Origin of the sequence: Acinetobacter sp. ANC 4169 (assembly GCF_002135355.1) — a bacterium.
Lineage (GTDB): Bacteria > Pseudomonadota > Gammaproteobacteria > Pseudomonadales > Moraxellaceae > Acinetobacter.
This window is the reverse complement of record NZ_NEGE01000002.1, coordinates 114,628-172,298: the sequence shown is the minus strand read 5'-3', so window position 1 is coordinate 172,298 and position 57,671 is coordinate 114,628. Positions and strand designations below refer to the sequence as shown.

Annotated in this window: 52 protein-coding genes (2 of these 52 only partly in view); 20 read left to right on the top strand and 32 right to left on the bottom strand. The window is 42.6% G+C overall.

The annotated features are described in order from the left end of the window. Positions 1-613, bottom strand: partial view of a glycerol-3-phosphate 1-O-acyltransferase PlsB gene (plsB, locus tag B9T26_RS02200; RefSeq protein ID WP_086198176.1) — the beginning only. 1,889 nt of this gene lie to the left of the window's left edge; only the first 613 of its 2,502 coding nucleotides appear in the window; it begins with the start codon at positions 611-613; its stop codon lies beyond the left edge, outside the window. Between the two features lie 267 nt (positions 614-880). On the opposite strand from plsB, the gene cysK reads away from it, so the two are divergent. Both cysK and B9T26_RS02190 read left to right on the top strand, forming a co-directional pair. Beyond that, the gene (gene cysK, locus B9T26_RS02195; protein WP_086198175.1) at positions 881-1,879 is read left to right on the top strand and encodes a cysteine synthase A; all 999 of its coding nucleotides are present in this window, start codon (positions 881-883) and stop codon (positions 1,877-1,879) included. Between the two features lie 266 nt (positions 1,880-2,145). Continuing rightward, positions 2,146-3,081 (top strand): LysR substrate-binding domain-containing protein, encoded by a 936-nt coding sequence (locus B9T26_RS02190; RefSeq protein ID WP_086198174.1) that lies wholly within the window; start codon positions 2,146-2,148, stop codon positions 3,079-3,081. Positions 3,082-3,105: 24 nt separating this feature from the next. On the opposite strand, the gene B9T26_RS02185 is transcribed toward B9T26_RS02190, so the two are convergent. Further along, positions 3,106-3,705: a TetR/AcrR family transcriptional regulator gene (locus B9T26_RS02185; protein ID WP_086198173.1), complete on the bottom strand. Its 600-nt coding sequence runs from the start codon at positions 3,703-3,705 to the stop codon at positions 3,106-3,108. 604 nt (positions 3,706-4,309) lie between these two features. Here B9T26_RS02185 and B9T26_RS02180 point away from each other — a divergent pair. From B9T26_RS02180 to B9T26_RS02165, 4 genes are all read left to right on the top strand, one after another. After that, a complete protein-coding gene (locus B9T26_RS02180) occupies positions 4,310-6,091 on the top strand; it encodes an acyl-CoA dehydrogenase C-terminal domain-containing protein (RefSeq protein ID WP_086198172.1) in 1,782 nt (593 codons plus the stop codon). 105 nt (positions 6,092-6,196) lie between these two features. After that, positions 6,197-7,366, top strand: coding sequence for a thiolase family protein (locus B9T26_RS02175; RefSeq protein WP_086198171.1), 1,170 nt, complete (start codon positions 6,197-6,199; stop codon positions 7,364-7,366). 111 nt (positions 7,367-7,477) lie between these two features. Continuing rightward, positions 7,478-8,977, top strand: coding sequence for an acetyl-CoA hydrolase/transferase family protein (locus B9T26_RS02170; RefSeq protein WP_171262917.1), 1,500 nt, complete (start codon positions 7,478-7,480; stop codon positions 8,975-8,977). 544 nt (positions 8,978-9,521) lie between these two features. Then, entirely contained in the window at positions 9,522-9,863 is a 342-nt protein-coding gene (locus B9T26_RS02165; RefSeq protein WP_086198170.1) for a hypothetical protein, read from the top strand. Positions 9,864-9,940: 77 nt separating this feature from the next. On the opposite strand, the gene B9T26_RS02160 is transcribed toward B9T26_RS02165, so the two are convergent. The 14 genes from B9T26_RS02160 to B9T26_RS02095 all read right to left on the bottom strand — a co-directional run bounded on the left by B9T26_RS02160 (position 9,941) and on the right by B9T26_RS02095 (position 22,805). Further along, positions 9,941-10,651, bottom strand: a complete 711-nt coding sequence (locus B9T26_RS02160) for an HAD family hydrolase (protein WP_086198169.1) — start codon at positions 10,649-10,651, stop codon at positions 9,941-9,943. Between the two features lie 84 nt (positions 10,652-10,735). Further along, the gene (locus tag B9T26_RS02155; protein WP_086198168.1) at positions 10,736-11,452 is read right to left on the bottom strand and encodes an SIR2 family NAD-dependent protein deacylase; all 717 of its coding nucleotides are present in this window, start codon (positions 11,450-11,452) and stop codon (positions 10,736-10,738) included. A 152-nt stretch (positions 11,453-11,604) separates the two neighbouring features. After that, the gene (pcaD, locus tag B9T26_RS02150; RefSeq protein ID WP_086198167.1) at positions 11,605-12,381 is read right to left on the bottom strand and encodes a 3-oxoadipate enol-lactonase; all 777 of its coding nucleotides are present in this window, start codon (positions 12,379-12,381) and stop codon (positions 11,605-11,607) included. A gap of 69 nt (positions 12,382-12,450) precedes the next feature. Further along, complete coding sequence (gene pcaF, locus B9T26_RS02145) at positions 12,451-13,656, bottom strand: 3-oxoadipyl-CoA thiolase (protein WP_086198166.1); 1,206 nt, start codon at positions 13,654-13,656, stop codon at positions 12,451-12,453. 131 nt (positions 13,657-13,787) lie between these two features. Next, complete coding sequence (locus tag B9T26_RS02140) at positions 13,788-14,441, bottom strand: 3-oxoacid CoA-transferase subunit B (protein ID WP_086198165.1); 654 nt, start codon at positions 14,439-14,441, stop codon at positions 13,788-13,790. Positions 14,442-14,459: 18 nt separating this feature from the next. Beyond that, positions 14,460-15,146: a 3-oxoacid CoA-transferase subunit A gene (locus tag B9T26_RS02135; RefSeq protein WP_086198164.1), complete on the bottom strand. Its 687-nt coding sequence runs from the start codon at positions 15,144-15,146 to the stop codon at positions 14,460-14,462. Next, on the bottom strand, positions 15,143-16,384 hold the full coding sequence (gene benE, locus B9T26_RS02130; RefSeq protein ID WP_086198163.1) for a benzoate/H(+) symporter BenE: 1,242 nt from the start codon (positions 16,382-16,384) through the stop codon (positions 15,143-15,145). Before benE ends, B9T26_RS02135 begins: the two co-directional genes overlap by 4 nt. A gap of 60 nt (positions 16,385-16,444) precedes the next feature. Next, the gene (locus tag B9T26_RS02125) at positions 16,445-17,230 is read right to left on the bottom strand and encodes a 1,6-dihydroxycyclohexa-2,4-diene-1-carboxylate dehydrogenase (RefSeq protein ID WP_086198273.1); all 786 of its coding nucleotides are present in this window, start codon (positions 17,228-17,230) and stop codon (positions 16,445-16,447) included. Between the two features lie 16 nt (positions 17,231-17,246). Next, a complete protein-coding gene (gene benC / locus B9T26_RS02120; RefSeq protein ID WP_086198162.1) occupies positions 17,247-18,263 on the bottom strand; it encodes a benzoate 1,2-dioxygenase electron transfer component BenC in 1,017 nt (338 codons plus the stop codon). Positions 18,264-18,353: 90 nt separating this feature from the next. Further along, positions 18,354-18,845: a benzoate 1,2-dioxygenase small subunit gene (gene benB, locus B9T26_RS02115; RefSeq protein WP_086198161.1), complete on the bottom strand. Its 492-nt coding sequence runs from the start codon at positions 18,843-18,845 to the stop codon at positions 18,354-18,356. After that, on the bottom strand, positions 18,842-20,227 hold the full coding sequence (gene benA / locus B9T26_RS02110) for a benzoate 1,2-dioxygenase large subunit (RefSeq protein ID WP_086198160.1): 1,386 nt from the start codon (positions 20,225-20,227) through the stop codon (positions 18,842-18,844). Before benA ends, benB begins: the two co-directional genes overlap by 4 nt. A gap of 81 nt (positions 20,228-20,308) precedes the next feature. Beyond that, positions 20,309-21,229 carry a catechol 1,2-dioxygenase gene (gene catA, locus B9T26_RS02105; RefSeq protein ID WP_086198159.1) on the bottom strand — a complete coding sequence of 307 codons (921 nt, stop codon included), beginning with the start codon at positions 21,227-21,229 and terminating at the stop codon, positions 20,309-20,311. Positions 21,230-21,389: 160 nt separating this feature from the next. Further along, positions 21,390-21,680 (bottom strand): muconolactone Delta-isomerase, encoded by a 291-nt coding sequence (catC, locus tag B9T26_RS02100; protein ID WP_086198158.1) that lies wholly within the window; start codon positions 21,678-21,680, stop codon positions 21,390-21,392. 15 nt (positions 21,681-21,695) lie between these two features. Further along, positions 21,696-22,805, bottom strand: coding sequence for a muconate/chloromuconate family cycloisomerase (locus B9T26_RS02095; protein ID WP_086198157.1), 1,110 nt, complete (start codon positions 22,803-22,805; stop codon positions 21,696-21,698). Positions 22,806-22,920: 115 nt separating this feature from the next. Between B9T26_RS02095 and B9T26_RS02090 the strand changes: the two genes are divergently transcribed. The 3 genes from B9T26_RS02090 (at position 22,921) to B9T26_RS02080 (ending at position 26,929) form a co-directional block, all read left to right on the top strand. Then, positions 22,921-23,835 carry a LysR family transcriptional regulator gene (locus B9T26_RS02090; protein WP_086198156.1) on the top strand — a complete coding sequence of 305 codons (915 nt, stop codon included), beginning with the start codon at positions 22,921-22,923 and terminating at the stop codon, positions 23,833-23,835. Between the two features lie 322 nt (positions 23,836-24,157). Continuing rightward, on the top strand, positions 24,158-25,537 hold the full coding sequence (locus B9T26_RS02085; RefSeq protein ID WP_086198272.1) for an MFS transporter: 1,380 nt from the start codon (positions 24,158-24,160) through the stop codon (positions 25,535-25,537). A gap of 84 nt (positions 25,538-25,621) precedes the next feature. After that, positions 25,622-26,929, top strand: a complete 1,308-nt coding sequence (locus B9T26_RS02080) for a DcaP family trimeric outer membrane transporter (protein ID WP_086198155.1) — start codon at positions 25,622-25,624, stop codon at positions 26,927-26,929. Between the two features lie 91 nt (positions 26,930-27,020). Here the strand turns inward: B9T26_RS02080 and B9T26_RS02075 are convergent, their stop codons facing one another. Then, positions 27,021-27,911, bottom strand: a complete 891-nt coding sequence (locus B9T26_RS02075; protein WP_086198154.1) for a DUF4198 domain-containing protein — start codon at positions 27,909-27,911, stop codon at positions 27,021-27,023. A 105-nt stretch (positions 27,912-28,016) separates the two neighbouring features. Here B9T26_RS02075 and B9T26_RS02070 point away from each other — a divergent pair, with 105 nt between their 5' ends. The 3 genes from B9T26_RS02070 to B9T26_RS02060 are packed head-to-tail and all read left to right on the top strand — an operon-like array spanning position 28,017 to position 31,666. After that, positions 28,017-29,573, top strand: coding sequence for a DUF2271 domain-containing protein (locus B9T26_RS02070; protein ID WP_086198153.1), 1,557 nt, complete (start codon positions 28,017-28,019; stop codon positions 29,571-29,573). A 10-nt stretch (positions 29,574-29,583) separates the two neighbouring features. Next, positions 29,584-30,174: a PepSY-associated TM helix domain-containing protein gene (locus tag B9T26_RS02065; RefSeq protein WP_086198152.1), complete on the top strand. Its 591-nt coding sequence runs from the start codon at positions 29,584-29,586 to the stop codon at positions 30,172-30,174. 13 nt (positions 30,175-30,187) lie between these two features. After that, on the top strand, positions 30,188-31,666 hold the full coding sequence (locus tag B9T26_RS02060) for a sulfite reductase subunit alpha (RefSeq protein ID WP_086198151.1): 1,479 nt from the start codon (positions 30,188-30,190) through the stop codon (positions 31,664-31,666). A 65-nt stretch (positions 31,667-31,731) separates the two neighbouring features. Here B9T26_RS02060 and B9T26_RS02055 read toward each other — a convergent pair whose 3' ends face one another. The 8 genes from B9T26_RS02055 to B9T26_RS02020 all read right to left on the bottom strand — a co-directional run bounded on the left by B9T26_RS02055 (position 31,732) and on the right by B9T26_RS02020 (position 41,232). Next, positions 31,732-33,141 (bottom strand): short-chain fatty acid transporter, encoded by a 1,410-nt coding sequence (locus B9T26_RS02055; protein ID WP_086198150.1) that lies wholly within the window; start codon positions 33,139-33,141, stop codon positions 31,732-31,734. Positions 33,142-33,273: 132 nt separating this feature from the next. Beyond that, positions 33,274-33,903 (bottom strand): CoA transferase subunit B, encoded by a 630-nt coding sequence (locus B9T26_RS02050; protein ID WP_086198149.1) that lies wholly within the window; start codon positions 33,901-33,903, stop codon positions 33,274-33,276. Continuing rightward, the gene (locus tag B9T26_RS02045; RefSeq protein ID WP_086198148.1) at positions 33,904-34,611 is read right to left on the bottom strand and encodes a CoA transferase subunit A; all 708 of its coding nucleotides are present in this window, start codon (positions 34,609-34,611) and stop codon (positions 33,904-33,906) included. An 82-nt stretch (positions 34,612-34,693) separates the two neighbouring features. Next, on the bottom strand, positions 34,694-35,596 hold the full coding sequence (locus B9T26_RS02040) for a hydroxymethylglutaryl-CoA lyase (RefSeq protein ID WP_086198147.1): 903 nt from the start codon (positions 35,594-35,596) through the stop codon (positions 34,694-34,696). Continuing rightward, complete coding sequence (locus B9T26_RS02035) at positions 35,593-37,590, bottom strand: acetyl/propionyl/methylcrotonyl-CoA carboxylase subunit alpha (RefSeq protein ID WP_086198146.1); 1,998 nt, start codon at positions 37,588-37,590, stop codon at positions 35,593-35,595. Before B9T26_RS02035 ends, B9T26_RS02040 begins: the two co-directional genes overlap by 4 nt. A 13-nt stretch (positions 37,591-37,603) precedes the next feature. Continuing rightward, entirely contained in the window at positions 37,604-38,404 is an 801-nt protein-coding gene (locus tag B9T26_RS02030; RefSeq protein WP_086198145.1) for an enoyl-CoA hydratase/isomerase family protein, read from the bottom strand. 11 nt (positions 38,405-38,415) lie between these two features. Next, positions 38,416-40,017, bottom strand: coding sequence for a carboxyl transferase domain-containing protein (locus tag B9T26_RS02025; protein WP_086198144.1), 1,602 nt, complete (start codon positions 40,015-40,017; stop codon positions 38,416-38,418). A 42-nt stretch (positions 40,018-40,059) separates the two neighbouring features. Next, positions 40,060-41,232, bottom strand: coding sequence for an isovaleryl-CoA dehydrogenase (locus B9T26_RS02020; protein WP_086198271.1), 1,173 nt, complete (start codon positions 41,230-41,232; stop codon positions 40,060-40,062). Positions 41,233-41,380: 148 nt separating this feature from the next. Here B9T26_RS02020 and B9T26_RS02015 point away from each other — a divergent pair, with 148 nt between their 5' ends. The 3 genes from B9T26_RS02015 (at position 41,381) to B9T26_RS02005 (ending at position 44,697) form a co-directional block, all read left to right on the top strand. After that, a complete protein-coding gene (locus B9T26_RS02015) occupies positions 41,381-42,007 on the top strand; it encodes a TetR/AcrR family transcriptional regulator (protein WP_086198143.1) in 627 nt (208 codons plus the stop codon). A gap of 101 nt (positions 42,008-42,108) precedes the next feature. Further along, on the top strand, positions 42,109-43,797 hold the full coding sequence (locus B9T26_RS02010) for an AMP-binding protein (protein WP_086198142.1): 1,689 nt from the start codon (positions 42,109-42,111) through the stop codon (positions 43,795-43,797). Between the two features lie 399 nt (positions 43,798-44,196). Continuing rightward, the gene (locus B9T26_RS02005; protein ID WP_086198141.1) at positions 44,197-44,697 is read left to right on the top strand and encodes a pyridoxamine 5'-phosphate oxidase family protein; all 501 of its coding nucleotides are present in this window, start codon (positions 44,197-44,199) and stop codon (positions 44,695-44,697) included. Positions 44,698-44,890: 193 nt separating this feature from the next. Here B9T26_RS02005 and B9T26_RS02000 read toward each other — a convergent pair whose 3' ends face one another. From B9T26_RS02000 to B9T26_RS01985, 4 genes are all read right to left on the bottom strand, one after another. After that, positions 44,891-45,934, bottom strand: coding sequence for a spore coat U domain-containing protein (locus tag B9T26_RS02000; protein ID WP_086198140.1), 1,044 nt, complete (start codon positions 45,932-45,934; stop codon positions 44,891-44,893). Beyond that, entirely contained in the window at positions 45,925-48,279 is a 2,355-nt protein-coding gene (locus B9T26_RS01995; protein ID WP_227518754.1) for a fimbria/pilus outer membrane usher protein, read from the bottom strand. Before B9T26_RS01995 ends, B9T26_RS02000 begins: the two co-directional genes overlap by 10 nt. A 79-nt stretch (positions 48,280-48,358) precedes the next feature. Continuing rightward, positions 48,359-49,069 (bottom strand): molecular chaperone, encoded by a 711-nt coding sequence (locus B9T26_RS01990; protein ID WP_086198138.1) that lies wholly within the window; start codon positions 49,067-49,069, stop codon positions 48,359-48,361. 72 nt (positions 49,070-49,141) lie between these two features. Beyond that, entirely contained in the window at positions 49,142-49,678 is a 537-nt protein-coding gene (locus B9T26_RS01985) for a spore coat U domain-containing protein (protein WP_205666400.1), read from the bottom strand. Positions 49,679-50,261: 583 nt separating this feature from the next. Between B9T26_RS01985 and B9T26_RS01980 the strand changes: the two genes are divergently transcribed. Beyond that, positions 50,262-51,452 carry an MFS transporter gene (locus B9T26_RS01980; RefSeq protein ID WP_086198137.1) on the top strand — a complete coding sequence of 397 codons (1,191 nt, stop codon included), beginning with the start codon at positions 50,262-50,264 and terminating at the stop codon, positions 51,450-51,452. A gap of 102 nt (positions 51,453-51,554) precedes the next feature. Here the strand turns inward: B9T26_RS01980 and B9T26_RS01975 are convergent, their stop codons facing one another. Both B9T26_RS01975 and otsB read right to left on the bottom strand, forming a co-directional pair. Further along, entirely contained in the window at positions 51,555-52,988 is a 1,434-nt protein-coding gene (locus tag B9T26_RS01975) for an alpha,alpha-trehalose-phosphate synthase (UDP-forming) (protein ID WP_086198136.1), read from the bottom strand. Continuing rightward, entirely contained in the window at positions 52,976-53,824 is an 849-nt protein-coding gene (gene otsB, locus B9T26_RS01970; RefSeq protein ID WP_086198135.1) for a trehalose-phosphatase, read from the bottom strand. The genes B9T26_RS01975 and otsB overlap by 13 nt, the downstream gene beginning before the upstream one ends. Before the next feature lie 985 nt (positions 53,825-54,809). On the opposite strand from otsB, the gene B9T26_RS01960 reads away from it, so the two are divergent. Then, positions 54,810-55,082: a hypothetical protein gene (locus B9T26_RS01960; RefSeq protein WP_086198133.1), complete on the top strand. Its 273-nt coding sequence runs from the start codon at positions 54,810-54,812 to the stop codon at positions 55,080-55,082. A 55-nt stretch (positions 55,083-55,137) separates the two neighbouring features. Then, positions 55,138-55,488, top strand: coding sequence for a hypothetical protein (locus B9T26_RS01955; protein WP_143222985.1), 351 nt, complete (start codon positions 55,138-55,140; stop codon positions 55,486-55,488). Between the two features lie 75 nt (positions 55,489-55,563). Here B9T26_RS01955 and B9T26_RS01950 read toward each other — a convergent pair whose 3' ends face one another. Beyond that, on the bottom strand, positions 55,564-56,004 hold the full coding sequence (locus B9T26_RS01950) for a DUF2147 domain-containing protein (protein WP_086198131.1): 441 nt from the start codon (positions 56,002-56,004) through the stop codon (positions 55,564-55,566). Between the two features lie 540 nt (positions 56,005-56,544). Between B9T26_RS01950 and B9T26_RS01945 the strand changes: the two genes are divergently transcribed. Continuing rightward, entirely contained in the window at positions 56,545-57,516 is a 972-nt protein-coding gene (locus B9T26_RS01945; RefSeq protein ID WP_413772756.1) for an HlyD family efflux transporter periplasmic adaptor subunit, read from the top strand. Next, positions 57,509-57,671, top strand: partial view of an ATP-binding cassette domain-containing protein gene (locus B9T26_RS01940; RefSeq protein WP_086198129.1) — the beginning only. Its footprint extends 1,601 nt past the window's final position; 163 of the gene's 1,764 nt are visible here — the first part of the coding sequence; its start codon is at positions 57,509-57,511; the stop codon falls past the right edge of the window. The genes B9T26_RS01945 and B9T26_RS01940 overlap by 8 nt, the downstream gene beginning before the upstream one ends.

Below are 57,671 nucleotides of genomic sequence, written 5' to 3'. Positions count from 1 at the left end.
TATTGAGTTCCTTCACCACAGAATGTGCCGGAGAAAAATTGGGATACTCAATCTTGGAATGTTGAATAGCCGATTTAAGGGAAATCGGTTTGTGAAATTCGATGTAATTTTCACGGCTGTATAAAGAAATATTCAAGGCTTGTTTTAATTTGGAAGGCGTTGCCCAGGCATCAGCAAATAAAGCTTTAAACCAGGAATCTTCATAGGCAGGTGAACGTCCCCATAAAACTGTGACTGGAACCAGTTCAATATCGTATTCGGGATATTTTTCCAGAGCTTCAATCAGGCGGATCAATTTTGCTGAATAATGATAGGCCTCATGGGTTGAGTTCGGCACATTTAAAGCCAGAATGGAATCATCTTCCTCATATTCATGAATGCTCAAAGGCCCAAACACGGAAGGCAGCTTACGGGCCTTTGCTTCAGTATCAATTAAAACCGTATTGCTGAGTGAGGCATCCTGTAATACATAGCAAATTATTTTTTTATCTGTTTGATCTTGTATGGTTTTTTTTAATTCTTCAGTATTGCCTAAGACTTGAGGAGTCACGATTTTATCTAGAATTTTCTGCGTAAATTGACGATAGAACCGGCTATAACTCTTGTTAGACATTTGATTCCCTAAATCAGTTTTTCATTTGCTTGATATTGTGTGCAATTGCATGAATAAATACAAACCTTATTGATGACAAATACGTCATTTAAGTTGTAACGATTTGATTAAAAATAGCTGTGTATTTGTTTAAAAAATCTTGACTTTTAATCTTAAAAATACATCTAAGTCTTATAAGAGAAGTGATAGAAAAACTTATCTTGCAGGCCCAAATGGCTTATGATGAAAGCATGACTTTAAAATCAAAAGACAACTCAAGGAGTTCAAATGAGTACTGATTCTGCTTTTCCAACACCAAAGAATTTAGGTATAGCGGTTTATAGCGATAATGCTGAAGCGATTGGTAACACCCCATTAATTCGTATTAATCGTGCTATTTCATCACCAGCAACTGTATTGGCAAAAGTAGAAGGCCGTAATCCTGCATTTTCGGTAAAATGCCGTGTGGGTGCCGCTTTAATTGCGGATGCTGAAGAAAAAGGTTTGCTTAAACCGGGTATGCACATAGTCGAGCCAACCAGTGGTAATACCGGTATTGCATTGGCATTTGTTGCAGCTGCCAAAGGTTATGAGATTACCTTAACCATGCCGGCAAGTATGAGTGTTGAACGCCGTAAGGTGTTGAAGGCTTTTGATGCAAATCTGGTGTTGACCGAACCGGCAAAAGGCATGAAAGGCGCAGTAGATGAAGCAGTACGTTTAGCGACTGAACAACCGGATGTGTATTTTTTACCGCAGCAGTTTGAAAATCCGGCCAACCCGAAAATCCATGAACAGACCACAGGTCCTGAAATCTGGGAAGCCACAGGCGGAAAGGTTGATATTCTGGTGTCTGGCGTAGGTACAGGCGGCACCATTTCCGGTATTTCACGTTATTTTGAACAGGTACAAAATCAGCCGCTTTATTCCGTTGCTGTTGAACCTGCGGAATCGCCGATTATTGGTCAAGCGAAACGTGGTGAGCCATTAACACCGGGACCGCACAAAATTCAGGGTATTGGTGCAAACTTTATTCCTAAAAACCTGGATCTGGATCTAGTGGATGAAGTGATTGCCATTGAAAGTGCTCAAGCGATTGAATGGGCACGTAAAACTGCCACCCATGACGGTATTTTGGTGGGGATTTCAAGTGGGGCAGCGATGGCAGCAGCAGCTCAATTGGCAGCCCGTCCTGAAAATGCCGGTAAAACCATTGTGGTGATTTTACCGGATGCCGGTGAACGCTATTTATCTTCAGTGTTATTTGAAGATATTTTAGCAGAATAATTGACGCATGCTTTAAAGTTTGACTTAAATCTGAACAATTCGGATTTAAGTCAAACCGCTTGAATGATTGCTTGATTTAAATAAGTGCTTTATTTGAATGGTTTGAGTGGTGATTTTTATTTATAGGCTTCATTTTAGTATTATAAGATTAAGACGAAAATTATTCGCATGACATGCTATTTCGGTATAAATGGACATTGGAAATAGCACTAAAATGGCAGAAGATGTAGTGCCGTTACCAATCAAAGATTTAGGGATTTTAATCGGTGTTTGAGCTCGACTGTAAATTACTCAGTGTTTTTCTTTATATTTACAAATATAAAAGTGTTTCTGTCGCGGCTGAATATTTGGCCATGAGCCAGCCCACCGTCAGTAATATCCTGAATAAAATCCGCCAGCATTATAATGACCCGCTGTTTTTAAGAATTGGCAATGAAATGGTGCCGACTGAACTGTCGAAACAGCTGTTTCCACTGGTCAGTGAAGCTTTAAGTAAAGTCGAAATTATCAATAATTTCACTGTTGATTTTGACCAAACCACCTCACAGCAAAAATTTACCATTGCCATGACCGATGTGTCGCATTTGGTATTATTGCCGAAAATTTCCCAATATCTAAAACAGCATGCTTCGCATATCCGTTTAAATGTTCGCGCCATTACTTCTGAAACCAGTTATCAAATGGCCAATGGAGAAATTGATCTGGCGATTGGTTTTTTACCCAATCTGGAAAACGGTTTTTATCAGCAAAAACTGTTTGAACAATATTATGTGGTGATCGCCTCCAAAAACCATCCGCGGCTCAGTGAAAATAGCTTAACGACCGAACAATATATTGCCGAAACCCATATTGATATTGATGCCGGAATGGGGCATTACCATATTGAAAACGAGCTGTTAAATTTAGAACTGAAACGCAATATCTTGATGCGCTTACCCAGTTATCTAGGCGTGGGACTGGTGGTACAAGAAACCGATGCGATTGCGACCGTACCTTATTATTTAAGCGAAGTGTTATTGTCGCGTGGCAATTTACAGATTTTTGATGCACCGATTACTTTTCCCACTTATGCAGTCAAGCAGTATTGGCATATGTCCTGCCATCATAAAACCAGCCATCAGTGGCTGCGTCAGATGTGTTATGAATTATTTAGTCAAATGAATGATATAGAAGATTCAGTGCATAAAGTCATTCATCCATAACTGAATCATATAAGCTGGATGAGCTTAAGAAATTTTATCTGGCGTCATTAAGGCCTGGTTGATATACAGTTTAATCAGACGTTCACGTGAACCAATTGATTTCTGGTAATGGGTTGAATTAAGCAAGAGCGAAGCGCCGTAAGTGACCGTCCAGATATAGGATAAATAATCGCGAATCGACATGGCACTATTAAAGGATTTTAGATAATCATCGGTCATGTCCTTAATTTCAATAATCCGTTCTTCACGTACTTGATATAATTCTTCAAATAATTCTTTCAGTTTACGCTCGTTATTGGTTAACCGTTCTTCAATCACATGCAATAAAATGGTCCGGTTGGAATTTAACATGTTATAGAGCATGTACTGTGAAACATAAGTTTTAATATTATTTTTATACTTTTTTGAAATTTCTAATAATCTTTTTTCATTTAAGATGATGAGTTCTAAATAGAGCTGATTCTTGCTTTTAAAATGCTTGTAAATGGTGCCTTTGGCAATATCCAGCTCTGAAGCAAGTTCTGCGAGGGTAATATCTTGATGATTATCCAGCAACAGGGTTTCTGCCATGGCTAAAATTTTCTCTTTACGGAGTAGAAAATTTTGTTGGCGTACGGTATTCATCACATAAGTCCCGGAAAGACATAAAAAGCCAATTCAACATATACCGATAAAATAAATATGGCAACTCAACTAATGTCGCATGTGAGTAGCAAATTACTGTTTAATTTAATTCATATTCTCAAAGGCATAGCACAAAATAAAAGTCAATAAATGAGAACCTTTGAGGTCAATAATCATCAATAAAATTCCAATTGCAGCGTAATTATTTTATTGTCTTTTGGCGTTGCCAAAAGGGATTAACCCATAAAACGCAAAGCGCAGCTATGCTGATTGAACAGTATTTCATTCGTACATTTGAGTTTTCGCTTAAAGATAAAACCTTCAGTTTAAAGTGATTTACAGAAACCATGTTTTATTCGTTATTCATAAGCGTGATGATAAAATTATGAAGATATGCTTAACACTTAAGTTGATGGACAAAGCATTCAACCCAGGTTTTTCGCTCCATGCATTTCTCCTCATGAATGTTGAAAACCGCGTGAATGCCCCGATTTTATTTGGATAGATGTTCGTTGGAATAAAACCGTAATTTCAGTATAGGTTCCTAAAAATTTTAAAAGCACTTCAATATTTTGATGCGAAGTCTTCACACAAGGAAAGCAATATGCCTATTTATAACGCACCCCTTAAAGACATGGAATTTATTTTAAATGATGTATTTAAGGCAGATGAATTCTGGAAGGGCAATGAAAATCTGGCTCATTTAGATATGGCAACGGCTAACGCGATTTTAGAGGAAATGGCCAAGTTTTCTAAAAACGTCATCCTCGATTTAAACCGCAGCAGTGATGAAGAAGGCGGCGCACAGTTTAATAATGGTGTGGTGACCACGCCTAAAGGATTTAAGGAAGCATTTAAACAGTTTGCTGAAGGTGGCTGGGTTGGTCTGGGTGCATCTGAAGAATGGGGCGGCCAGGGCATGCCTAAAATGCTGACGGTACTGGCTGATGAAATGATCTGGAGTACTAACCCATCATTTATGCTCTACCCATTACTGACTGTGGGTGCAGGTATGGCCATTAATGACCGTGCTTCTCAAGAACAGAAAGAAACCTATTTACCTAAATTTTATACCGGAGAATGGTCAGGGACCATGTGCCTGACCGAACCACATTCCGGTACCGATCTGGGCATTATTAAAACCAAAGCTGAACCGAATGAAGATGGCTCTTTCAACATCACCGGGACCAAAATCTTTATTACCAGCGGTGAACACGACCTGTGTGAAAACATCATCCATCTGGTTCTGGCAAAAACCCCGAATGCACCAGCTGGCTCACGTGGTATTTCCTTATTCATCGTGCCGAAATTCCATGTCAATGCAGATGGGTCAGTAGGTGAACGTAATGCGGTGGCAGCGGGTTCAATCGAACACAAAATGGGGATCAAGGGATCTGCGACTTGCGTGATGAACTTTGACGGTGCCAAAGGTTATATCGTAGGTAAGGAAAACGAAGGCTTGGCAGCCATGTTCGTGATGATGAACTACGAACGTTTATCCATGGGTATTCAAGGGATTGGTGCAGCAGAATACGCTTACCAGAATGCTGCGCAATATGCGACTGACCGTTTGCAAGGCCGTGCAGCAACCGGTGCAAAATCGCCAGAAAAACCAGCCGATTCCATTTTGGTGCATGGCGATGTGCGCCGTATGTTGTTGAATGTCCGTGCCAATAACGAAGCATCACGTGCCTTTGCGGTCTATGTCGGTCAACAGCTCGACATTACCAAATACTCAACCGATGCTGAAGCAGTCCGTAAAGCCAATGACCGTGTTGCACTGCTCACCCCAATTGCAAAAGCTTACTTAACCGACAAGGCGCTCGATTCAAGCCTGGAAGCACAAATGGTGTTTGGTGGTCATGGTTATATTCGTGAATGGGGCATGGAACAGTGTATTCGTGACCTGCGTATTTCACAAATTTACGAAGGCACCAACGGCGTTCAGGCGATTGACCTGATTGGCCGTAAAACCATCAAATGTGGTGGTGCATATGTTGCTGAATACATCGCAGAAATTCGTGAATTTGCCCAAGGTCTGGATGATGCATTGACGATTAAATCTGCTGTATTAGACGCCTGTACACAAGTTGAAGACATTACTGCCTTTATTGTGACTCAGGCGAAAACAGCACCTGATTTTGCCAATGCCGTGGCAGTGGATTACTTGCATGTTGTGGGACTGCTCAGCTTTGTTTATATGTATGCGCGTATTAGCCAGGCCGCTCAACCCAAGGCTGAAGCGTTCTTCCAGAACAAGCTGGTGTTGGCGCAGTACTATGTGGCCAAAGTTTTACCGGACTTGGCAGCACGTGTACAACGTATTCAAGCTGGTGCCGATGTGGTGATGCAGTTGCCAGAGGAGTACTTTACTGCTCAATCTTAAATTTGGCATTACGCTTTAATACAGGCTTTAACAAAGATGGAAATGATATGGGCTGAGTGTTCAGCTCATGTCACACAACAAAATATATAAATTAGGATGGAAAAAATGATTGTTATCGTAAATGGTGTTCGTACAGCAATGGGTGGCTTCCAGGGTGCGCTTTCTTCCTGTACAGCACCAGATTTAGGTGCAGCAGCCATTAAAGAAGTTGTTGCACGTTCTGGTTTACAACCGACAGATATTGATGAAGTAATTTTTGGCTGCGTACTTCCAGCCGGTTTAAAACAGGGGCCGGCGCGTCAGGCTATGCGTCAGGCGGGTTTACCCGACACCACAGGTGCAACCACCATTAATAAAATTTGTGGTTCAGGCATGAAAGCGGTGATGCAGGCTGCCGATGCCGTAAAAGCGGGTTCCGCTGAGATTGTGGTCGCAGGCGGCATGGAGTCAATGAGTAATGCGCCATATCTACTCGATAAAGCCCGTGCCGGTCACCGTATGGGTCATGGAAAAATTACCGATCACATGTTCCAGGAAGGCCTGGAAGATGCGGAAACTGGTCTTTCCATGGGTGTACTTGCCCAGCAAATGGCCGACAAGAAAGGATATACCCGTGAACAGCAAGATGCCTTCGCGATCAGCTCATTGAATAAAGCAGTGACTGCCATCAACAATGGTTATTTTAAGGAAGAAATCGTGCCTGTAACCGTGACTTCGCGTAAAGGTGATGTGGTGGTTGAGCAAGATGAACAGCCGCTAAATGCCAAGGCCGATAAAATACCGACTTTACGTCCGGCATTTAAAAAAGATGGCACCATTACCGCTGCCAATTCCAGCTCCATTTCAGATGGTGCATCCGCTTTAGTCATCACTTCAGACGACATTGCTGCACAGCGTGGTTTGGCTCCAGTAGCCAACATTGTGGCTTATGCTTCAAATTCACAGCACCCGACAGAGTTCAGTATTGCACCAGTCGGCGCGATAGAAAAGGTTTTGAAAAAAGCCGGTTGGGACGCTAAAGACGTAGATCTGTGGGAAATCAATGAAGCATTTGCCATGGTCACCATGGCGGCGATGGATGCTTTTGATTTAGATCCGGCAAAAGTAAACATTAACGGTGGTGCCTGTGCACTCGGCCATCCATTGGGCTCATCAGGTTCGCGCATTATTGTGACCTTATTGCATGCCTTAAAACGCACGGGCGGCAAAAAGGGTATTGCTGCGCTATGTATTGGTGGTGGTGAAGCAACCGCAGTTGCAGTTGAACTCCTTTAAAATCTTCATAAAATAGATTTATAAGTAACGCATTTAATCAGCAATAAAAGCCACCATTCCAGCACGCTGGGATTGTGGCAAAAAAATACGCTTATTTTTGAGATTTTTATTATGAATGGTTTAGATCGCATTCGCTTAGTCTCCCTTCGCGACAAAGTTATGTCAGCTGAACAAGCGATTGAATTGATTCAAGACGGTGCTGTAGTGGGTTTAAGTGGTTTTGGTGGTGCAGGTGAGGCAAAAACTGTACCTTTGGCTTTGGCTGAACATGCCAAACAACATCCATTAAAAATTACCCTCGCTACAGGTGCAAGCTTAGGCAATAGAATTGACGGCCGTCTAAATGAAGCCCATGCGATTGCGCGCCGTTATCCGTATCAGGCCGATCCTGGCCTGCGTAAAGCAATCAATGCTGGCGAAGTAATGTATATCGATCAGCATTTGTCTGAAATGGCCGATAATATCCGCCATCACAACTTGCCGTCGATTAATGTGGCAGTGATTGCAGCCACCGCCATTACTGAAGATGGCCAGATTATTCCAACCGGTTCTTGCGGTAACTCGGCAAACTTTGTGGAAATGGCAGATCAGGTCATTATTGAAATTGACAATACCATTAATCCAATCCTGGAAGGGGTACACGATATTTATGTACCCAAAGCCCGTCCAAACCGTTCACCGATTCCCTTGATTCATGCGGGCGACCGGATAGGAACGGTGGGCATTCAGGTGAGTCCGGAAAAAATTGCAGCCATTGTACTGAACGACCTTCCCGATACTTCCTTTAACATGGATGAACCGGATCAGGATACCTTGGCCATTGCCAAACACCTGATTCAGTTTTTTGAAGGCGAAGTGGCAGCAGGGCGTTTACCGCAAAATCTGGGCCCGCTACAGTCAGGTGTCGGTTCAATTGCCAATGCAGTTTTTTCAGGTTTTGAACATTCTAATTTCCATCATCTGGAAATGTATTCCGAAGTTCTACAGGACTGTACTTTTGACTTGATCGATTCGGGCAAAATGACCTTCGCTTCAGGTTGTTCCATGACCTTGTCGGATTCTTGTGCACAACGTGTGATGCAGAATTTTGAGCAATATAAAGACAAGATTGTGCTGCGTCCGCAGGAAATTTCCAATAATCCTGAAATCATTCGCCGTTTGGGAATTATTGCCATTAATACCGCACTGGAGTTCGATATTTACGGCAACGTCAATTCGACCCATGTCACCGGCACCAAAATGATGAACGGAATTGGCGGTTCAGGCGACTTTACCCGTCATGCCCATTTGGCGATTTTTGTGACCAAATCGGTTGCCAAAGGCGGAGCCATTTCTTCCGTAGTACCGATGGTGAGTCATACTGACCATACCGAACATGATATTGATGTTTTGGTGACAGAAAACGGTCTGGCGGATTTACGCGGCCTTGCTCCACGTGAACGTGCCCGTAAGATTATCGATTTATGTGCGCATCCTGATTATCGCGATGCTTTAAATGATTACTTCGACCGTGCTTGTAAGCGTGGTGGGCAAACGCCGCATCTGCTGGAAGAAGCCTTGTCCTGGCATGCCAAATTTGAAGAAACCGGAAGCATGCATAAAACTGCATAAATGCAGCTAAATGTATAAAACAAAACCCATCTCATGATGTAATGCCAGTCAGTTAATAAATTGACTGGCATTTTCTTTTTTAAATTCATCACTGTAGTTGATATGTGGAAAAGTCATCCGCAACTGTTTGAGGCCGGACTACATTAAAAAGTGATTGTTTTTGCGATAAATTTGCTAATTGATAGTGGCTGACGAGTTTTGCGGATGACAAATGCCTTTGGTTACTTTGGGCGAAACCAAAGTAACAAATGGGCTGCAAGGGTTTGATTTAAAATGGTAAGGCTCCGCCATGAATTATTAAAAAATTAAAGAGTTTATTTCTAAACTCCTTAACTGATCAGCATTAATCTCATGATGGGTTTTTTTAATTTCTAATTTAATTCTAACCCAAGTTTTTATGAATGAAATGTGGAGAGAATTTTCAAAAAATGACCAAAGCAAAACAGAGCGAGTACGGCTGAAACGCTTTGCCTACAACAAGCCACTTCATCAGCAGCGTGTTGTTCCTATAATGGCCGCGTCGCAACACTCAAGGTCTTAAGTTTTGAAATATCTTCAATATTTTTCAGCAATCTCATTATTACTGCTGTTAACTGCTTGTAGCACAGAAGCACCCGATTATCAGGGAACCTGGAACAATACCTTAGAAAATCCACAGCTTGAAAATTCACTGGTGATTGCCAAAAATGGTGATAATTATTTCATTACCAATACCTTAAAAGATAAAGCCACCGGTAAAACAGAAAAGAAAAATCCGGTGCCTGCCTCAGTGGGCAAGAGTGGTTTTCTTCAGGTCAATGCCGGTGCCGGCATGGTTGATTTTGCGATTGACGAAAAAACCGGAAATCTGGTGGGTTCAGGCTCAATCTATAAAAAAGCCAAATAATCATTCAAGTAGTGTATCTACAGAAGCTGCCATGAACACGGATGATTCATGGCATCTTATTTAGTTTACGAAGCTTTTTATTTTATGAAACTTAATAAGGCTGCAAAATCTTCTACAAAATAATCTGCTTTGGCTTTAATTTCTTCAATTTCATGCGTTGAATATTGATCATAGATGGCCACCACATCGATTCCTGCATTGTTGGCAGCTTCAACCCCAATCAAAGAATCTTCAATAATCAGGCAGTCCTCAGCTTGAACATCAAAATGCTGAAGTGCTTTTAAATACATTTCTGGGTGTGGTTTGATGTTTTCGACATTTTCACGCGTTAACATGCTGTCAAAATCATCATTAAAACTGATCTTTTGATTAATATTCTGGTTGTTGTCCTGATAACGCTGAATATTGTACACACTGGTAGTGGTGGTCAGTGCCAGTTGCATACCTTGATGTTTCAGCGCTTGAATCAAAAGTTCCGCTTGGGGTTTAAGCTCCACCACGTGATCCAGAAAATGCCGTGAAATAGCATAACGGCGGGTTTTTACCTCTTCTTTGCCCAGATCAAAACCATAGAGCTCATTTAAATAAGCACAGTATTCCAAATATGGATCAGCGGATTGTCTAAAAATTTTCAGCTGAAGATCGCGTTGTTGCTGAATTGCGTTGAGATCTACCTCAATATTCGATAATTGTTGAATCAGGGTTGCATCGACCTGATTCCAGATTCCGACTGAATCAATAAGCGTTCCATCCAAATCAAAACAAATTAACTTCTTCCCTTGAAACATTTTTATCTTACATGTGGTTTGAATGAGCCGAATTATATCTGGTTTGAATCAGCAGATCGGTTAAAGTACAAAACTTTTCCAGTTTCAACGGTGATTGGAAAATCGTTTTTCAAGCTGTTCAAATAGCATTTGCATGCCTTGAGTTGCGGTTTGAGGAATCAAATGATATTGCGTGGGGACACGAAGATGATCGGCTTTAGGATCGATATAATAGGCTTCACATGTTGCAGGTATTTCATGAATCAGTCCTGCAACTGGGTAAACCACTAGACTGGAGCCGATCACAATAAAAATGTCGGCATTCTGAACCAGTTGAATGGCCTGTTCATAAGCAGGAACAGCTTCGCCAAACCAGACCACATGCGGACGTAGCGGATAGCCTTGCGGACATTTATCGCGTTGCAGGTTTAGTTCCCAGCCTTGAATCGGATAGAAAATCTCAGAATACTGTGCCCCCGGTGCAGAGCTTTTAGCCAAGCGGATATTGCCATGTAAATGTAAAACATGACGATTTCCTGCACGCTCATGCAAGTCGTCTATATTTTGGGTAATCACATGACACTCTGCAAAGTCTTGGATTTTGGCAATAAGTTGATGGGCTAAATTGGGCTGTGCTTCCAAAATACTTTTGCGCCGTGCATTATAGAAACGCTGCACCAACTCCGGATTTCTTTGCCAGGCTTCCGGTGTCGCGACTTCTTCAATCTTGTGGTTTTCCCAAAGTCCATCATGATCGCGAAAGGTATTTATTCCACTTTCTGCACTCATTCCTGCACCGGAAAAGATCACGATTTTTGGCATTTCTATCGATTCACTATTTTAAATTTTTAATCAACTTAGCATAAAATATTGATGTTTTTTTATAGGTGTTATTGAACAGTTTAATTTTATTGTTCGCCGCTATAAAACTAAGCCCCACTCATTAGCAGGGCCTAGGAATTTCATTTTTCACATTAAGCGATAAACTGCTGAACAGCCTGATTGAACTCGTTTGGACATTCAATATTTGAAATATGCGACGCATTAATTTCAAACAAAGCGCTATTTTTAATATGATTGACCATATATTGACCGTCTGAAACGGTAGTGACAGGGTCTTTTTGACCTGCAATAACCAGTACCGGTACACGAATTTCTTTTAACTGTTCACATAAATCTGCTTTTGCCAAAGCCTCACAACAACTAGCATAACCTTCCGGGCTACCCAGACCCAGTTCATTTGAAAGTTTTGCAACAATTGGTGCATTGCTTTCAATAAAGCCTTCAGTAAACCAGCGCCCGGCTGCGGTTGAGGCAATAGGCTGTAAACCTTGTTCACGTACCAGTGCTGCACGCTCAAGCCACGCTTGTTCCTGCCCAATTTTGGCTGCAGTGTTGCAAACAATCACATGGCTAAAACGTTCGGGTCTGTTAATGGCTAACCATTGGCCAGTTAAACCACCCATGGAAATACCACAGAACACCGCTTTCTGGATATTCAGGTGATCAAGCAGATTTACGACATCCTGACCTAGCTGTTCAAGGCTATAAGGGCCTTTGGGCGCCGATGATGCACCATGACCGCGGGTGTCATAACACACCAGATAGAACTCATTTTTGAGCGCATCAATTTGCGGCTGCCACATGCTGTATTGGGTCCCCAGTGAATTTGAGAACACCAGTGCAGGTTTGGCCTGGTCACCAAAAGTCTGGTAATTGATCTGGGCATCGTTAGATGTAAATGTTGGCATTTTTTTAAATCCTTAATCTTATAAATCCCCCTGAATCCCCCTTTATGAAAGGGGGACTTTTAATGAGGATTAAACACGTTCAATAATCAAGGCAATGCCTTGACCGACACCAATACACATTGAACATAGGCCGTATCTACCCCCGGTTTGTTCCAACTGGTTCAGTGCAGTAGTGACTAATCGTGCACCCGATGCACCGAGGGGATGACCAATCGCAATCGCGCCACCATTTGGATTGACTTTCTCTGAGCCATCCTCTAAACCTAAGTCACGAGTGACTGCCAAGGCTTGTGCGGCAAAAGCTTCATTCAGCTCAATGACATCCATCTGCTCTAAAGTCAGACCGGTTTGTTTCAACAGCTTTTTAATCGCAGGTGCCGGGCCAAAGCCCATGATGCGAGGTTCAACACCCACCACGGTTGCACCAATAATTTTGGCCCGTGGTTTTAAACCATACTGTGCTACAGCATCATCCGAAGCAATCAGCAGCGCTGCGGCACCATCGTTAATTCCTGATGCATTACCCGCCGTTACCGTACCTTCGGCTTTCACCACCGGTTTCAGTTTATTTAAACCTTCTAATGTTGTTGAAGCCCGTGGATGTTCATCGCTATCCACGACAACAGGCTCGCCTTTACGCTGTGGAATCACCACAGGCACGATTTCGTTGGCAAAGAAACCTTTGGCTTGTGCTGCTGCTGTGCGTTGCTGACTTGAGAAAGCAAACTGGTCTTGGTCTGCACGGTTAATGTTGAACTGTTCAGCGACATTTTCAGCCGTTTGCGGCATGGTTTCCACACCATACATTTCTTTCAGTTTTGGATTGATAAAACGCCAGCCCATGGTGGTGTCTTCAAGCTTCTGGCTGCGGCCAAAGGCACCTTCAGATTTACCCATCACCAAGGGTGCACGGCTCATGGATTCCACACCACCGGCAATAATCAGGTCTGCTTCACCGGCCTTAATGGCACGTGCGGCCATCGCCACCGCATCCAGCGATGAACCACATAAACGGTTGACGGTCGTTGCCGGCACCTGATACGGCACACCGGCAAGCAGTGCCGACATCCGGCCGACATTACGGTTGTCTTCACCGGCCTGGTTGGCGCAGCCGTAAATCACGTCATCCACTTTCTCAAAGTCAACCGATGGATTGCGTTGCATCAAAGCCTTAATTGGCAGCGCACCAAGGTCGTCGGCACGAACAGGAGCGAGGCCACCGGCATAACGGCCAAATGGCGTACGGATGGCATCGATAATATAGGCGTTTTTCATTTATTAAATCCTTAAAACCTTTTAATCCCCCTAAATCCCCCTTTAAAAAAGGGGGACTTTTCCTCCCTTTCTTGTGCTGAGTTTTAAAAGCAGTGCTTTAAAACTCGCTCAGGGAGGTTAGGAGGGATTTTTTAACCCTGAGTCGCATCAATCAGTTTGGCGCCAGTCAATGACTGCAATTCTTCAAAGCTCAGGCCTTCGACTTTCTCAATCACTTTCATGCCATCGCTTGTAACATCAATCACGCACAGGTCGGTATAGATGCGGTCGACACATTTCAGGCCAGTGGCAGGGTAAGAAAGTTCTGCCACGATTTTTGGCTCGCCTTTTTTAGTGACGTGATCGGTGGTGATGAAAACTTTCTTTGCACCTACAGCTAGATCCATCGCACCGCCTACAGCCGGAATCGCATCAGGAGCACCGGTATGCCAGTTGGCCAGATCACCATTTTCAGCTACCTGAAAAGCGCCCAGTACCGCAATATCCAGATGACCACCACGCATCATCGCGAAGGAATCGCCATGATGAAAATACGCGCCGCCCTGTAATAAAGTCACAAACTCTTTACCGGCATTGATCAGTTCCGGGTCTTCCTGACCTTTCGCCGGCGGTGGACCGAAGGCCAGCAAGCCATTTTCAGAGTGTAGAAACACGTCTTTGTCTTTTGGTAAGTAATTGGAAATCTTGGTCGGCAAGCCAATGCCCAGGTTCACATAAGCACCATCGGGAATGTCTTGTGCCACACGCTCTGCAATTTGATCGCGGGATAGTTTGCTATAGCTCATTTTTTAATCCTCACGTAATTAAGCAGATTGCTCAAGGGGTTTCGTGCCAACAGCAACGACGTGCTGTACAAAAATACCCGGGGTAATAATGTGTTCGGGATCGAGTGCACCCAGTTCTACCACTTCTGCAACTTGCGCAATGGTCACATCTGCAGCCATCGCCATGATCGGGCCAAAGTTACGCGCCGACTTGTTATAGACCAGGTTGCCCCAGCGGTCGCCCTGATGCGCCTTGATCAAGGCAAAATCCGCCTTGATCGGGTTTTCCAGTACAAAGTCCTTGCCTTCATAGTTCAGGGTCGGTTTGCCTTCAGCCAGCAAAGTACCAAAACCGGTCGGCGTATAAATGGGGCCAAGACCCATGCCAGCGGCCTGGATACGGCAAGCCAGATTGCCTTGCGGCACCAGTTCTAGTTCAATTTTTCCGGCACGGTAAATTTCATCAAACACGTAGGAGTCGGACTGACGCGGGAAAGAACAGATAATCTTGCGTACTGCACCGGTTTTAAGCAGCTTGGCTAAACCATAGTCGCCATTGCCGGCATTGTTATTCACAATGACCAGATCTTTCACTCCAAGTTCGATTAAACCGTCGATCAGTTCAGCCGGTTGTCCAGCCGTACCAAAACCACCAATCATGATGGTGGCACCATCTTTAATCTGGGAGAGCGCGTCGCTGAGAGACGCTGTACTTTTATCAATCATAGTTTTTCCTGACGCAATAATGGCGTTTCTTGATTAGACATTGAATGAGGAGGCGGGGTGTCTGCTTTTTTACTCAGCATGACATGGGCAATTAAGCCAATACAAATTCCCCAAAATACGGAACTGAGACCTAAGAAGTGCATGCCAGAGGCAGTGGCTAAAAATGTTATCAGTGCGGCATCTCGCTGATGTTCATCTTTCATGGCTGTTGTAATATTGATGCCAATTGCACCCAGCAAAGCCAAGCCGGCCAATGCGGCGACCAGTTCTTTAGGCAGTAAGCTGAATAACATGACGATGCTGCCGGCAAATAAACCGCCTAGAATGTAAAAAATGCCGTTGGCAATCCCGGCGATATAACGTTTTTCTTTCAGTTCATGCGCATCTTTACCCATACACAAGGCTGCGGTAATGGAAGCCAATACAATGGTAATCCCGCCAACACAAGCCACCGCTAATGAAGCAATACTGGTGGCTGTAATGATGGGTTTGGCCGGCGTGTCATAACCGCTGAGTTTCATGATGGCCATACCCGGTAGAAACTGCCCGGACAGACTGACCAAAATTAAGGGAATGGCAAAATTCAGCATGCCGTTCAGGGTCCATTCAGGCGCAATAAATTGTGGAATAACCAAGCTAAAGTTCATTTCCACCGGATTCATTTTGCCCAGTACCAGACTTAAGATTACACCGGTGATCAAGACCCAAAGCATGCTATAACGCGGTGAAATCCGTTTAGACACTAAAAACACCAGCAGCATGCTAAATACAATCCACGGCATACTGTCTGTGGCAGTAAAGAGTCCCAGACCAAACTGGAACAGAATTCCCGCCATCATCGCGGCAGCAATAGACTGCGGAATCCAGTGTAATAATTTGTCGAAGTAGCCACTTAAGCCAATGAATAAAATCACTAAAGCAGCCGTAATGTAGGCTGCTATGGCTTCATTCAAACTTAAACCTGGAAAAAGGGTCACCAATAAGGCGGTACCGGGCGCAGACCATGCGGTAATTACGGGTACTTTGTATTTAATCGATAAAAAAATGCCGGCGACTGCCGCCCCGATGGAAATACCCCAGATCCAGGAGATCATCATCTCGGAGGAGACATTGGCTTTTTGTGCAGCCTGAAAGAAGATGATCAGTGGCCCTGAATAGGAAATCAGCACAGCCAGAAATCCTGCGACTGTTGCTGAAAGTGACCAATCATCTTTTAAAGTTTTAAACAGGGATGCCATTGGGCTATTGCCTCCATGCGTAGATTTCAATGATCCTGTTGAATTTTGATGAGATCAGGTTTAACCCTGATCGCCACCACCTACAGGGACCACAGTTCCTGTCATATATGAAGATTCATCTGAAGCCAAAAATACGATGGCATTGACTTGCTCTTGAATGGTGCCGTAGCGGCCCAAGAAAGTACGATCAATGGTTTGATCAACCACTTCTTGCATCCAGGCTTGTTCAGATTCGGTTAATGGATTGGCATTGCGTGGTACTTTACGAGGAGGTGCTTCAGTTCCACCGGTAGCCACTGCATTGACACGAATACCATCTTTGGCATGTTCAAAGGCGAGGGCAGCAGTTAAACCATTTACCCCGCCTTTAGACGCAGAGTAAGGCACGCGGTTAATCCCGCGAGTGGCAATCGATGATACGTTTACAATGGCACCTTTCTGATTTTTAATCATTTCAGTTAACACTGCGCGGCAGCACCATAGCGTTGGGAACAATGAACGGTTTACTTCCTTGAGAATTTCTGCTTCAGAAAATTCTTGGAAAGGTTTCATCCAGATTGCGCCACCCACGTTATTGATCAGGACATCAACACGACCATAAGTCGCTATTGCTTTTTCAACAACGGACTGTGCACCTGCAAAGGTTTCCAGGTCGGCATTGATGGTGACAGCATCGCCACCTAGTTCTTCAATTTCCGCTAACACTTCTTGCACATAAGGAGAAAGGTCAGCCATGACCACCTGTGCGCCTTCGCTTGCCACTTGTAAAGCTACACCGCGACCAATGCCTTGCGCAGCACCAGTGACAATCACGACTTTATCTTGAAATCTTTGACGATCAGACATTTGATTGATTCCCGAATTAGTTTGCAGAGAATTTTTCAAATAAGAAGCTTGCAGGTTTAACGCCTTCTGCATCTAACCAGCCACGTACAGCTTCTACCATCGGAACAGGACCACACAGATAGATATCGACATCACCTGCATTTAACCAGTCATTTTCAATATGACCGGTCACATAACCTTTACGTTCATGCGCAGATTCCGGGTTGGCAATAACGGTACGATATTCAAACCAAGGGAATTTTTCTTGCAGTTCATTCAGTTTTTCAATCGCTACCAAGTCAAAGTCATTGGTCACACCAAACACCAAACGTACCGGATGTTCTGAACCTTTTTCTTCTAAAACTTGCAGCATTGACATAAATGGTGCAATACCTGTACCACCTGCCAGCATTAATACCGGGCGGGTTACAGGACGTAGGTAGAAGCTGCCAAATGGACCGGCAAACGTCATTTTGTCGCCCGCTTTGGCATTGCTGCTTAAGAACTCGCTCATTTGGCCATTCGGTACGTTACGAACCACGAAGCTGGTTAAACGGTTACCTGGTTTAGAGCTGAAAGAATACGAACGGGTTTCTGTCGTGCCCGGAATACCCACGTTGACATATTGACCTGCCAGGAAGTGAATGTCCGGTTGACCTTCGTCTAACTGGATATCAAAAGTGATGGTTGAATCTGATAGTTTTTCAACACGCTCAAGCGTACCCTGAAAGGCGTGAATTTCAGTTTTACAAACTTCCGATGAAGCTTGAATCTGGAATACTGCATCTGAAGTCGGTTTACACTGGCAGGCCAAAATGTAGCCTTCAGCTGCTTCTTCAGGGGTTAATGCATCTTCAATATAGGTTTCTTCAGGCATGTCAAACGAACCTGACTCGCAAAACGCACGGCATGTTCCACAAGCACCATCACGGCAGTCCAGAGGAATATTGATCTTTTGACGGTAAGCTGCATCAGACAAAGTTTCGCCTTGAACGACACTGATAAAACGTGTAACGCCATCTTCAAATTGAAGAGCAACATTTAAGTTTGACATGGCTGAATATCCTATATAAATCTTTAAATCTGGAACTTTCAGCCAAATTTCCATATGGCTGAAAGGTTTTACCTGGCTGTCTGAACAGTCTTAGAGGTGATAAATATCGATCACCTGGTTGATGTAATCGTTTTTCAGCACTACGTATTTGTTCAAGATTTTGAACTGCTCGCCTGAACAATCAATTACATAACGTGACATGCCGAAGTAGCTGTAATTGGTTTTGTAACGGAAACTTAAGGTGTTCCAGTTAAAACGAACCGTCACTTGATTACCGTTTTGCTCAACAATCTCAATATTGCAGATGTTGTGGCTGGTACGGGTGTCGGGCATGGTTGCAGAAGAACGTTCAGTCTTGATACGGAATACACGGTCTTCTAAACCTTGACGGTCAGGGTAATAAATCAATGAAATTTCTGACTCTGGGTCTGTGGTCAGCTTGTCGTCATCGTCCCAAGCTGGCATCCAGAAAGAAGCAGTAGGGGCATAACAAGTTAACCAGTCATCCCACTGTTCATCATCCAGAAAGCGCGCTTCTTGATACAGGAATTGAGCAATATTTTCTAAAGTAATCGTGCTCATGCGTTTTCTCCTTCAGTTGCAGCAAGTTCTTTTTCAGAAGTAATCGCTTCTTTCATCAGATGTAACCAGTGTTCATGCTGAGCCAGATACAAACCTTCATCTTCAGTTTTAATGCCTGAAAGTTTTGGTTTTAAACCAATTTCATTGGCTGCATCATCTGGACCTTGAATCCAATGCTTGGAACCACGGCTCATATCATTCCATTCAAGCGCAATACCTGCATATCCGGCTTGGCATGCACGGAATTCTTCCAGGTCATCCGGAGTTGCCATGCCTGAAGCATTAAAGAAGTCTTCATACTGGCGAATACGGCGGGTACGTGCTTCTTTGTCTTCACCCACAGGGGCGATACAGTAAATAGTGACTTCAGTCTTAGAGGGAGATAAAGGACGAAGTACACGAATTTGTGAACCGAACTGATCCATAAAATAGACGTTTGGATAAATACACAGGTTACGAGAACGCTCGATCATCCATTTCGCCATTGCAGCACCGAATTTCTCGGTATATTCCGCGGCTTTCGGGAAGTTTGGACGGTCTTCAGGATTGCCCCATTGAGTCCAAAGCAGCATGTGACCATTGTCAAAGCCGTAAGAACCACCACCTTGTTTGCCCCAAGATCCTGCACTCATTGCGCGGACATTATCACCAGCTTCTTTTTCTTTACGCTGTTGAGTTGTGGCTGCATAGTTCCAGTGAACGGCAGAAACGTGGTAACCATCGGCACCATTTTCGGCAGTGAGCTTCCAGTTACCTTCATAGGTATAAGTAGACGCACCACGTAAAACTTCAAGACCTTGATCAGACTGATCAACAATCATGTCCATAATTTTGGTTGCTTCGCCAAGATATTCTTCTAGTGGTGGAACATCCGGATTTAAGCTGCCAAACAGGAAACCTTTATAGCTTTCAAAACGGGCCACTTTCTTAAGATCGTGAGAACCGTCTTTGTTAAAGCAGTCTGAATAGCCTGCATCAGTAGGATCTTTAACTTTGAGCAATTTACCCGAGTTGTTAAATGTCCAACCGTGGAAAGGGCAAGTATAAGTTGCTTTATTGCCTTTCTTATGACGGCAAAGTTGTGCGCCACGGTGTGAACAGGCATTGATCATGGCATTCAGTTCACCTTGACGGTTGCGCGCAATGATGATCGGTTGGCGACCCATATGGGTGGTGTAAAAATCATTATTATTCGGAATTTGGCTCTCATGTGCCAAGTAAACCCAATTGCCTTCAAAGATATATTTCATCTCTAAATCGAATAAGGCCTGATCTGTGAAGACTGAACGATGAAGCTTAAATTCACCGGTTTCATAGTTTTCAACAAGTAATTCATCAATGCGATCGAGATGGCTGGTGTTAATTACAGGGATACGAGGCATGTCCGTTCTCCGACTTTCCAAATTTAGGCAAGTCCCCGAAATGTCATTAAATTGACATCTCGGTTCCTTATCATGAGCTCATTAAGCGCTTGCGCGACGACGTTCAACTTCAGTCGATGGTGCTGCAGCTTGTTCTTTTACAAGTTCAACATTGAACTGAATGTGTTTGAATGGTTTATTCAGGCCACGTTTTGCAATTTCAGCTTCGTCTGTTACATCAACAGCAGTTGCGACTAAACCTTCACGGGTTGCAAATGCAAAGTCATCCCAAAGGTACTTGTCGCCTTCGATGTTAAATTGCGTGGTTAATTTGCGGTAGCCCGGTGCAGAGATGAAATAGTGCACGTGCGAAGGGCGGTTACCGTGACGACCAAGTTTGTCTAAAACAAATTGAGTCGTGCCTTCTGGAGGGCAGCCATAACCGACTGGCATGGTGGTTAATGCGGTGTATTGACCATCAGCACCGGTAATAATGCTGCGACGCAAGTTAAAATCAGATTGTGATTTGTCAAAGAACGAGTAGTTCCCCAAGCTGTTGGCATGCCAGATTTCAACTTTAGCACCTTCAATGAGGTTGCCTTGGGTATCCGTTACCGTACCTTCAATGATTAAAGTCGGGATTTTGCCTTCTTCAGAACCGTCATCCATACGGGCAAAGCTTACCGATTCCGGTGCACCAGCGACATATAGTGGACCTTCAATAGTACGTGGTGTACCGCCAGTAATGCCTGCTTTGGCATCTGCTTCATCTGCACGTAAATCTAGATAGTGCTCTAGACCTAAACCTGCCGCCAAAAGACCCAATTCATTGGCTTGACCTGCATCAGTCAAATATTCCAGACCTTTCCACAACTCAGATTGTGAGATATCAAGGTCTTCGATCGCTTGGAAAAGATCACCCAATAAACGCACAACAACCTGTTGTACACGTTCATCGACTGGCTTTGTCGCTGTGTCGACATTCATTTCTTTTACAAGTGCATCAATTTCTTGGCGATTCATACTATTGCTCCTGAAGTATGTATACATTTTTGGGTGGCAGGCTGTTTAGCGTTTATATTGGCTGGCTAAAGCTGGCTGGCCACAATCCTTGTCATTACCCTTTAAGGGTGCTTTTTTTTGCAGCGGGTGAATAAATTCACCCTTTTGCATATTGTTAAAATTAGCGGTCGTCTTCACGAATAGAGGAAGGGTGGCGATTTAAAGCCATCACTTCAATATTCATATACGGATATAGGGGAAGACCTTGTAAAATGTTGTGCAGTTCTTCGTTGCTTTCGACATCGAAAATACTGATGTTTGAGTACTGACCGGTGATGCGCCAGATATGACGCCATTTACCTTGATGCTGTAAGTCCTGCGAATAAGCTTTTTCAACCGCTTTAATGTCGTTGGCTTTATCGCTTGGCATATCTAGCGGAATATTTACATCCATACGTACTTGGAAAAGCATGTCTAATTCCTTTAATTACTGACGACGTAAGTTGTCAATTTTGTCTAAATCCAGTTCGATACCTAAACCGGGTGCAGTCGGTAAAACCAACTCATAGTTTTGATATTGAAGCGGTGTTTTTAAAATTTCTTCGGTCAGTAGCAGTGGACCAAATAACTCTGTGCCGTAGGCCAGGCTTTCAAAAGTAGAAAACACATGCGCTGAAGCAATCGTACCGACCGGTCCTTCAAGCATGGTGCCACCGTACAGGTCAATGCCTGCAAGTCTGGCAATTTTTCCAACTTCACAACCTTCAATCAGACCACCTGACTGGGCAATCTTTACTGCAAACACTGATGCACCGTTGTTACGTGCAATCTGATAAGCACTCTGCGGACCGTATAATGATTCATCCGCCATAATGGCAATATCGAAGCGACGGGTTAAACGCTGCATTGCATCCAGATTTTCAATCGCACACGGTTGTTCAATCAGGTCGACACCGCCATCCTGCAATAACTGAATGCCTTTAACCGCTTCAAGTTCTGACCAGGCACGATTGACATCGACACGAATCGAGATGTCTGAACCCAAAGCTTTCTTGATTGCTAAAACATGGGCAACATCGTCTTCAACAGGACGTGAACCAATTTTGAGCTTGAATACGTTATGACGTTTCAGCTCAATCATTTTTTTCGCTTCGGCAATGTCTTTCTCAGTATTACCTGAAGCAAGCACCCAAAGTACCGGCACGCTATCACGCAGACGGCCACCGAGGATTTCACTTAACGGCAAACCTAAGCGTTGTGCCTGAATATCCAGTAATGCAGTTTGAATGGCACATTTAGCAAAACGGTTACCATTGATATTGCGTTTAAGGGTTTTAATCGTTTGAGCGATATTTAGACCGGTAAGGCTTTTTAATAACGGTGCAAAATAAGTCTCAATATTGGTTTTAATACTTTCAGGACTTTCTTCCCCATAGCCCAAGCCGCCAATAGTGGTCGCTTCACCCCAACCGGTAAAACCATCTTCAGTCGTGACTTTCACCAACACTAATGTTTGGGTTTGCATCGTCGCCACCGCCATCTTGTGTGGGCGAATGGTTGGAATTTCCACCAGCAACGTTTCTATGGATTTATACATCTTTGAGCTTCTCAATCTTGCTTTGTGTATCTCTTGTGATATACCTTAAAAGAATAGATAAACACTGTCTAAGATCAATTTTGCATTTTATTATGCTTTAAAGGTATGGAATATCATGGAACTGAGACATTTACGCTACTTTGTGGCCGTCGTAGAAGAGCAGAGTTTCACCAAGGCGGCGGAAAAACTGTTTATTGCTCAACCACCTTTAAGCCGACAGATACAGAACCTTGAAGCAGAGCTGGGAATCCAGCTTTTTGAGCGAGGTAGCCGACCATTATTAACCACTGAAGCCGGTCAATTCTTTTATCAGCATGCGGTTAAACTTTTGTCTAATGCAGAAGAAATTAAAGCCATGACCCAGCGGGTGGGAATGGTCGAAAAAACCGTAACCATGGGTTTTGTCGGTTCGCTGCTATATGGTTTACTGCCGAAAATTGTCTATTTATTCCGTCAGCAGCAACCGCATTTAAAAATTGAACTGATTGAAATGAGCACCAAAGATCAGATTCAAGCCCTTAAAGAAGGGCGTATAGATGTAGGCTTTGGTCGGCTACGAATTTCTGATCCTGCAGTGAGACGGGTGCTTTTACGTGAAGAGCCTTTAATGGTCGCGGTGCATTCCAGTCATCCACTTGCCACGCAAAAGAAGGGCGTTTTTCTGACCGACATTGTGGATGAGAACCTGTTTTTATATCCAAGTCATCCCAAACCTAATTTTTCCACCCAGGTGCGATCACTTTTTTCAGAATATGGTCTCGATCCTAAAAGTCTCAAAGAAGTTCGCGAAATTCAGCTGGCTTTGGGTCTGGTTGCCGCAGGTGAAGGCATTTGCGTGGTTCCGGAAAGCGCTAAAACCATACAGTTACCGCATTTGCACTATATTCCGATACTCGATGATGCTGCGGTCAGCCCGATATTTCTGGCGATTCGCAGCATGGATGAAAGTGAAGATATCCGTTCATTATTTGATTGTATTTATCAGGTTTATGACCTCGAAGCGATTGTTTATGACCGTGCGGTGATTTAACCGGTTGAGGTCTGATTTGCATACAATTATTCGTATGCTCATTCCTAAATCAAAGCGTGATTTCTGAAATATGCCTACTGATCAAGTGCTTAGATTTGATCAGTAGGCATATTTTTTATAGGAAAATAAAGCTCGAAATAAAAAATAAAATGTCACAACCAACAGCATTCAGTTTTTAGATATCTATAAGGTATTGTTTTCGTTTTTAATAACGCAAATCTAACTTTTAAGGTATGAATATATATGTAATCGGTTTTGGACAAGAAAAACACTTTGCTGCATTGTTGCCTCAAATCTAAAGATTCATATGCAGGAGCGCAAAGTGAATACCAATAAACTGAACATAAACACTTTAGTGGATGAAGCCAAATTTACCCCTTTTCATTGGGGAGTCCTGATTTGGTGTTTAATGATTATTATTTTCGACGGTTATGATTTAGTCATTTATGGCGTCGTTTTACCGATTTTAATGCAAGAGTGGGCACTCAGCACCGTACAGGCAGGTCTGCTTGCCAGTACCGCATTATTCGGCATGATGTTTGGTGCCATGAGTTTCGGAACACTCTCAGATAAACTGGGCCGTAAAAAGACCATCATGATCTGTATCGCTATTTTTAGTGGCTTTACTTTTATGGGTGCATTTGCCACCACACCGACTGAATTTGGAATTTTACGCTTCCTGGCAGGGTTAGGTATTGGTGGGGTCATGCCAAACGTGGTGGCGCTGATGACTGAATATGCCCCTAAACGTATTCGCAGTACCCTGGTGGCCATTATGTTTAGTGGTTATGCCATTGGCGGTATGGCTTCTGCCTTGTTAGGTGCATGGCTGGTGGCAGATTATGGCTGGAAAATCATGTTCTATATCGCCAGTATTCCGTTATTTACCTTGCCGTTAATTTGGAAATACCTTCCAGAATCATTGATGTTTTTGACCAAAAAGGGCGAAACAGAAAAAACCCGTATCATTGTGAAAAAAATTGCGCCTGAACAAGAGATTGGCCCACAAACGGCGTTTGTTCTGAATGAACCGACTGTGGGTGATGACGCACCATTACGCGCTTTATTTCAGCAAGGCCGCATGTTCAGTACCTTAATGTTTTGGGCAGCCTTCTTTATGTGCCTGCTGATGGTTTATGCGCTAGGCAGCTGGTTGCCAAAATTGATGATTCAGGCCGGCTATTCATTGGGTGCAAGTCTGATGTTCCTGTTCGCCTTAAATATCGGCGGCATGATCGGTGCAATTGGTGGCGGAGTTTTAGCAGATAAATTCCATTTAAAACCGGTACTGAGCACGATGTTCACTGTGGGTGCGATTGCTTTAATCCTGCTTGGTTTTAACAGCCCGCAAGCCGTGCTGTATATTCTGATTGCGATTGCTGGTGCTGCAACCATCGGTTCACAGATTCTGCTTTATACCTTTGTTGCACAGTTTTATCCAGCCGCAGTTCGTTCGACAGGTATGGGCTGGGCATCAGGAATTGGACGAATTGGTGCCATTGTTGGGCCAGTCTTGACCGGCACTTTACTGACCTTTGAATTACCGCACCAAATGAACTTCTTGGCTATCGCGATTCCAGGAATTATTGCAGCCATTGCGATTTATCTGGTGAATTTAAAAGCGTCTGTGGATGGTGCAAAACAGCAGTCACAGCCAAATATGCTGAATAAAACCAATACCGCTAAAAATTTAGCCAGCTAAAATCGGGTCGCCTGCAGGATGTCAGGCGACCTTTTTTATTTATATATGGAAACACGTCATTCATTTGACGGGATAGAGGTCAGGATGAACACTCAAAACAATCTTTTTAAATTAAAAACTTTAGTCTTGGCTGTAGGATTAAGCAGCACAGCTTTAGTCCATGCACAATCGGCCACTGAAGTCGAACAACTGCGAAAAGAAGTCAAAGAACTGCGCAGTTTAATCGAACAATACGCCACACAATCCAAGCAACAAGGCGAGGAGATAAAGTCTTATCAAGCCCAAGTTTCAGCTTCACCGATTCAAGCTACTGAAAAAAAACCAGCGAAAGATAAAAAAGGTCTAGCCATGAGCCTGGGTGGGGCAGAAGTCAGTTTTTATGGCAATGTGCGTGCTGATGCGTCTTATCAGGCGGAAGGTGGCGCTGCATCCCGACTTTATAACCAGATTAATACGGTACCGCTTGAGGGCACAGGAGAACGTAGCGATGAATTTAAATCGACACTTTCTGCGACACGTTTAGGCATGGATTTTAAAACCGCAACCTCTCAGGGGGATGTCGGAGGCAAGGTTGAAGTTGATTTCTTGGGTGGGCCGAATTTTGATAACTTGCGTATCCGTCATGCTTACTTAACTTATGCCGACTGGTTAATTGGTCAAACCTGGTCAAACTTTGCGGTTCCAGATTATATGCCTGAAACCGTTGACGCATTGGCTTATGTAGGCGGGTCTGTGAAACGTACTCCCCAGGTGCGTCATACCACCAAATTTACGCCAAAAACCAATCTGGTTATGGCACTTGAAGATCCGAAAAATGCTTCAATTACGCAACGTTTACCGGCTTTAACTGCACGTTTAAACCATCAATTTGCCAATAATTTTAATGTCAGTGCACGTGCCATGGGGCATGAAAAACGTGTCAATAATAATGAAGAAATGGCATGGGGTGTGGGCTTAGGCGCTAAATATGAAGTGATTCCCGGAACGACTTTAAAAGCAGACTACTATCATGTCAAAGGCGACAGCAGCTTTGTTTCATATAGCAATAGCGGGGTCGTGGCACAAGCAGAGGGTGGCCTGGTTCAGAGCGAATTTGATTCGGTTACTGTAGGTTTGACCCAACAGTTTAATGAAAAACTGCGTGGCACCGTAGGTTATGGCTATATGACTTTTGATGAAAATCAAGATTATATTAATGCCTTAACCAATAAGACTGCAGCCAATAAAGATTTATGGCAAGCTTGGGCAAATGTTTTTTATAGCCCAACCAAACCTTTAAGCTTTGGTCTTGAATACGTTTATGGCGAGCGTGAGGCTTTTGCTGCTGCACCCAATGGTAGCAAAACCGGTGAAGATAACCGCCTGAATGTTGTTGCGATCTATAACTTTTAATTTTTTATAGCGACCCATTAAGAAAGCCCCTATTTTAAAATAGGGGCTTTTTGATCTGAATCATTGTTTAGATTTTATCTATTTATAAACTTTATTCAGTCACTTCAACGGTTAAGCCATAAGTAAAGTTATCTGTTGCCGGTTTTTTAGTGGCATCAGGATTTGCTTCCGGATAAGACGCAGTCATTAAGTAAATACCGGCTTGTTCGAATTTAATTTCGACTTCACCCTTGGCATTGGTTTTGACATGCGGCTGTTCACGTTTGGCATTTGGCTCGTAACTGCTGGCACCTTTAAATACGTCCACTTCAAGATTCGGTACCGGTTTACCATTCATTAACACTTGAGCTTTGAGTGATTCACCGGCATAGAGCTCATTTGGGTGAGTCAACAATTTAAACTCAAAACCTTTTTTGCTTGGTAAAGGAATAGCAGATGGTTTGCCTTTGGTGACATAGCTTTCAGCAATCAGGTGATTGGTCACTTCAAGTGTTTTTGCATTTGCTGGCACTTGGTCTGCTGCAATCATACGTGGTGGCTGGGTCGGCGCGGGTGCTTTTTGAGCCGTTGCTGTTTCAGCAGCTTTGGCAGGTGCAGGATTTTGCATGCCTGCGCGTACTGGACGCACACGTAACCAGCGGCCATCAACCAAGGCATATTTGCCGCTATTCCCTACGGCATCCTGAGTACGGATACGGTAAGTGCCATCCGTAGGTAAATCGACTTCTGCAATATTAAAACGCTTTAAAGTCGCTGCTGCGGTGACCGGTTTTTGCTGGCCATCAGGTTGGGTAATGACATAACTGGTTTTAAAATTATTTCCTGCGACAAAAAATTTCTCGACCGTAATCGCACTTTGGAAGCTGATATTAGATGCTGCCTTGGTATCGAATACTTCAGGCAGTAAAAAAGGGCTCATGGTGTGTGCATGAGAAAGGACCGGTAATGAGGTCAGTAAAGCAATTTTGAGCCAGTTATTCATTGTTAAGAACTCCAGTAAAGATTTATTTAATATAATGCGTGTAATCTACTTGATAATTACTATCATTATCAATAATATTCATAAAAAATATTCTGGAGAATCAGCATGTCATCTGCTGCAAGAAATTTCTATCCGCTGCATAAAGCCTTTCGTCTTTCGCCACTGGTCATGGCACTGGCACTGATTTCTCCTTTTCATGCCAATGCTGCTGAACCTGGCGATAAAATAGAACAATTCGAACAGATCGCGACCCAGACTCATCGTTTTCATCGTGACTATGTCTTGGGAACTTCTTTAGATGTGGTGGTGCAAGGAGCATCTCAACAAGAAGCCAAACGTGCTGTAGATGCCATACAGAAAGAAATTGGCCATTTGGATAAGTTGTTGTCTATCTGGCGCGATGACAGTGAAATTACTGCCTTAAATAACAATAAGCAGGGCAATGTCTCCGCTGAACTGTTTGAAGTGATTGCAGCCTGTGAAAACTGGCGTGATAAAACCTGTGGTGCTTTTGATGCCCGTTTAGGACAACTGATCACTTTATGGGAAAAGTCCCAAGGTGTGGTTCAGCTGGATCAAGCCACCCGTAGTCAGGTACTGAATCAGTTAAAAGCAGACAGCGTAAAACTGGATGCAGAACAACGCAGTATTGCCATGGATGATGCAGTGAAATTTGCACCGGATGCCTATGCCAAAGGTTATATTATTGACCGTGCGCTGGTGGCAGCACGTGAAGCTGTTCCAAGCATTGAAGGTCTATTGGTTGATATTGGTGGTGACATCCGGGTTTGGGGTAATGCACCGCAACAACAGGGCTGGAAAGTTGGTGTGCAGAATGCATTTGTGAATACCGATAACACTGCGCCACAACAGCTGCTGAATTTAAATGATCAAGCCATTGCCGTAAGTGGCCAAGGTTACCGTACCCTTGCCGGACAAAGCCATCTGCTTGATCCGAAAACAGGCATGCCTCTACAGCAAGTTGAACAATGTGTTGTAGTCGGTCAATGTGCAGCAGATGCCGATGCTTTGGCGACAGCCTTGGCTGCAATGACACCTTCAGAAGGTTTGGAGCTGATTGAAGCTTTAATTGGTTATGAAGCGAAGTTGACTTTAAGCAATGGTGATGTGCATCAAACTTCTGGCTGGAACAGTCTGGTGCAAACACCACAAAATGCAGAAATGCGTACCGTGGCCAGCCAGTCTTCTGCAAAATGGCCAGCGGGTTATCAAGCCATTGTTGATTTGACTATTCCTAAAATTGATGTTGAAAAATACCGTGCGCCGTATGTTTCAGTTTGGGTCACCGATGCCAATAAAAAAATTGTGCGTACCTTGGCAGTGTGGGGCAAAGATGAAAAATGGATCAACTCCAACTATGTCTGGTATCGCCGTTATGGCCGTCAAATGCCCAATCTGGATGCAGTGGCCAAGCCTTCACGTCAACCGGGTCATTACAAGTTGGCCTGGGATGGTAAAGATGAAACAGGTAAGCCAGTCGCAGCAGGTAAATATCTGATTCATATTGAAACCTCACGCGAACACGGCGATCATTCTTATCAAACCTTTGACCTGGATGTAAAAGCCAAAGCTTCAAACCAGACCTTGGCTGCACAAAAAGAAATTGGCGCAGTTAAACTTAATTTCCAGAAAGTGAACTAAGGCTAAATACGTGTATCAACGTCGTGATTTTTACCGCCATGCGCGCTATCTGCATGGCTGGCTTTCAGCTTTTGCCTTTATCACTTTGTTATTTTTTTCTGTGACCGGTCTTTTGCTGAATCATCCTGAATGGTTTGAACCTGCCAAAACAGAAGAAACCACTAAACTGATTTTACCTGAGTCGGTTCTAAAATCGATTAAGCAAACCGAGAACCCAAGCGATACGATTTTGAATTTCGTCCGTCAACAGCACAATCTGGTGGGCCGTTATCAAAGCAGCGAAGTGATGGACAATGAGGTGATGATTCGCCTGGAAAGCCCGGCCGGTGCGACCGATATTTGGGTCATGGCCGATACCGGTGAAACTGAAATCACCCAAAAGCCGGCTTCTACAGTGTCGCTGCTGAATGATTTGCACCGGGGTAAAAATTCAGGTCTGGCGTGGAGCTGGCTGATTGATATCAGCGCGATTATTTATATTGTGTTGTCCTTGGCTGGTTATATTCTATTTCTAAGCATTAAAACCCGTTTGGTCACCCATCTTGTGCTGACGGCAGTCAGCCTGGCAATGATTATTTTACTGATCTGGTCTGCGGTATAGGAAAGATCATTTCATGACATATTCTGTTGCTATAGTTTTAATTGCATTGGTCATTTTACTGTTGCTTTATGCGATATGGATCGCTTATCTGATTCTGATTAATCATCAGCACAAACCAAAGGCGGTATTGGGCCAAAATGATGATCTGATTGTTTTCGCGACGCAGTCCGGTCAGGCAGAACATTATGCCCGGCAGACGGCGCAACAGTTGGAACGCATCGGGCAAAGCATGAGCGTCGTTGATATTCAATACTTGACGGTTGAACAATTGCGAGCAGCCAATAAAGTTTTGTGGTTTGTGAGTACTTATGGGGAAGGCGATGCGCCTGATACGGCACGACTGGCGATAAAAACCATCTTTAGCGATTCTTCTTTAGACCTTTCACATCAGTCGTATGCCATTTTAGCTTTAGGCGATAAACGCTATACGCATTTTTGCCAATTTGGACAGGTTATAAATCAATACTTGCAGCAGCATCATGCGAAAGCTTTGTTTGACATGGTCTGTGTCGATCACTTGAAGCGGGCAGATTTGAATCTCTGGACACAAAGTTTAGAACAGATCACAAAACAACAGTTCACAGTTGTTGAACCAGAACAGAATTGGCAGCCATTTATTTTAAAAAATCGGGTGTGCTTAAATACGGGTAGCCAGGGCAATCCGATTTATCAAATTCAACTGTCTTATGCAGAAAGTACAACTTGGTCATCAGGCGATATTCTTGAAGTTCAATGTGGTAATCGGCTTGAAGATATACAGGTATTTTTACAAGCTCAGCAACCAACAGTGAATGAAGATTTACTAGTGGCATTGCAGTTTAAGAATTTAAGACAAGTTCCTGAACAGTTGCTGAATGAGTCTTTTAAAGATTGGATTCAACGTTTTGATAATTTGGCTATGCGTGAATATTCTATCGCCAGCATCCCTGAACAAGGAAACGTTGAATTGGTGGTTAGACAGGAAATAACCGCGACTGGTCTAGGTTTAGGCTCGGGTTGGTTAACGGAATATGCAACGTTGGAACAGAACATTCTGGCCAGAATTCGTTCTCATCCATCTTTTCATTTAAAAGCCTCGCATCAGCCTTTAATTTTAATTGGCAATGGTACCGGTATTGCAGGCTTGGTGGCTCATCTGGTACAAAGACAGCAATGGAATGAGCCGCAAAACTGGCTGATTTTTGGTGAACGACAACAGCAGTTCGACCATCTTTATAAAGACCAGATTCAACTGTGGCAAGCGCAGGGTTTTCTGCCTGAAGTGGATTATGCATTTTCCCGTGATCAGGCGGAAAAAATCTATGTTCAGCATATCTTGCAGCAAAAATCGGCACAGCTTTTAAGCTGGATTGATGCGGGCGCCGCCATATATGTTTGTGGCAGTTTAAAAGGCATGGCACAAGAAGTGGAGCAAACCCTGTTAAGTCTTTTAGGTGCTGAACAATTAGCACAGCTGAAACTTGAAGGGCGTTACCAGCGGGATGTCTATTAAGTTGTCGCATTAAACTCAGCATAAAAAAGGGCATGTTTACATGCCCTTAGTTCATTAGTTTATCGTTAAAAAGTAGGCGGCATATAAGTTAAAGTTCGACCCAGGATCCATAATAAGAATAAGACCAAAGGAACATGGAAAACCAGCTGGGTCACGGTAAAGCCAATCACATCTTTGGCTTTGAGTTTTAAGATGCCTAGCATTGGTAACATAAAGAAAGGATTGATCAGGTTTGGAAGTGCCTCAGCAGCATTATAAATTTGCACTGACCAGCCTAAATGGACTTTTAAATCATGTGCTGCCTGCATCACATACGGCGCTTCAATAATCCATTTCCCGCCACCAGAGGGAATAAAGAAACCGAGAATGGCTGAATAAATACCCATCACAATGGCAAAGGTTTCTTTAGAGGCAATCGAGACAAAAAATTCCGCAATATAGTGCGACAGGGACAAGTCTTGTGCATTCATGGCACTGGTCATAATGAAAGCAATACTGCCATACAACGGAAATTGAATCAGCACACCGGATACCGCAGGTACGGCTTTGGACACGGCATTTAAGAAATTTCGGGGTGTGCCATGCAAGGCAATTCCGAGCATTAAGAAGATAAAGTTATAGGTGTTCAGGCTGGAGATCGCGATAATCGGATTGCTTTTGGTAAATTCGTTGAACATCCAGATCAGACCTAACGCGACAATCAGAATACTCAAAACGGGAGAATTTTCCAGCCAGTCTCCTGGTCGTTTACTGAGCTGAACGTCTTTCTTTTCATCTTCAAACTGGATGGGAAAGTCGTCCAGGGTTTTAATGCTATTGCCTTTCGGCGCGGACCAGAAGGCAATCGCGATCGAGGCAATAATCAGTACGCCAGTCATGATCATTGACTGTGGCAAGAAGATGGTTTCAGTAAAAGGAATCACGCCAGTTAAGTTGTAAATCGGCTCAGGCAAACTGGCTTTATTGGCCTGTAATTGCGCAGCGGATGAACTGATGCCCAGTGCCCAAGTCGCGCCCATGCCAATAATGGCAGCTGCCGCGGCAGCACGATAGTCCATATTCAGCTCTTTACGTTTTGCTAGGGCAATGACTAAAAGAGCGGTCAACACTGTGCTCATGGCCCAGTTAATTAAAGAAATACATAAACTGACGGTGGCCACCATCACAATGGCCTTACGGCCGGAAGTCGGAATCTGTGCCATTTTTTGAATCAGTAGTTCTACCGGTTTGGATACGGAAACCACATAGCCGACCACGATCAACATACACATTTGCATAGTAAACGGAATCAGGCTCCAGAATCCGTTACCGAATGAAATGGCCACATCTTGCACAGGTGCGCCTATACCGATGGCTGCAATCGCCACAATGACTACGCCTAAAAGTGCAAAGATGTAGGAGTCGGGAAACCATTTTTCTGACCAGTCACTGACTTTCAGGGCAAAGCGTTGCAAGATATTTTGCGAGTTATCCATACTTTTCATTTCCTTGTTATAGTTGAAACTCTTGTTTTAAAGCAGGCAAATCCATGCCAGAAATGATTTCCCCTTAAAACTTTAGTCAGCTTTAAGGGGAGCAGGAGAATAGAAGATTCCATCAACACAGCATTACTGAAGCAGTTTTACCCCAGTGACTTTTTGAATCTCTTCAAAGCTGACATCTTTCGCCAGTTCCACCAGTTTGACACCCTCAGCGGTAATATCGAGCACCCCCAAATCACTGATAATCCGGTGTACCACGCCCTTACCGGTCAGTGGCAGGGCACATTGCTGTACAATTTTTGGCGTGCCATCTTTGGCGCAGTGTTCCATCAACACCACCACTTTTTGTACACCTGCGACCAAGTCCATGGCTCCACCCATGCCTTTGACTTTTTTACCCGGAATCATCCAGTTGGCCAAATCACCGGTTTGGGAAACTTCCATGGCACCCAAAATGGCAATGTTGACATGACCGCCACGAATCATGGCAAAAGAGTCAGCGCTGGAGAAAAAAGCCGCACCTTTACGAGCCGTGACGGTTTGTTTGCCGGCATTGATCAGGTCGGCATCGACCGTTTCCTGAGTTGGAAATTCACCAATCCCGAGCAGGCCATTTTCCGACTGTAACCAGACATCCATATTTTCAGGAATGTAGTTTGCCACCAATGTCGGCAAGCCAATGCCTAAATTGACATAGAACCCATCTTCCAGTTCCAAAGCGGCACGCTGTGCCATTTCATTACGCGTCCAAGCCATTTATACCGCCTCCGCTTTTAATGTCATTTGTTCGATGCGTTTTTCAGGATGGGGATTTAAAATAATCCGGTTAATATAAATTCCGGGAAGGTGAATTTCATCTGGATCCAAATCGCCAATTTCGACAATTTCTTCCACTTCAGCAATGCTGATTTTGCCGGCCATGGCACAGACAGGATTGAAGTTTTGTGCGGTTTTACGGAAAATCAGATTGCCGGCTTTATCGGCTTTATAGGCTTTGACCAAGGCAATATCGGCAGTTAAGGAATTTTCCAGAATATATTCCTTGCCATCAAATTCACGAACTTCTTTACCTTCAGCAATTAAAGTGCCGACACCGGTCTGGGTAAAAAAGGCCGGAATACCGGCACCGCCAGCACGTAATTTTTCAGCCAATGTACCTTGCGGGGTCAGTTCGACTTCCAGTTCGCCGTTTAAATATTGACGTTCAAATTCTTTATTTTCACCCACATAAGATGAAATCATTTTTTTGATTTGTTTGGTTTCCAGCAAAAGACCCAAACCAAAACCATCCACACCGGCATTGTTGGAAATACAGGTCAGCTGTTTGGCACCAGTGTCTTTGAGGGCCGCAATTAACGCTTCCGGAATACCACATAAACCGAAACCACCGACTGCTAAGGTTTGACCGTCTTTGACAATATCTTGTAAGGCCGCTTGTGCACTTTCATAAACTTTATTTGGCATTTAATCCCTCTTGTTATTCCTGGTCAGTCCTGGGTATGACCAACTTTAATTTTTTTATCAGTTTAAAAATCGCCGCTTTGTGTCAGGCACACCGGGTTTGCCAATAGGCATTGGCATAGTTTGATGGATTATTGCGCTTTAACACCTGACTGATGTTACGGCTAGCCTGCATTAAGGCATCCAAGTTGATGCCGGTTTCAAAACCCATCTTAGACAATAAGTAATACAAATCTTCCGTAGCCACATTGCCCGAAGCACCTTTGGCATAGGGGCAGCCGCCCAAACCGGCAATCGAAGAATCAAACACCCGAATGCCTTGATTAAGCGATTGATAGATATTGGCAATCGCCATGCCGTAGGTATTATGAAAATGCCCGGCTAGAACCTGACTGTCCAATTCGGCAAGGCAAGCATCCCAGACCTTTTTCACCCGATCGGGAGTGGCAGTACCAATGGTTTCTCCTAAGGACACTTCATAGCAGCCCATATCCAGTAAGCGTTTACTGACTTTGGTGACTTGAAGCGGATCAATGGCACCTTCATAGGGACAATCCACCATACAAGAGACATAACCGCGAACTTTGATGTTATTGGCTTTGGCAGCTGCCATGACATCGGCAAACTTTTCAAAGCTTTCGTCAATGGAACAGTTGATGTTCTTGCGGGTAAAACTTTCAGAAGCTGCGGTAAACACCGCAACCTCTTTACAGCCAACTGCCAGTGCAGATTCAAAACCTTTTAAATTCGGGGTTAGCAAGCTGAACTGGATATTGGGATCTTGCGGCAATTGGGCAAAAAGTGCATCACTGTCTGCCATTTGTGGCACCCATTTCGCCGAAACACAGGAACCTACTTCAATTGCCTGCAAACCGGTTTTCATTAAATCCAGAATCAGGTTTTTGCGGTCATCCAGAGTGAGGGGCGTCTTTTCATTTTGCAGGCCATCGCGTGGCCCAACTTCAACGATTTTGACGAAATCAGTCATGCGACTTCCTCCGTCAAGGCCTGAAATTCCACCAGTTCATCACCGGCTTTGACTTGGTCACCGGCCTGGAAATAGGAAGCTGCAACAATACCGTCATGTGGTGCACGAATTGAATATTCCATTTTCATGGCTTCAAGCGTCATCAGCACATCGTCTTTTTTTACCTGATCGTTAGCAGCAACCAGAACTTGAGTAATTACGCCTGGCATTGGTGCTTTTAAATTGCCTTCAGTACTTTGTGCATCATCAGAACTAAATTTTTGATTCAGATAACTAAACTTATGGCTTTGACCATTTTTGAAAATGGTGAGGCCATGTGCATTTTGGCTAAATGCAATTTTGTCCTGTTTGCCGTTAATATTGAAATGTGCAGTATTATTATTATTTAAAAGCTGTCCGGAAATATGGAATTTTTCACCTTGATATTCAGCCACAAAACCTTCTTTTTCAGCACTTAAATTGACTTGAACAAGGGTCGCATCCAACTTTAATTTAATGGCATAGCTTGGGCTGATATTCACGCGCCATAGCGTTTCACTTTGCCAGACCGGATTGCTTGCCGGTTTATTTTTGCTAAAACGTAATAATAATTCGGTCAGTGCCGTTGCCACGATCAATTCAGGGGCTAAAGATTGAATATTTTTAAATAAAAATTCATCTTCACGCTGGATCAGGTTGGTATCCAGTTTGGCACTTTTAAATGAATCACAGCGAATGATGCGGTCCAGGAAAGCGATATTGTTGCCCAAACCATCGACATGGAACTGACCTAAGGCATGGTGCATTTGCAATAAAGCAGCTTCACGGTTTTCGCCCCAGACAATCAGTTTGGCAATCATCGGATCATAATAGCTGCTGATTTCATCGCCTTGAACAATGCCGCTGTCGACACGAACATGCTGATTTTGTTCAGGGTAATGCAGATAGCTAATTTGACCAATTGCAGGAATAAAGCCTTTTTCCGGTTCCTCGGCATAGACGCGCGCTTCAATGGCGTGGCCGTGAATTTTTAACTGATCTTGCTGTTTCGGTAATGGCTCACCAAAGGCTACACGCAACTGCCATTCCACCAGATCAACACCCGTGATCATTTCAGTGACCGGATGTTCAACTTGTAGACGGGTATTCATTTCCATGAAATACGCGGTACCGTCTTGCTCGACAATAAATTCAACCGTGCCGGCACCGACATAATCGACCGCACGCGCGGCATCAATCGCGGCTTGGCGCATAGCATCGAGTTTGTCTTGTGAAACCAACGGTGCTGGCGCTTCTTCAAGCACTTTTTGATGACGACGCTGTACTGAACAATCGCGTTCAAATAAATGCACATAGTTGCCGTGTGAGTCGCCAAATACCTGTACTTCAATATGACGCGGATTAATCACATAGCGTTCAATCAAGACTTCATCATTGCCAAAGCTGGATTTAGCTTCGCTTTTACAAGATGCCAGTGAACTCAGGAAATCTTCACTGCGTTCAACCAGACGCATGCCTTTACCACCGCCACCGGCACTGGCTTTAATCAGCACAGGATAGCCAATGCCATCAGCCTGTTGTTTTAAAAATTCAGCATCCTGATTGCTGCCGTGATAGCCCGGGGTTAAAGGCACACCAGCTTTTTCCATCAAGGCTTTAGAGGTGGCTTTTAAACCCATGGCCAAAATGGCGGCGACCGGTGGACCAATAAAATTGATGTTGTTGGCTTGGCAGGCTTCGGCAAACTGGTCATTTTCCGACAAGAAACCATAACCTGGGTGAATGGCTTGTGCACCAGTTTTTACCGCGGCTTGAATAATACGATCAATCTGTAAATAACTTTGTGCTGCCGGGGATTCACCAATATAAATGGCTTCATCGGCAAGTTTCACGTGTTGTGATTGTGCATCGGCATCGGAATAGACCGCCACCGTTGCGATTCCCAGTTTTTTTGCGCTACGAATCACACGGCAGGCAATTTCACCACGATTGGCAATTAAGATTTTTTCAAACATTGTATGATCCTTATTATTGTTGTGCTGTAGAGATAATCCAGGAAGGACTTTGCTTATCTAAAAAAGCACTCAAGCCATTTTTTGCCTCTAATCCTTGGCGTACATGAGCAATATGTTGCGCTGTTTGCAGCAGTAATTCTTCAGTTAATACCTGCTGGTCGACCAGTTGAATCAGCTGTTTGGATGATGCCTGTGCTTTAGGGCCACCCAAAAGCAAGGCTTGAACAATTTCATCAATCTTGCTATCCAGCTCTTCAATCGCCGTGACTTCATGCACCAGACCAATTTTTTGCGCTTGCTCGGCAGTGATGCGTTCTGCGGTTAAGAAATAGCGAGAAGCCTGACGCGCACCGATGGCACGAATCACATAGGGGCTAATGGTCGATGGCGCCAAACCTAAACGAACTTCAGAGGTAGCAAACTTGGCATCAGAGCTGGCAATACAGATATCACAGGCTGAAGCCAGTCCCATACCGCCACCAAAAGCAATGCCGTGTACCCGGGCAATAGTTGGCTGTTTTAAAGTCGCCAGACTTTGTAACATTTTCGCCAGTTTCAGCGCATCGGCTTCATTTTCCGCTTGCGAAGCCTGACCTGCCTGTTTCATCCAGTTCAGGTCGGCGCCGGCCGAGAAGCTTTTGCCACGTCCGGCTAAAACCACGACACGTACATCATCACGGTTATTTAAAGACTGAAAGCAGGCATGCAGTTCTTCAATCACCTGGGTATTAAAGGCATTATGCAATTCAGCGCGGTTAATCCAAACCGTAGCCACCTGATTCTGTTGTTCGAGTTGTAAAAATTGATAGCTCATTTTTTCACCCCTTACATGCGGAATACGCCAAATTTGGTTGGTAAAATCGGTGCATTCAGCGCAGCTGCCAAACTTAAGCCCAAGACCTGACGTGTTTGCGCAGGATCAATCACACCATCATCCCAAAGGCGCGCTGAAGCATAATAAGGATGACCTTGGCGCTCGTATTGATCACGAATCGGTTGTTTAAATTGATCTTCCTGTTCGGCTGACCAGCTTTCACCTTTTTGCTCAATCTGGTCGCGTTTTAAGGTAGATAAAACGCTTGAAGCTTGCTCACCGCCCATCACCGAAATACGCGAGTTTGGCCAAGTCCACAGGAAGCGCGGAGAATAGGCACGACCACACATGCCATAGTTACCGGCACCAAATGAACCACCAATCACTAAAGTCAATTTAGGCACATTGGCATTGGCAACCGCCATCACCAGTTTGGCGCCATTTTTGGCAATGCCTTCATTTTCATACTGGCGACCGACCATAAAACCGGTAATGTTCTGAATAAAGAGCAGGGGAATATTGCGCTGGGTACACAGTTCAATAAAATGCGCGCCTTTTTGTGCAGATTCTGAAAACAGAATACCGTTATTGGCAATGATGCCGACTTTCATACCAAAAAGTTCAGCGAAACCTGTGATCAATGTCGTACCAAAGCGGGCTTTAAATTCATCAAAACGTGAACCATCGACAATACGGGCAATCACTTCACGCACATCAAAAGGCTTACGTGCATCACTTGGTACAATGCCGTACAGCTCATCTGCATTAAATAATGGTGCTTCAATTTGATGTGCGGTTTTATTGGGTTTTTTATTTAAGTTCGCCACGATGTTGCGGGCAATTGCAATCGCATGTTCATCATTTTCAGCCAGATGATCGGCCACGCCTGATAGACGGGTATGCACATCACCACCACCCAGATCTTCAGAGCTGACCACTTCACCGGTTGCGGCTTTTACCAGAGGCGGACCACCGAGGAAAATGGTACCTTGATTACGCACGATAATGGTTTCGTCCGACATGGCAGGCACATAAGCACCACCTGCGGTACAGCTACCCATCACCACGGCAATTTGGGCAATGCCTTGGCTCGACATACGCGCCTGGTTATAGAAAATACGTCCAAAGTGATCACGATCCGGGAACACTTCATCCTGCATCGGTAAATACGCACCACCAGAGTCCACCAGATAAATACACGGTAAATGGTTTTGTTCAGCAATCTCTTGGGCACGTAAATGTTTCTTCACCGTGAGTGGATAATAGGTTCCACCTTTTACCGTGGCATCATTGGCCACAATCATGCAGGTCACGCCATTCACCTGACCAATTCCGGCAATCACACCCGCAGCAGGCACATCATCCGGATAGACGTTATAAGCTGCCAATTGCCCAATTTCTAAAAAGGCAGTTCCGGCATCAATCAGATGATCAACCCGTTCACGCGGTAAAAGTTTGCCGCGAGCCAAATGTTTTTCACGGGCTTTTTCGCCGCCGCCTAAAGCGATCTGCTGCGCTTTTTGTTTCAAATCATCCACCAAAATCTGCATGGCAGTTTGGTTGGTTTTAAAATCTTCGCTTCGAATATTGATTTTGCTTTGTAATATATTCATTCTCGAACTTCCTTGTTATTCAGTGTACTAACGGACCGTGATTCAAGCTGTTTCATTAAACAGTTCACGACCAATCAGCATGCGGCGGATTTCAGAAGTTCCCGCACCAATTTCATAAAGTTTGGCATCGCGCCATAAACGTCCTGCTGCAAATTCATTGATATAACCATTACCGCCTAAGGTTTGAATGGTTTCACCTGCCATCCAGGTGGCTTTTTCAGCGGCATATAAAATCGCACTGGCTGCATCTTTGCGCAGACTGCGGCTATGTTCCGCCTTGTCACATTCCGCGCCCACGGCATACACCAGTGCTTTACATGCCAGCCAAGTCGAATACATATCTGCAATTTTGCCCTGCATCAACTGGAATTCACCAAGCGCCTGACCAAACTGTTTGCGGTCATGAATATAAGGAATCACCGTGTCCAGGCAGGCATCCATAATGCCCAGTGGACCGGCACTTAAAACCGCACGTTCATAGTCCAAACCACTCATTAAAACTTTGGTGCCATTACCCACACCGCCCAGCACATTTTCTTTCGGTACTTTTACATTGTCGAAGAAAAGCGGGTAGGTGTTTGAACCGCGCATGCCTAACTTATCGAGATGGGTGCCATGACTAAAACCCGGCATGCCTTTTTCAACCAGAAAAGCCGTCATGCCTTTAGAACCGGCTTTCAGGTCAGTTTTGGCATAAACCACCAATACATCAGCATCGCCGCCATTGGTGATCCACATTTTTGAACCATTCAGCAGGTAATGATCACCTTGATCTTCAGCTTTTAATTTCATGCTGACCACGTCTGAACCGGCATTGGGTTCCGACATCGCCAGAGCACCGACAAAATCGCCAGAAACCAGTTTAGGCAAGTACTTTTGCTTCTGTTCTTCGCTACCATTTCGCTTAATTTGGTTTACACATAAGTTAGAATGGGCGCCGTAAGACAAGCCAATCGATGCTGATGCACGGGAAATTTCCTGCATGGCAATAATATGGGCCAAATAACCAAGGTTAGTACCACCGTATTCTTCACTGACAGTCAGGCCAAGCAGTCCCATATCACCAAATTTTTTCCAGAGGTGAGCGGGGAATTTATTGTCTTGGTCAACTTGCTGAGCAATCGGTGCAATCTCCTTTGCACAGAATGCTGCGATTGAATCTTGTAAGGCAACTAGCGTTTCATCCAAACCGAAATTTAAGCTTTGTAGATTCATTTCTTCATTCATCCTGATGGTTATATTTGTTGTTCCAAAAAAGCATTGTTGTTGTGCTTGATTTTTACAATACAACTATTTTTTAAAAAAGTGAATCTAAATTCACAAAATGATTTACAATTCATTTTATCTGGTTGAGAATAAGATTATGAGTTATAAAAGATCATCGTTGATGCAGGAGCGAATGGAGCAAAACCGTGAAACGATTTTGCAGTCTGCTCGTGAACTGATTGCTCAAGGGGGATTTAAGGATGCGCAAATTCAGGCGATTGCTGAGCGTGCTGGCGTTTCCAGTGGTCTGGTTTATCGTTATTTCGATAATAAAAGCCAGGTGTTAATTGAAGTATTGTCGGATGCCATTCAGCATGAAATTCAAATTTTGAATAGCATTGCTGCAAGTCATCTGCCCGTTACTGAAAAATTGCACAAAGCAGTATCAACTTTCGTCAAACGTGCATTAAACAGTCCCCAGCTTGCGTATTCGCTGATGTTTGAACCTGTCGATGCTTCGATAGAGCATGAGCGTTTTCGCAGCAAACAACTGATTAAACAGAGCATTAATGAAATACTTGCCGAAGGGAAAATCAATGGCGAGTTTGGATTTGAAGATTTAAATACCGCAGCGCTGTGTGTGGTGGGCGCAATGACTTTTGTGGTCATTGAACCGTTAAATCCATCTAAAAATGTCAGGTTTGATCAGGCCTATAAAGACTATTTTGTCAAACAGATTGCCGATTTTTGTGTGAGTGGTGTTGATTTAAAGGAGGGCGAGTAATTAGTTAAACACAAGAACTAAGGCTGTTTGGGAAAGTCGTCTGAGTCAAAACAATTAAAGTGAAAGAATCATAATTACAAAGAATCAAGGAGAATGATTCAATGACACAAGTACGGTTAAGTTATGCCTATGGAACAAGCAGTCAGCCTTTACTTGGGATGACCATTGGTGAAAAGTTTGATCAGGCATGCCAGCAATATGCTGAGCAGGATGCGGTGGTCAGCGTGCATCAAAAGGTACGCTTAAGCTATAAACAGCTGCAGGACCAGGTCAATGCATTTGCTTGTAGCCTACTTCAACTAGGCTTGGAAAAGGGCGACCGGATTGCGATTTGGTCGCCTAATTGTGTGGAATGGACCATCACCCAGTTTGCAGCCTTTAAAGCCGGCATGATTCTGGTCAATTTGAATCCTGCCTATAAAAGCAGTGAACTTGAATATGTACTGAACAAAGTATCCTGCAAGGCATTGGTCATTGCCGCGCAATTTAAAACCAGTCATTATCAGGAAATTTTGACCAAGATTGCCCCTGAAATTACCGAATCGGTAGATAAACGACTTTCTGCACAACGCCTGCCGCATTTACAGCACGTGATTAAAATTGATCATGAACAGCATATCGGTATTCACCGTTTTGCTGATTTATTGTCAGAACCTACTGCTGCACAGTTAAATCAATTGCAAGCCATTGCCGCTGATTTACAGTTTGATGAAACCATTAATATTCAGTTTACTTCGGGTACGACAGGTAATCCGAAAGGAACCATGCTGACGCATAATAATATTTTGAATAATGGCTATTTTGTCGGTGAAGCGATTCATTTAACTCCCCAGGACCGGGTTTGTATTTCGGTTCCGCTATTTCACTGTTTTGGCATGGTCATGGGTAATTTGGCCTGTATTACGCATGGTTCTACCATGGTGTATCCATCTGCCGTGTTTAATCCGCTCGACACCCTGAAAACGATTCAACAAGAAAAATGTACTGCATCTTACGGCGTTCCGACCATGTTTATTGCCATGCTCGAACATGAGCAATTCGAGGAGTTTGACCTGAGCAGCTTACGTACCGGAATCATGGCGGGCAGCCCGTGTCCACGTGAAATTATGCAGCGTGTGATTGACCGTATGCATATGAGCGAAATTACCATCTGTTATGGCATGACTGAAACTGCACCGGTCAGTGCACAAAGTTCGACTTCAGATTCGGTTGAACGCCGTGTCGGAACTGTTGGCCGGGTACATCCACATCTGGAAATCAAAATTGTCGATGAAAATGGCAAAGTTGTGCCGCGTGGAAAACTCGGTGAACTCTGTGTGCGCGGCTATTCAGTCATGTTGGGTTATTGGGAAGACAATGACAAAACTCAGGAAGTGATAGATGTTGCCAAGTGGATGCACACCGGTGATATTGCAGAAATGGACGAAGAGGGTTCTGTTAAAATTAAAGGCCGGATCAAGGATGTGGTGATTCGTGGCGGTGAAAACCTGTTCCCCAAAGAAATTGAGGATTTCCTTTATACCCATCCGGATGTTTCGGATGTACAGGTGATTGGATTGCCAGATGCCAAATATGGTGAAGAACTCTGTGCCTGTATTATTTTGCACGACCATCATCAGGTCAATGAACAAGCGATTCGTGACTATTGTGCAGAACATATTTCTCACAATAAAGTGCCACGTTATGTGCGCTTCTTTAGCGAATTCCCAATGACTGCTTCAGGCAAGGCGCAAAAATTCAAATTACAGGAACTGATGCGCCAAGAGTTGCAACTCGAAGAAATCGCTTAAGATGCACTGAATCGTATAGCTATTTAAATCCCTCTTTATTCCTTCAGCAGAAATAAAGAGGGATTCAGCTTTTTAAGGCGTTTAATTCCATATACCGCATTTACCGCTTTAAATTGAACCTATGTTTGATAGGCCAGCTATAGCGCTGCATATCGAGTGCAGATTTTTTATCAACCAGCATTCAAAAAAATCCATGATTTACTTTCTTTTTTAAATGAAATGTAACTGCATTGGTTTTCGTTATTTTTTATGATTGTTAATCTCACCTTTGATTATTGAAATGTATAAGTTAGGTGAGATGGCATATTCAAACTGCAAAATACAATTAATCTAAAAAGAGAACAGCCGACAAAATTAGAGCATTTTTTCTTATTCCATTTTAGTTTCAGGAGAATAGTTATGACAGATAATCAAAATCGTGAAAAATTATGGGAATTGATTAAGGATGTACGATTTTCCATGATCAGTCACACCACTGAATCTGAGGAAATTCATGCTCAACCGATGACCATGCTCAACTCTGAACAGATCAATGAAAGCCAAAATCTTTATTTTATCTTGAGAAATACCAATGATCTGGTCAATGCGATTGAATCTGGCCGTAATCAGATTGGATTATCCTTCGCCAAACCTTCTGATAGTATTTATGTTTCGATTAGTGCGCATGCACATATCAGCACAAACTCGGCCCTGATCGATGAACTTTGGAATTCATGGGCTGAAAACTGGTTTGAAGGAAGAGATGATCCGAGTGTACGGGTTTTGGTTGCGGAAGCGATCAGTGCCGAGTATTGGAACGTTACAGACAATAAAATGACCCAACTGTTTAAGGTGATGAAAGGTAATCTCACCGGTAAAAAGGATGTGCCTCATGCAGAGCACCAAAAACTTGATTTATAACTACGCTCAGCTTGTATGATTTCCGCATATCTATAGCCCGTATTCAGTTTAAATCACTCAATCTGAATATGGGCCAGCGCTTATTTGTTTTCTCTTGGATCAAGTTTGAATGACTTAACACTGATAAAACTGAATCATTTAAAGTTAAGTTAATTCTTTTATCTATGGCTGATCATAAACAGGGTAAAGCAAATCAGTAGGTAATGGTCACAATGACATCATCGCTATAGTTTCCTGCAATATTGGGCAACACGGTGCTAGTGGCAATTCTGCCAAATACAGCTGTGGTTTGATTAATACCTGTGCCAGTGAGTGAAACACCTCCCGAACCACCGACTGCTACTGTACCTCCGGTGGCATCCCAAATGGCACTATAGGTCGAACTTTTATACAGCTGATAAGGCAAATAATTGCTTCCATTTCGCATTCTACGATTGCCTCCAGAAATCCGGTTATTTCCATCCCCGAGATAAATAGAATACGGGGTACCGCTGGTACATTTTGAAGTAATGGCACCAGCAGTGTCATAATTTTTTGAAGCAAGCCCGATATCTGAAATACTTCCGAAATCAATATTATTAACAGACTGTAAAAAACAGGCCTTAGGCAGGCTAAAGGTCGTGGTAAATGTTGGACTATATTGATCCCAGCCGCCATTTTTATCGCAGCTTCCGCTAATCCCTTGCATGTCAAAAAACAGTTTTACGTCGTTAATGGTATAGGTATTGGCAGGACGCAGCGTTGTTTGAGCAGGAATGCTGATCTTGACGGTGTAGGAAACGGCATTATTGTTCGGATTGGAACTGCCTACTCCATACCAGACACCACTGGTTAATGGCGTTTCAGCAATCGAGCCCACACTGGCTGAAACCGTATAAGGTAAAGTCGCTCCATTATTGGGCTGGCTATTTCCTGAAAAGGTTGCGGACATGCAAATATTGGCACTGGTTGAAGCTTGTTGTAAAGTTTCAGCCAAAGCGCCGTTATAGCATTTAAAAGAACCGCTGAAAGTAATCACCGCATCCGTTGTAAGTGTAGCCGCGGTGTAAGTATAGGATCCTGAAGTCGGGTCTGTAGATTTGCACACCGCATAAGCAGACTGGGCACATAAGGCCAGCCATACAATGAATATGATGCCTAGATATTTTTTTAAGGGTTTAAAGAAAGAAGGATCAAAAGCGTTTGTATAAACCCTAGAAAATGACGCAGCAAACGATGGAGATAAAATTATTGGCATATCAAAGGCCCCATTTTTTTCTGTGCAGAATGTGTTGCCGTATATTTAAAACTGACCGAGCAGCTGCCCTGATCTAACAAATCGACTTCAATTAAATTGTCTTTTAAAAGCCCCCTAATAAAGACTTCGCCGCCATAACCGACCATGGCTTGGTCGGGATGCTGGTTAACGGTCACGGCATAGCCCGGTTTTAGAGCTTGTCCATTTTGATCATGCAAAATAACCGTAGCAGAAATCACTTTATGTGCCTGAAAATCCAGCACTGTACCTTGACGATAACGAGTGATGGTATTTAATGAGGTTTTATCCACTTGCCAGTCCAGTGGCAGATTTTGCGGATCAAGGAAAATCTGATGCTTTTCATAGGGACTGAGATGGGAAATAAAGAAACGACCTTTTTTATCGGTTTCTCCCAGATTCACCCCGCCATTTAAAATCTGGCTGTGCGGACCGGCATTGGTCACAATGGCATAGGAATCGCCAATTTCATGTGCCATAAATAAACGTCCTTGTGCAGCCACAAGTGCACCGGTGGCAGAAAGCGCGATTTGTTCAGTATTATCATATTGATGATATTGCGCTGTCAGATAGGCCGGTCTGGCACGATAATTCACATAGGCACTTGCAGTACTGGATTGACCTTCACTATGTCCAACCGAGGCACCGACACCCAAGCCACCAATACGCTGGTCAGTGACTGCGTTCACTTCCTGTCGATAAGAAATCGAGCCGTCATCTCGGCTGATGCTGCTGATACTGTTAAAGCGTGCAGATGGGGTAAAGCGCAATGCAACAAAACCGCCATAATCCTGATCTTTAACGAAATCTTTATAGATTGAACCAAATATGCTCCAACTATTGGATAAATTGGCACTGATATTCAGGGTCGCCAGTTTATATTGTTCATCTGCATATTTAATTTGACTGTAATTGGTTGAAACATTCACTCCGCTATTGATGTTCAGATTGAGGCCAGCACGAAAAATCTCATTGGCAGAGGAGCTGAGCGTGGCAGGATAATCGGGATTCGTATATTGATGATTCTTGCTCAAATACAGCTTTTCACTGACCCGCGCCAGATCATGATAACCTTCTGAGGCCTTCTGGTAACTGATATTCATAGACAGATCTTTACTCAGACGGCTTTCCAGCCCCACTACTGAAAGCAGGCCCTGTTCATCATCATAATGACTCCCTGTAACACTGGCATTGATCACACCGCGGCCTAAAAAATTCTTGGCAGCACCGATCCCCAGATTGACCAAGCCATCACTACTTGCTTCCAGGCCTGCACTTAAAGTGAGTGTGTGACTCAAACCGTAACGGGAACTGGCCGCAGCAAAAAGGGTTTCATCATATTGATTGGATTCATTGGCAAAGTTATAGCGGGGAAATCCCAGATCGACAGAAAATTGATGAATGTCCTTGGCTAAAATTTTGGGTGAGAAATAATAAGCCTGCTTTTTTACAATTTGCTGCCCCGTGATATCGGTAGTGACCAGCGTGACTTCATTTCCGGAAATAAAAGGCAATGACTTTAAGTCAAATGGACCCGAAGGAATTTCTCCGCTATAAATTTTTTGTTGATTCACATATAAATCTAGGCTTGAGGGCAAAGCGGCTGAACCGGAAAACTGTGGCAGGGCAGTGGTGACAATATCGGAACGCTGTGCATAAGCAGATGACCATTGCAAACCCGCCAGTCGCACGCTATTTCCCCAATCTGGAGTATGGCTAATAAAATCACCGACGGTATATTGCTGAATTTTTTCAGCATCAATTTTTTGCCAAAAACTATTGAGTCTGACCCAGTGTTCTGAAGAGGAGTTTAGGGGTTGAGCATTTCGGTACAGAAAACCTGAATTAAAATTACCATATTGGCTATTGTGTAAAGCATCAAAAGTTCCAGAAAATGAATTTTCATTATTCGTCACTGTATGATAAAGAGCATAATTTAAAATAAGCGCATTCATACTTTTTATATTCAGATCAGAATTTTTTATTTGTGGCTGTTTATTTAAATCTATACTGGAAGCAATCAGTTTATTTTCCGGAATAGAAATTTTGATGGTTTGATTGTTTAGGTCATATTTATATTTTAATTGAGGAATCTCATCTAGTGAAATAAAAGTATTGTTTAGTTTAGGCGGGAGTATGCGGATTTTTTCCAGGTCTTCAGGACGAATATATAACTGACCCTCTTGGTCTTGATAAAAACGTACCAGTTCATTGATCTCGGTGCTATTTATATTTGTACTTAAAAACAGGGTGGTATAGTGATTTTCAGCTTTAGATATTGGAATTTCCGGCAGAACATCATTAGTATAAACTTCTGCAAATACCAACCGGAAAGGACAATTTAAAGCAAATAATATAATACAATATTTCTTGTATATCATATAAATTCCCGCCTTAATTTATATTTTAAAATTCATAATTCCTGTCAGTGGTATTTATTTTTATTTTATAAGTATGTTGGGGGTTATATATAAAACCTGGATCTTCAATTAAAAATTCTTTCTGTTGCTTGGCAAGAATATAACCATTAATCGTATTCACTTTAATTTTGTAAGTTTTGTTGGTAGATCGATCCATTAAGTTCAGGTCTTTGATAAAGGTATGACGTCCTCCAGAATTGGAAATATGAATGACTCCATTTTTATCCTGTATTTTTAAATTTGCCGTTAATTCAGCTTTGGATTTTTTAGGGCTAATAAATAAAGGAAGAGAAGAGCGGAGCAAAACATTTACACTTTGGTCTGTTGTATCGCGATCTATGGGATGGGGTAATTCATCAATGATCACCCGATAAGCATGTTCATCAGTTAATGCTACGGGTTTTTGCCGTACAACCCTTAAATTTAAGGCGGTATTTGATGCCAGCTTGACGATGGGTGGACTCACCACGATGTCGTCTGTAGCAAGTAATTGATCCTGATTATTTTTTTGAACCCATTTAAAAACACGAATCTGTAAATGATTGCTTTCGGCTGATTCATTAAATAAAGAAAGGCTGGTGGCTTGTTGAGTATCTGCTAACTGCATTTTTATAGGGGAGATTCTTAAAGAAGCAGCAAAAGCAGTAGAACATGTCAGTGTGAATAGGCCAATAGTCAGTTTAAATACCGTTTTCATTCGTTTAGCTCATATATGAGTGGGCTAAAGGCATACGCGAGGAGTATGCCTTTTTTATAAATTTATTTATTATTAGTAAGTTATGGTTAGAGTTACCGTATCTAGATAACTGTCTGCACCCGGAAGCGTAGAGCCGGAGGGAATACGGCCGTAAACATCATAAGTTTGTAAAGCTCCTGTTCCAGTCCCGGTCTGGAAGGCAGTTCCAACAGGAATGGCTGTGGCTCGGGTACTGTCACTATAGAGGTTATAAGGAAGATATTGTTTGGTGGTTAAAGTTTGACTTGCCATGCGACGTTGAGATGCATTCACATTTACCCCACCATCTGCAGCCAAAGACCAGGTGGTTCCATTATTGCAAAGCACCCCAATTTTTGTTCCTCCTGTGGTAGAGGTAGAAGCATCGACATTGGCGGTTAATCCGGAAATATTACCAAAATCTAGCACTGCCCCTGACACAGCCCCGGTAGCACTGGTGTTAATAGCACAACTTGAAGCAATGGTTGCTTTTACAGTGAGCGTCCCGGTTGCAGTTGCAGCTTGTATATTTGCACTCATGAAAGCGGCTGTAAGTGTAAGGGGAACAAAGATAATGTTCTTGGTTTTCATAAGCTTTATCCTCAATAGTAGTGTTGTTATTTTCAATACCATTGATTCTATGCAACGCTACCCAAGAATTGAATAAAGGATAAAATTTGTACAACAAAAAGATTGTGTTTGGATAAATAAACTATACATTTCACATATATTTTCTTATATTTTGCAGATTTAACTTAATTTCCTTTTATAAGTGTATGCTCATTGTTAAGTAAAGCTTTAAATATGGATTGTTTAGTCAGTCTATTTACGGTTCGAAATTTAAACCAAAAACGAAATTTTGTGCTAAATAATTTAAACAATAGGAAGGCAATTCATTCTGATTAAAAGGATACGCAGAAAGGCTAGTGGCTGATTTTTAAAGTTAATTAGAGGCCCTGATTTAAGGGCTTTAGGAGTAGGATGCCACGGTTACAAAATAGTTTAAGAATACTTAAAAAATATGATTGATTAATGATTATTTTGTGTATAATTTCGCCAAATTGAAGCCCTTGTTAATTTATAGAAAATTTCTATAAGTGTGCAGGGGTTTTTCTATGGGAATCATCCTGAAAGGGACTGCCAAACAGCTTATTTATTGTGGTGGCACACACATATGTTTTTATCTAAAACAGCACATCTGGATCATGCAACTCAGCACTCTGCACAGCGTCTATCCACCTTACTGAGTTTCTTTAGTTTAGGACTCAGTACTGCGGCGTGGGCACCGCTTATTCCTTTTGCACAGCAGCGACTTCACCTGAATCATGCCGATTTTGGTACTTTATTGTTGTGTATCGGTGCAGGTTCTATGCTGGCTATGCCTGCAACAGGTTTATTGATTCAGAAAGTGGGTTGTCGTGCCATTATTTCGGTAGCCGTTTTATTATTGCTCGTGGTGTTACCTAGCTTTGCCTTGACCAGCAGTATATTAATCATGGCGATTGCTTTGTTCCTGTTCGGTACAGCAGCCGGTAGCTTGGGGGTAGCCATTAATCTTCAAGCGGTCATGGTAGAAAAATACAGTGCTAAAAGCATGATGTCCCAGTTTCATGGGATGTGCAGTCTAGGTGGCCTGGCTGGGGTAATGACGGTAACTGCATTACTTGCAGCAGGTGTGAGCCCGTTGATGAGTGCTTTGGCGATTTGCAGCCTATTGGTGATTTTGAGTGTAATAGCTGTGCCTAACAGTTTATCGGTCATTGAAAAGGAACAAAAAGCCGAGATTGCTGAAGACGAAAGCAAGACTAGAAAGTTGCCGAATCCCTTGATTATCTTGATGGGGCTGGTCTGTTTTATTGCCTTTCTTTCAGAAGGTTCTGCTATGGACTGGAGCGGGATCTATTTAATCAGTGAGTATGGGGTAAAGCCTACTGTTGCTGGGCTGGCTTATACCTGCTTTGCAATCGCCATGACTTTGGGGCGTTTTGCGGGTCAGTATTTAATCAAGGCTTTGGGCGAAAAAAATATCATTATTTACGGTGCACTTTGTGCAGCGTTTGGATTGCTGATAGTCGTTGCAGCTCCGCACTGGACCGTGGTTTTATTGGGCTATGCTTTACTGGGTTTGGGCTGTTCAAACATTGTTCCGGTGATGTTTTCACGTGTAGGCCGTCAAAATGTCATGTCTAAAGCAGCAGCATTGTCATGTGTTTCAACTATGGCTTATACCGGGTCATTATTGGGACCTGCATTGGTCGGGATCAGCAGTGAAATGATGGGTTTAACCATGGTTTTCACCTTGATTGCAGCTTTATTGAGCATGATTGCGTTGCTGAATCATTTTACTCAAGTCAAAACTTGTTAATTCATTTTCCTAGTTATTTTGTTAAAACTGAACGGGCATATCTAAAAATGGATATGCCCGTTTTTTTATAGTTAAAGAATATAAATTACCAATTTAAAATCCTTAATAATTCACAATTTTATGATAGGTTTGTTTTGTAGGTGATGGAAGAATATTGAATTCGTCAGCACCTTTCAGATCGGCTAAAAATGCATTACGCCAGTCATTGATATCAAAAAGTTTTAACCCATTCATTAATTGTTGATAACGCTCTAATCGTTCTGATTTTGCCATGGTTAAGGCTTTTTTTAGCGCCTGAATCATACTGCTACAACTTTCAGGATCGACAATTAATGCTTCAGACATTTGCGCTGCTGCCCCGGCATATTTGGAAAGTATTAAAACACCAGGATCTTCAGGATTCTGTGCCGCGATAAATTCTTTGGCCACCAGATTCATTCCATCGCGTAATGAATTGACCCAGCAAATATCGGCCTGCCGGTAAATTTTCATTAATTGATCATGGGAAATGGTGTCATGGCTACAGTTAATCGGCAACCAGTCATCTTGGGAAAATTCCTGATTAATCAAATCGACCTTGGATTGCAGATGCTCAAATAAATCTTTATACGCTGCAATCTCCATCCGGCAGGGACAGGCAATTTGTATGTCGGTCAGGTGTTTATGATATTCAGGATTGTTTTGTAAAAATGTTTCCAGCGCATTAAACCGTTCGATTAATCCTTTGGAATAATCAATGCGATCGACACTGATTATGGTTTGTTGATCAGCCAAACCATCGAATTCAAATACCGTAGAAGTATTTTCATCTTGTTGTTGCGCAGCTTTTTGTATCAGTTCCGGGTTAACCCCAATCGGATAACATTTCACTGTCACCGAATGATGATTACAGTTCAGCATTTGGCTATGAACGGGTTTTGTAGCCAGATAATAACTACATACTTGCATACATTTCTTTTGGTCATGTTCAGTTTGCAAACCCACCACATCATACTGGCAAAGGTCTTGAATCAATGAATGTACAGTAGGAATTAAATTCCAGATTTTTATACCGGCGAAGGGAATATGCAGGAAAAATCCAATTCTATTATTCATACCCAGTTCACGACAGTAACGGGCCACACTAAAAAAATGGTAATCATGCACCCAGATGATGTCATCGGGCTGAGCAATTTTCTTGAGCTGCTGGGCAAATAAGCGATTAACCTGTTGATAGGTCTTATATTGCTGAGGCTGATATTCAATTAAATCTGCTCGATCATGCATGGCTGGCCATAAAGTATTATTTGCAAAGCCACAATAATAATTTTGGTATTGTTCCTCGGTTAAAGGGCAAGTAACGTATTCCACACCCTTATGTTCAGTTTGATTAAAATATGGCTGCTGATGATTCTCAATTTTTTCACCATTCCAGCCTAGCCAAACTCCGCCAATATCGGTCAGTGCATCTTGTAAAGCCACCGCAAGCCCACCAGCCGTTACTTTATCCGGGTTGGGTAAACTTACACGATTTGATAATACGATTAATCTAGACATGCTTTTTCTCCATTTGATACTTGAGACAGTCCCAAAACACGTGCTTTTAAAAATTGCGAAAATAGATTAAGAAAATCGGCGACATCAGAAACATTCTTCAGTCGGTAGTGAGCGTGAGTTGATTCTGAACCAACTTTTATACTGATACCGTTATAGTGATTAATGACTTTGAAGCCAGATTCATCGGTTCTGTCATCGCCAATAAAGATAGGCAAAACATCACTGAAATTTAAATGTTTTAATATTTTTTCAATGGCTTTGCCTTTATCGGCCTGTAACGGAAGCAGTTCAAATACAAACTTGCCTTCATTAATTTTCAGTCCCGAATGCTTGTGCTGTACATCTTTAGCAATTTTTCGGGCAATATCAGCCAATTCCGGACTTTGCCGATAATGAAGGGCAACGGAATAGGCTTTATTTTCAATGAGCAGCTGCGGGTAAGGGCGGCAAAGTTGTTGGATCTCTTGCTGGATGAGTGATGGATCAAATTCTTCAGCTGCAATATTAAATTGCACCTCATGATTCATTTTAATTTCTAGACCGTGCGTTCCGGCAATCGGCATTTCAAGCGGGGCAATCAGTCTTTCAGCAATCTGTACGGAACGTCCTGTAACAAAGCTAACGGCAACATTAAAATTGTTGATTTGCTGCAATGTTTTTAATGTGGTTTTAGGGATGAAACTGCGGGAAGGATCAGCATGAAATTCTGAGAGCGTGCCATCAATATCCAGAAATAAGCAAATTTTTTTATCTGCGTTTAAATATGAAGTAATAAGTTGTAATAATTTTTTTGAATAGTATCTTTCATCTGGATAATAGGAAATAGGGTTATACATTTTCAATACTGCTCATTATCTGGTCAATAATTAATAGCATTAAAAAATGAGTGAAGAATACAAATTATTATTTAAACTACATAAATTAAATAAAGTTTACACATTTTACTCTTGTTTCAAATTTGAAACATTTTTACTTTAAATAACATGATTTTATTGGCAGTCGATTGAGAATAAAAACCTCAAAAAACTGTAAAATGTATGATATATCACATTTTTATGGTTTATTTAAATTTTCTTTTTTTCTCAATATCGTTGCAAAATTTCTTTTTTAAATTAAATTTCATTTAAGTTGTAGGTGATTTAAGTTTTTAATAAATATGATTAAATTATAAATAAAAGCTTTTTTTAATAAAAAAAATATTAACAAAGTTACATTTCAGATAACTTGTGTTACATGAATATATATTGACCTGAATTTAATGCAGTGCAATATTCGCTTAGCTAAATAATATATTGAATTACATATTTAATTATTCAATTAGAGAAAATTAGACATATTTTGAGACATATTTTAAATTGTTATTAGAGCTAAAAATAATTATTTAAAATATGGGTCTGAAACATTAAATAATGTTGAATAGGAGTCATTTTTACTCCATCATCATTATATCTAACCTTCAAATATATTTAAAAGTTAAAAAATGGCAACTTTAGGAAAATATTGTTATGGAATTTATCTTGTTTAATTTGTGCTTTCGTTAAAACTGAGTATGAAGCCGACAATATGCCTGATGATAAAGCAGAGTATTTCACCAGATGTCTAATAAAATATGCAGAAACAAAAGGATATGAGTATTTAATCGTTAACACCCATGTCAATATCACGCTGATTATCAATGAAGTTAAATTCACGTTCTGGATGGTAGAAATTCCCGACTTTCAATCATGGCGGGCATTTATAAAATATGTATTTAAAGCGTTACAGCATAATTTTTATAAAATCTAGACCAATCCCAATCTATACTTAAATAGGACCAAGAATATGAATACCAAAAATGAACTATGTAGTTTGGAACAAATTTATAATTTTTTACTGATGCGTCCATATTTCCATAACTATAGCCAGTTTGAGAAGTTAAAAGAATTTTTCTATGAAATCCATGAAATGGAGAGTGGCTTTTTTGAAGTGAAAAATTCTTACCGTTTTTTGGGTACATTCAATGGTCGTGAAAAACTCATAGACTCTAGCCATTCACCTGATTTTCTTGATAAAAGTCGATTTTTACAATGGGTCATGCATCAGATAAACGAATGACCAGATAAACAGGTTTGCTAGCATATATGAACACCCGATTTATAAAAGGATAACAATGATGAACAAACTTATATTGCTCGGCATGATTTCAGTCATAGGTTTACTGGGATGCCAAACCAATCTAACGGATAGGAATAGCACCGATAGAAATGATTTGGTTCTGATCTCGAAACCCTTAGGCAGCAAACAATGTTCAGAAATCCATGCGGATCTTCTGCTTCAAAAGCTTCAGCAAGGATTAGAACAGCAGCATATTAAAGTTTTTTCTGCTGAAATTGGCACGGACCAAAGGGTACATATTGCCTTATGTGGAGCAGACGACGGAAAAATAGCGATTTTTAAAGTGAAGCAGGATTCGGTTATTCAAGCTGAAAAAATGGGCTATACACAAAAAAGTGAGAATTAAAAAAATTTATTGCTGAAAAAAGCGACTTCATTCAGTCGCCTTTTTTATTTTAGATCAATCATAGATTAACTAAAATTAGTTGATGCGGATCCAGGTCTGACTGCGGCCTAAAGCCGAAACTCCAATATAACCACGACCATTTAAAATCTTGCCATCCTCGGATAATTTGGCATTAAAACTATAGGTCTTACCATTTTTAGGGTCGGTAATTTTCCCGCCATCATAACTGTTGTTACCGGCCTTTTTCAGTCCAGATACAATTTGTACACCTTGAAGCGGTTTGTTATAAAATCTACCCTTACACTGAGTGCATTTTTTCCCTTCAGTGCCTTCCAAGACATCAATGATTTTTGCAGAAAACACACCCGGAGCGCTTTCTTTAAATTGCACAATGGATAACGGTTTTTTGGTCTCATCATCTATGGTTTTCCACTTGCTGCCATGTAAGGGATCAGAGGCTAGAGCTAGGGTAGACACTAGAGATAGAGCCAATAGACTGAGCGTTGTTTTTATCATCGTTAGACCTCAACTGATTTGAGTAAGCTTTATTTTGGCTGACGTCAGATGGCTTTTAACAGATTTAACAGACCTGCGATATCTGACTTCAATAGCTACAAAATGCATCAAAGCACCATGTTGAGCCCAAATGATGCTAAAAAATATTGTAATTATTGTGGATTTTTCATGGATTTATGTTCCAAATCAGAAGTATTTCTACATTTTTTATCCTATTTCTCTACGGAATTTTATTCAATTGTTTAAAAATATGAATAAATATTACCCAATCTAAAATGATAACAAGATGAATAATCGTGAAGAATATTTAAGATGATAAAACTGTAGCCTGCACATTATAAAAACCGGCTGTTTATCACGGCGTTCAATAAAAACCATTTAAATTCAGCACATTTTTTCAATAAAATCTATTATTTCCGAAATTATGCTAGTTTAAAGTGAGAACTAAAAACCTATTCAGCTTTTAGAAATAAAGGTGCTTTCATAATGAATAAAAAAGTCATTATTGCCGGGGTTATCCTTGTTGTGATTGCAGCAGCCATGACCTATTGGATGCTGCATAAAAACAAAGACTCCAGTACTGAACTCACCTTGTATGGCAATGTTGATATTCGTCAGGTATCACTTGCCTTTGAAGAAGCCGGACGTATTAAAGCATTAAATGTTCAGGAAGGAGATAAGGTCAAAACCGGACAGATCGTAGCATTACTGGATACGCAAGCTTTGCAGATTCAGGCAAAACAGGCAGAAGCCCAATTAAAGGTTCAGCAACAAACTGTGATAGAGCAAGATGTCGGAACACGTCCCGAACAGATTACTCAAGCCAAAGCACAATTGGCATCGGCACAGGCACAATTAGACAAAGCCCGTAAAGACCTCGGCAGATTTCAGGCCTTATACAGCAGTACCAATGGGCAGGCAATCAGTCTGCAAGAACTGGATTCGGCAAAAAGTAATGAAAATACGGCGATTGCGGCAGTAAATGAACGCCAGGCCAATCTGGAACTTTTACAAAAAGGGGCGCGTAAAGAAGATCGTGCTGCCGCCAAAGCTGCCTATGAAGCCATTCAATCCAATCAGGAGCTGATTCAATACAGAATTGCACAAAGCGAGTTACGTTCACCCACCAATGCAGTAGTACGTGCACGCCTGCAGGAAGTTGGCGATATGACCACACCACAAAAAGCAGTCTATACCTTGGCTTTAACCGATCCGAAATGGATACGTGTGTATGTGAATGAAACCGATTTGGGTCAGATTAAAATGGGTGCAACCGCGCAAATTTTGGTGGATTCACAGCCGAATCATCCGCTATCCGGGAAAATTGGCTATATCTCTTCCGTGGCTGAATTTACCCCGAAATCGGTACAGACTGAAGAAATTCGGACCACCTTGGTCTACGAAGTACGGATCTATGTTCAGGATCCTGAAGACAAATTGAAAATGGGACAGCCTGTCACGGTTAAAATCCAGAAATCAGCCGTCCATACAGAGAATAATAAAGATGACTGATTGCATCATCAGTGCATGTGATCTGGTGCATGTCTTTGCATCGAAAAGCAAGGGCACAGCAGATGTTCGTGCCCTGGATGGCCTGAATCTCAAGATTAAGGCCGGTGAACTGACGGCGCTGGTGGGGCCTGATGGTGCCGGAAAAACCACATTGA

Excerpts from the sequence above, each read along its gene's own strand:
- cysK (WP_086198175.1), top strand. The coding sequence starts at position 881 with ATGAGTACTGATTCTGCTTTTCCAACACCAAAGAATTTAGGTATAGCG.
- B9T26_RS02185 (WP_086198173.1), bottom strand. The coding sequence starts at position 3,705 with ATGAATACCGTACGCCAACAAAATTTTCTACTCCGTAAAGAGAAAATT.
- B9T26_RS02180 (WP_086198172.1), top strand. The coding sequence starts at position 4,310 with ATGCCTATTTATAACGCACCCCTTAAAGACATGGAATTTATTTTAAAT.
- B9T26_RS02175 (WP_086198171.1), top strand. The coding sequence starts at position 6,197 with ATGATTGTTATCGTAAATGGTGTTCGTACAGCAATGGGTGGCTTCCAG.
- B9T26_RS02170 (WP_171262917.1), top strand. The coding sequence starts at position 7,478 with ATGAATGGTTTAGATCGCATTCGCTTAGTCTCCCTTCGCGACAAAGTT.
- B9T26_RS02160 (WP_086198169.1), bottom strand. The coding sequence starts at position 10,651 with ATGTTTCAAGGGAAGAAGTTAATTTGTTTTGATTTGGATGGAACGCTT.
- B9T26_RS02155 (WP_086198168.1), bottom strand. The coding sequence starts at position 11,452 with ATGCCAAAAATCGTGATCTTTTCCGGTGCAGGAATGAGTGCAGAAAGT.
- pcaD (WP_086198167.1), bottom strand. The coding sequence starts at position 12,381 with ATGCCAACATTTACATCTAACGATGCCCAGATCAATTACCAGACTTTT.
- pcaF (WP_086198166.1), bottom strand. The coding sequence starts at position 13,656 with ATGAAAAACGCCTATATTATCGATGCCATCCGTACGCCATTTGGCCGT.
- B9T26_RS02140 (WP_086198165.1), bottom strand. The coding sequence starts at position 14,441 with ATGAGCTATAGCAAACTATCCCGCGATCAAATTGCAGAGCGTGTGGCA.
- B9T26_RS02135 (WP_086198164.1), bottom strand. The coding sequence starts at position 15,146 with ATGATTGATAAAAGTACAGCGTCTCTCAGCGACGCGCTCTCCCAGATT.
- benE (WP_086198163.1), bottom strand. The coding sequence starts at position 16,384 with ATGGCATCCCTGTTTAAAACTTTAAAAGATGATTGGTCACTTTCAGCA.
- B9T26_RS02125 (WP_086198273.1), bottom strand. The coding sequence starts at position 17,230 with ATGTCTGATCGTCAAAGATTTCAAGATAAAGTCGTGATTGTCACTGGT.
- benC (WP_086198162.1), bottom strand. The coding sequence starts at position 18,263 with ATGTCAAACTTAAATGTTGCTCTTCAATTTGAAGATGGCGTTACACGT.
- benB (WP_086198161.1), bottom strand. The coding sequence starts at position 18,845 with ATGAGCACGATTACTTTAGAAAATATTGCTCAATTCCTGTATCAAGAA.
- benA (WP_086198160.1), bottom strand. The coding sequence starts at position 20,227 with ATGCCTCGTATCCCTGTAATTAACACCAGCCATCTCGATCGCATTGAT.
- catA (WP_086198159.1), bottom strand. The coding sequence starts at position 21,229 with ATGAATCGCCAAGAAATTGATGCACTTGTAAAAGAAATGAATGTCGAC.
- catC (WP_086198158.1), bottom strand. The coding sequence starts at position 21,680 with ATGCTTTTCCAAGTACGTATGGATGTAAATATTCCGCTAGATATGCCA.
- B9T26_RS02095 (WP_086198157.1), bottom strand. The coding sequence starts at position 22,805 with ATGTATAAATCCATAGAAACGTTGCTGGTGGAAATTCCAACCATTCGC.
- B9T26_RS02090 (WP_086198156.1), top strand. The coding sequence starts at position 22,921 with ATGGAACTGAGACATTTACGCTACTTTGTGGCCGTCGTAGAAGAGCAG.
- B9T26_RS02080 (WP_086198155.1), top strand. The coding sequence starts at position 25,622 with ATGAACACTCAAAACAATCTTTTTAAATTAAAAACTTTAGTCTTGGCT.
- B9T26_RS02075 (WP_086198154.1), bottom strand. The coding sequence starts at position 27,911 with ATGAATAACTGGCTCAAAATTGCTTTACTGACCTCATTACCGGTCCTT.
- B9T26_RS02070 (WP_086198153.1), top strand. The coding sequence starts at position 28,017 with ATGTCATCTGCTGCAAGAAATTTCTATCCGCTGCATAAAGCCTTTCGT.
- B9T26_RS02060 (WP_086198151.1), top strand. The coding sequence starts at position 30,188 with ATGACATATTCTGTTGCTATAGTTTTAATTGCATTGGTCATTTTACTG.
- B9T26_RS02055 (WP_086198150.1), bottom strand. The coding sequence starts at position 33,141 with ATGGATAACTCGCAAAATATCTTGCAACGCTTTGCCCTGAAAGTCAGT.
- B9T26_RS02050 (WP_086198149.1), bottom strand. The coding sequence starts at position 33,903 with ATGGCTTGGACGCGTAATGAAATGGCACAGCGTGCCGCTTTGGAACTG.
- B9T26_RS02045 (WP_086198148.1), bottom strand. The coding sequence starts at position 34,611 with ATGCCAAATAAAGTTTATGAAAGTGCACAAGCGGCCTTACAAGATATT.
- B9T26_RS02040 (WP_086198147.1), bottom strand. The coding sequence starts at position 35,596 with ATGACTGATTTCGTCAAAATCGTTGAAGTTGGGCCACGCGATGGCCTG.
- B9T26_RS02035 (WP_086198146.1), bottom strand. The coding sequence starts at position 37,590 with ATGTTTGAAAAAATCTTAATTGCCAATCGTGGTGAAATTGCCTGCCGT.
- B9T26_RS02030 (WP_086198145.1), bottom strand. The coding sequence starts at position 38,404 with ATGAGCTATCAATTTTTACAACTCGAACAACAGAATCAGGTGGCTACG.
- B9T26_RS02025 (WP_086198144.1), bottom strand. The coding sequence starts at position 40,017 with ATGAATATATTACAAAGCAAAATCAATATTCGAAGCGAAGATTTTAAA.
- B9T26_RS02020 (WP_086198271.1), bottom strand. The coding sequence starts at position 41,232 with ATGAATCTACAAAGCTTAAATTTCGGTTTGGATGAAACGCTAGTTGCC.
- B9T26_RS02015 (WP_086198143.1), top strand. The coding sequence starts at position 41,381 with ATGAGTTATAAAAGATCATCGTTGATGCAGGAGCGAATGGAGCAAAAC.
- B9T26_RS02010 (WP_086198142.1), top strand. The coding sequence starts at position 42,109 with ATGACACAAGTACGGTTAAGTTATGCCTATGGAACAAGCAGTCAGCCT.
- B9T26_RS02005 (WP_086198141.1), top strand. The coding sequence starts at position 44,197 with ATGACAGATAATCAAAATCGTGAAAAATTATGGGAATTGATTAAGGAT.
- B9T26_RS02000 (WP_086198140.1), bottom strand. The coding sequence starts at position 45,934 with ATGCCAATAATTTTATCTCCATCGTTTGCTGCGTCATTTTCTAGGGTT.
- B9T26_RS01990 (WP_086198138.1), bottom strand. The coding sequence starts at position 49,069 with ATGAAAACGGTATTTAAACTGACTATTGGCCTATTCACACTGACATGT.
- B9T26_RS01985 (WP_205666400.1), bottom strand. The coding sequence starts at position 49,678 with ATGAAAACCAAGAACATTATCTTTGTTCCCCTTACACTTACAGCCGCT.
- B9T26_RS01980 (WP_086198137.1), top strand. The coding sequence starts at position 50,262 with ATGTTTTTATCTAAAACAGCACATCTGGATCATGCAACTCAGCACTCT.
- B9T26_RS01975 (WP_086198136.1), bottom strand. The coding sequence starts at position 52,988 with ATGTCTAGATTAATCGTATTATCAAATCGTGTAAGTTTACCCAACCCG.
- otsB (WP_086198135.1), bottom strand. The coding sequence starts at position 53,824 with ATGTATAACCCTATTTCCTATTATCCAGATGAAAGATACTATTCAAAA.
- B9T26_RS01960 (WP_086198133.1), top strand. The coding sequence starts at position 54,810 with ATGAATACCAAAAATGAACTATGTAGTTTGGAACAAATTTATAATTTT.
- B9T26_RS01955 (WP_143222985.1), top strand. The coding sequence starts at position 55,138 with ATGATGAACAAACTTATATTGCTCGGCATGATTTCAGTCATAGGTTTA.
- B9T26_RS01950 (WP_086198131.1), bottom strand. The coding sequence starts at position 56,004 with ATGATAAAAACAACGCTCAGTCTATTGGCTCTATCTCTAGTGTCTACC.
- B9T26_RS01945 (WP_413772756.1), top strand. The coding sequence starts at position 56,545 with ATGACCTATTGGATGCTGCATAAAAACAAAGACTCCAGTACTGAACTC.